This is a genomic window from Rhizobium sp. LC145 (assembly GCF_001005825.1).
Lineage (GTDB): Bacteria > Pseudomonadota > Alphaproteobacteria > Rhizobiales > Rhizobiaceae > Neorhizobium.
The window spans coordinates 50,718-108,388 of sequence record NZ_LBHV01000005.1 but is presented as its reverse complement, the minus strand read 5'-3'; the positions used below and the strand labels follow the sequence as shown (position 1 = coordinate 108,388).

Here is a 57,671-nt window from a genome sequence, read left to right as displayed (position 1 = left end):
AGAGATGCAAGGCTCCAATCATGAAAAAAGCCGGCGTTTCCGCCGGCTTTTTCAATTCTATTTCACCGCTCAGCTCTTGTTCCTGATCTGCGTCAGCGTACGTGCCGGAGTGATCGCCTCCGGGTCGAGCCTCACCTCGATGATTGCCGGCTTGCCGCTTGCCCGCGCCCTGAGATAGGCCGGGCCGAAATCTTCCGTCTTTTCCACCAGTTCGCCATGCCCGCCGAAAGCCTGCGCATAGGCGACGAAATCCGGATTGACGAGGTCTGTCGCGCTGACGCGGCCCGGATACTCCCGCTCCTGATGCATGCGGATTGTGCCGTAGATGCCGTTGTTGACAAGCACGGTGATGATCGGCAGCCCATAGCGAACGGCGGTGATGAATTCCTGGCCGTGCATCATGAAGCAGCCGTCGCCGGCAAAGCAGACGACCTCACGCTCGGGAAAAAGCTGCTTGGCCGCGACCGCCGCCGGCAGGCCGTAGCCCATCGAGCCGGACGTGGGCGCCGACTGGGTATTGTATTTCCGGAAGCGGTGGAAGCGGTGCAGCCAAGTGGCGTAGTTGCCGGCGCCGTTGGTGAAGATCGCGTCGTCCGGCACATTCTCCTCGATCCATTGCATGATCGGCCCCATATGCACGGCGCCGGGACCTTTCTCGGGCGGCGTCGACCATTTGAGATAGGCGTCATGCATGGCCGACTTGCGTTCCGCCCAGAGCGGCAGGGCCGGCGGTTCCAGCTCTTTAATGGCTGCGACGAATTCGGCAGGGGCGGCACAGATCGCGAGGTCCGGGCGGTAGAGACGGCCAAGTTCTTCCGGATCGGGGAAGACGTGGACGAGCTTCTGCTTCGGATAGGGAATGTCGATCAGCGTGTAGCTGGAGGAGGGCATTTCCGACATGCGGCTGCCGATGAGGACGAGCAGATCGGCGTTTTTGATCTCCTTGGCGAGCGCCGGGTTGATGCCGATGCCGACGTCGCCGGCATAGGACGGGTGCAGGTGGTCGAACAGCATCTGTCGGCGGAAGGAGCAGCCGACCGGAACCTTGAAGCGGCTAGCGAAAGCCTGGAAATCGGCCACCGCCCGTTCGTTCCAGCGCGTGCCGCCGAGGATGAACATCGGGCGCTCGGCTTCCTTCAGCATCGCCTCGAAGGCCGCGATCTGGCTTTTGCCCGGATGGCTCTCCACGCGAGCATAGGACCGCGCTGCCGGGGCTTCGACCTCGTCCGTCAGCATGTCTTCGGGAAGCGTCAGAACGACGGGACCGGGACGGCCGGAGGTCGCCACGGCAAAGGCGCGGGTGACGAATTCCGGAATGCGGCGGGCATCGTCGATCTCGCCCACCCATTTCGCGAACTCGGTGAAGGCGCGGCGGTACTCGACCTCCTGGAAGGCTTCGCGCTCCTTCATGTCGCGGCCGACCTGGCCGATAAAGAGGATCATCGGAACGGAATCCTGCATTGCGACATGCAGGCCGGCAGAAGCATTGGTGGCGCCGGGCCCGCGGGTCACCATGCAGATGCCCGGCTCGCCGGTGAGGCGGCCCCAGCAATCGGCCATCATCGCCGCGCCGCCTTCCTGACGGCAGACGAGCGCATCGATGCCGCTATCGTAAAGCGCATCGAGCACGGCCAGATAGCTTTCTCCCGGCACGCAGGAGACGCGCTTGACCCCGTTCGCCTTCAGCGTTTCGACGATGAGTTGGCCTCCGGTCTTCATGCCTGTTTCCCCTTGTTTTCCAGTTGAGCGAGTTCGGCCAGCACTTCGGCCGTGTGTTCCCCGAGTTTCGGGCTCGGGCGGCTATAGTGCAACGGCGTTTCCGACAGAACGATCGGGCTTCGGACGCCGGGAATAACCGTGCCATCCGCCGCTTCGAGATCGACACGCAATTCGCGGGCCTTCACCTGCGGGTCCTCGAACATCTCCTCGATGGAGTTGATCGGTCCGGCCGGCACGGCATTCTCGCCGCAGGCCGCCAGCAGGTCGACCTTTTTCCACTTCGCGGTCTCGGCGGTCACCAGGCGGCGCACTTCGTCGCGATTGGCGACGCGCGCTTTGTTGGTGGCAAATCTCGCGTCATCCGCCATCGCCTCCATGCCCAGGATGCGGCAGAGCCGGCGGAACTGGCCATCATTGCCTACTGCAAGGATCAGGTGCCCGTCTTCCGCGGGAACCACTTCATAAGGCGAGATATTGGGATGAGCGTTGCCCAGGCGGGTGGGCGCCTTGCTGGAGACCAGATAGTTCATGTTCTGGTTGGCGAGCACCGCGGCCTGGACGTCGAGAAGCGCCATGTCGACGAGCTGGCCTTCACCTGTTCTCATCGCATGGATCAATGCGCCCTGGATGGCGGTGACGGCATAGATTCCGGTGAAGATGTCGGCGATCGCAACGCCCGCCTTCATCGGCTGACCGTCCGGCTCACCGGTGATCGACATGAAGCCCGACATGCCCTGTACGATGTAATCGTAGCCCGCGAGATTGGCATAGGGGCCGTTCTGGCCGAAGCCGGTGATCGAGCAATAGACGAGCTTCGGATTGATCTTTCTGAGGCTTTCGTAGTCGAGCCCGTATTTGACGAGACCGCCCAGCTTGAAGTTCTCGATCAGCACGTCGGCGGTGGCGGTAAGGCGGCGGACGGTCTGCTGGCCTTCCTCCGTCTTCAGGTCTATCGCGATGGAACGCTTGCCGCGATTGGTGGCGTGATAATAGGCGGCAGAAAGGTTCTCGCCGTCCTTGCCTTCCACGAAGGGCGGCCCCCATGTGCGGGTATCGTCGCCGCCCTCCGGATGCTCCACCTTGATAACATCGGCGCCCATATCGGCCAGAATCTGCCCCGCCCAGGGGCCGGCCAGCACGCGGGCAAGCTCGATGACACGAATTCCGGAAAGCGGCGGTTGTTTCTGGTGGTTATCGATCATATCGGCTTTAAGGGTTCACGGATGTTTCGCTGGAGCGGGTCACGGGTTTGGATGCGACGCGCCGCTCCCGCCAGATGATGTAGAGGCCGGAGCAGATGATAATGGCTATGCCGAGCCATTTCACGGCATCCGGGAAGTCGCCAAAAACCAGCCAGCCGAACAGGGTGGCCGAGACGATCTCCAGATATTGCAGCGGCGCCAGCACGGATGCCGGGGCCGCCCGGTAGGCATAGACCGACAATATGCCCGAGACGGCGGCCGCGAGGCCGACGCCGGCAAGAAGGGTCCAGATACGCAAATCGGGTAGCGACGGCCTCAGGACATCGATATCGGCCATGTGCCCGAACGCCAGCAAGAGCCCGCAGATCGGCAGGCCCCAGAGCGCCATCTGGAACTGCATGGACCACGGGTCTTCCCGGTGGGCAAGCGCCCGTGTCATCAAGGCGAAGATCGCAATGCAGAAGGCGGTGACGATGGGCAGGAGAGCGACGTAACCGATCTCCTCGAAGCTCGGCCGGATGACGATCATCGCGCCGATGAAGCCGACAAAGCAGGCGGTATAGCGACGCCAACCGATCGTCTCTTTCAGGAAGATGCTCGAAAGCACGGTGAGAATGATCGGTTCGACGAAGAAGATCGCGACCGCATCGGCCACTTCCATGACGGCAAGCGTTGCGACGAAGCAGACCATGGAAAGCGTGATGAGCGCTGCGCGGATCGCATGGAATCCGCTCATCCGCCATGACAAATTGCGCCAGGAGCCGTTCCACAGCACCAGCGGCAGCATGAAGACCGCCTGAAAGAAGAAGCGGGCGGTGGTAATGACCGTCGGCGATGCGCTAACCGTCGCGAGCTTGGCGAAAGTGTCGATCAGCGGTGCGATGAGCATCGCCAGCACCATCAGGCCGAGGCCGTTGGCGATCCCGGTCGACGGGGCGGAAATATTGGCAGGATTGCCGGCTGGCGAAGTCATGCTGCTCCACTTTCACGCGAAGACGATCGACCGTTCCTCCTGCCGATCGCCTGAAATTTCTATAGCCGGGAGTTCAGCCGGAAGCACTTGAATAAATGTCATGAACTCATTCCGTCGCGGCCGGCGCTAGCACCGGCAGCACGCGCTTTGTCCATTCCGCAAGTTCGGCGGACGCTTCCGCGCGCACGGTCGTGTTCAGGGTCTCATGGCGGGTAGCCGGCCAGATTTTCACGGAAACATCCGTGAAGCCGAGTCTCTTCAGGCGGTCGGCAAGCCAGAGAATTTCCCGACCTCCATTTGTCGCTGGGTCCTCAGCGCCTCCCACGAGATGGATCGGAAAATCCTTCGGCAGGCGGCGCGCAAGCTTCGGCGCGCGGAAAGTCAGTTCGAAGAGGTCGAGCCAGAGCGATACGCTGGCATCGAAGCCGCAGAGGGGATCGGCGATATACGCGTCGACGATCGCCGGATCATGGCTCAGCCAGTCGAACGGCGTGCGATGGCCGGGGATGGATTTTCCCCAGGCGGCGAAAGTCAGTTTCGGCAGAAGGCCGCTCGGGACGTCCGAACCCTTCAGTGCCCTTTCTGCCAGCAGGATCGCCTGGGCAGCCCGGCCGGCAAGGCCGGGATTGAAATTGGAGTTCCAGACGGCGAGGGCAGCGAAATCCCCTGGGTATTCGATGGCCGCATTGAGCGCTATGAGCCCGCCCATGGAATGGCCGAAGAGAAGCACCGGCAGGCCCGGATGCGCCGCCACGGCCATATCGCGTATTGCCTTCACATCTTCGATCACCCGGCGCGCGCCGTCTCGCCGCGCGAAGCGGCCGATCGATGCATCCGGTGCAGCGGTTTCGCCATGGCCGCGGTGATCGTGGACGTAGACGTGGAAACCATTGCTCGCCATTGCCCTGGCAAAATCGCGGTAGCGTTTGGAATGCTCGGCAAGCCCATGGCTGACCACGACGATGCCGCGCGGCGGCGCCGCTGCCGGCTGATAATGATAGGCGAGGCTTGCGCCAGTCGGGCTGGAGAACCATTTCGTTTCCTCGAACATCCCATTCCTCCCCAGCAGACGCATTGCCCCTGCGGCTTTCTTCGCCTACATAGCGGCAAACCCAAAATTCCCCCTCGCGGAGCGCTCTTCATGGCACGTCAGTTCATCTATCACATGGCCGGGCTCAACAAGTCCTACGGCAACAAGAAGGTTTTGGAAAACATCCACCTTTCTTTCTATCCCGATGCCAAGATCGGCATTCTCGGCCCGAACGGCGCCGGTAAGTCGACCGTCCTCAAGATCATGGCCGGCCTCGACAAGGAATTCACCGGCGAGGCCTGGCTGGCGGAAGGCGCCACCCTCGGCTATCTGCCGCAGGAGCCGAAACTCGATGCGTCCAAGACCGTGATGGAAAACGTCATGGAAGGGGTAGCCGACAAGAAGGCGATCCTCGACCGCTACAACGAGCTGATGATGAACTATTCCGACGAGACGGCGGAAGAGGGCGCCAAGCTCCAGGACGTCATCGACAGCCAGAACCTTTGGGATCTGGAAAGCCAGGTTGAGATGGCGATGGATGCGCTGCGCTGCCCGCCCGGCGACGCCTCGGTCGAAAATCTCTCCGGCGGTGAAAAGCGCCGTGTCGCGCTCTGCCAACTCCTGCTGCGCCAGCCCGACCTGCTGCTGCTCGACGAACCGACCAACCACCTGGACGCCGAGACCATCGCATGGCTTGAAAAGCACCTGCGCGAATATCCGGGCGCCATCCTGATGGTTACCCACGACCGCTACTTCCTCGACAACGTCACCGGCTGGATCCTCGAACTCGACCGCGGCCGCGGCATTCCTTACGAGGGCAACTATTCCGCCTACCTGCAGGCCAAGTCGAAGCGCATGGCGCAGGAGGAGCGTGAAGAAGGCGCCCGCCAGAAGGCGCTCGTCCGCGAGCAGGAGTGGATCGCATCCTCGCCGAAGGCCCGCCAGGCGAAATCCAAGGCCCGTATCCGTGCTTATGACGAGCTGGTCGCTGCAGCGGAAAACCGCCGTCCCGGCGAAGCGCAGATCATCATTCCGGTCGGCGAACGCCTCGGTCAGGTGGTCATCGAGGCGGAGAACCTCTCCAAGTCCTATGGTGACAAGGTTCTCTTCGAAAATCTCTCCTTCAAGCTGCCGCCCGGCGGCATCGTCGGCGTCATCGGTCCGAACGGCGCCGGCAAGTCGACGCTGTTCAAGCTCATCACCGGGCAGGAGAAGCCGGATTCCGGCGATATCCGCGTCGGCGATACCGTGGATCTCGGCTATGTGGACCAGAGCCGCGACCATCTCGACGGATCGAAGACCGTCTGGGAGGAAATCTCCGGCGGCAACGATATCCTCAAGCTCGGCAAGTTCGAGATGAACTCGCGCGCCTATTGCGGCGCCTTCAACTTCAAGGGCGGCGATCAGCAGCAGAAGGTCGGCAATCTCTCGGGCGGCCAGCGCAACCGCGTGCACCTCGCCAAGATGCTGAAATCCGGCGGCAACGTCATCCTGCTCGACGAACCGACCAACGACCTCGACACCGAAACGCTTGGTGCGCTGGAGGATGCGCTGGAAAACTTCGCCGGCTGCGCGGTCATCATCAGCCACGATCGCATGTTCCTCGACCGTCTCGCGACGCATATCCTCGCCTTCGAAGGCGACAGCCACGTCGAGTGGTTCGAAGGCAACTTCGAGGACTACGAGAACGACAAGATGCGCCGCCTGGGCCCGGAATCGGTCAATCCCAAGCGCGTTACCTACAAGCGGCTGACGCGGTAAGTTTCGGCCATGCCCTTGGCTTCTTAGCCGAGGGTGCCAAGCGAACGATCGATAATGACAAAAGGGCGATGCTCGGCATCGCCCTTTTGTCATGTGCAAGGTTCCAGTTATCGCTTGCGCAAAATTCCGAAATCACATAAACATATCTTTATATGTTGATTGGTGAGGACGCGCCGTATGGGAATGGCCCTCGACAACCTGGTGGATGTTCTAAAGACAGCCGGCGAACCGACACGGTTCCGGCTTCTGGCGCTGCTGGCTGCCGGCGACCTGACGGTCACCGATCTTACCGAGATCCTCGGCCAGTCGCAGCCGCGCATTTCCCGGCATCTGAAGCTTCTGACCGAAGAAAATCTCATCGACCGCTATCAGGAAGGCGCATGGGCCTATTTCCGGCTGAAGCATGATGGGGAGGCTGCTGCGCTGGTGCGCACGCTTCTTGCTGCAGCTTCGGAGGAGGACCCGGTGCTGTTGCGCGATGGCGAGCGGCTTGCGACCGTCAAGCGCCAGCGCGCCGAGCGCGCCCAGACCTATTTCAGCCTGAATGCCTCCGCGTGGGACGAATTGCGCAAGCTGCATGTGAGCGACGCGGCCGTAGAGGCGGCGCTTGTTCGCATGATTGGCCGGACTCCGGTGGACGCACTTCTCGATCTCGGCACCGGCACCGGCCGCATCCTGCAATTGCTATCGGATATCTACCGTCGCGCCGTCGGCATCGATGCGAGCCGCGACATGCTCTCGGTCGCGCGCGCCAATCTCGACAAGGCGGGCATCGTCAAGGCTTCGGTGCGGCATGGCGATATCCTCAACCTGCCGCTCGAGGGCCAGGATTTCGATCTCATCATCATCCACCAGGTGCTGCATTTCCTCGATCAGCCGGAGCTGGCGATTGCGGAAGCAGCGCGCGTTCTGCGCCCCGGCGGGCGGCTGGTGATCGTCGATCTGGCGCCGCATGCGCTCGAATACCTGCGCGACGAACATGCGCATGTGCGCCTTGGCTTTTCGCATCAGACGATGGCCGAATGGCTCGAGAAGGTGGGCCTCGAAGTGCAGGAGGCGATCGACCTCGCCTCCGGCAAGCAGGGCGCTCCGGCGCTCACCGCCACCGTCTGGCTTGCGCGCGACCGCCGCCTGCTGATCGCCGACACCGCGCCGGCGGAATCCCTTTCCGTTCTTTCCGGGAGCTGAACCATGAAATCCACCGGCGCGCGCGAAGCCTTCGGCGTCTCCTTCGAATTCTTCCCGCCGAAGTCGGACGAGATGGAGGCCCAGCTCTGGGATACGGTCGAGAAGCTCGTTTCCTGGAACCCCGATTTCGTCTCGGTCACCTATGGCGCGGGCGGCTCCACCAAGGCGCCGACGATCGAGGCCGTGCGCCGCCTGATCCATGAAACACCGCTTGCGACGGCGGCCCACCTGACCTGCGTCGACGCTTCCCGGGAAGAAGTGCGTGCGGTCGTGGATGAGTACCGCGCCACGGGTGTGCGCCGTATCGTGGCGCTGCGTGGCGATCCGACGGGCGGCATCGGCACGGCCTATGCTCCGCATCCGGAAGGCTATTCTGACACGGCGGATCTGGTGCGGGCTCTGGTCGAGTTCGGCGATTTCGATATTTCCGTTTCCGCCTATCCGGAGAAGCATCCCGAAAGCCCTGATCTTTCCGCCGACATCGAGACCTTGCGGCGCAAGGCGGACGCGGGCGCTGACCGGGCGCTGACGCAATTCTTCTTCGACAACGACATCTTCGAGCGTTACCTGGAAAAGGTAGCGGCGGCCGGCATCACCATTCCCGTCGTTCCGGGAATCATGCCCATACAGAACCTCACGCAGTTGAAGCGTTTTGCGCGACGCTGCGGCTCGTCCGTCCCGTCATTCCTGGACGATCGGTTCGAGGGCTATGATGACAAGCCCGAGGAGCGTGCAGAAATCGCGGCCGATATTGCTGCCGAGCAGATCGAGGATTTGATGGGCCGCGGTATCCGCGATTTCCATATCTATACGATGAACCGCGCGCCGCTCGTTTCCGCCGTGCTCGAAAGGCTCGGACGCCGCCGGATGGAAGAGAAGGCCGGGGCCGCCGCATGAAAAAACGCATGCTCCAAGGAGCATGCGTTTTCAGAAAAGTGCTGGATGTATCAAGCGTTCACGGATGCGAGAGTGGTTGGTAGCGGGGAGAACCTGTGGCGCCTAGATGAAGAGCATTGACGCCACGAATACAAACGCTGCACCGACTACCAGGACATTGAGAGAATAAACACGTCCCATGTCTGCCTCCTTGCGTTGACCGTTAGAGTGTATGTCGGTTTTGTGGCAAATGGGAAGCCGCTTTTTATGCTGCGGCGCAGCATGGTCCTGGGGATAAGTTTTCAAAATCTCTATTAAGTAGCTGATATTAAGCTAAAAAAATCCAGAAGATCCAAGTTTCTGGGGGTTAAAAAACTCTTCTCGGGCTGTTAATATTCGTTACGTTTTGTGAGGTTCCGGCCTCCTTAGCGACATATCAGGACACTTTGCTGCCGGCTTTGACGCGCTTGCGAAACAGCCTTCCATCGAGCAAAAGCAGCCCGAATCCGATCAGCAGCATGCCCCCGACATGGCTCGGCGCCAGACGTTCGCCGAGGAAAATCGCGCCGAGAAGGATCGCGCTGGGCGGCACGAGAAGCGTCACGAGCGAGGTATTGGTGGCGCCTGCCAGTGTCAGAATGCGGAAGAAGAGAAGATAGGCGTAAGCGGTCGAAAGAAGCGCCAGCCCGAGAATGGCAGCGATCACCCCGGCGGAGGGCATCGGAAGCAGCCAGGGCTGATCGGCGATAAATGCGACCGGCAGCATCATCAGCGAGGAGGCGGTAAGCTGGCCTGTCGCCGTGACCGGGGCGGGAAGATCGCGGAAGCGTTTGCCATAAGTGCTGGCCGCACCATAGGAGACGGCCGCGAGCACGGGCAGCACCAGCGCCCAGAGGGGTGCTGAAGCCGCATCGAACACTCCAGGCCCGATCAGCGCCGCCGTTCCGGCAAGGCCCGCAAGGCAGCCGGAAAGCTTGGCGGCCGTGAATTTCTCGTCGCTCGTCCAGCGATTGGCGATCAGCACGGTCCAGATCGGCGTAGTGGCGTTGAGGATGGAGGCGAGACCCGCGCCGATCTCCGTCTGGCCGAAAAAGATCAGCGTGTGGGGCAGGGCGTTGTTGGCAAAGCCCAACACGAGGAAGGGGCGCCAGTTGGCAAGGAGCGTCGCATATAGCCCAAAGCGGCCGTGGAGATAGATATGAAGCGCCAGCGCGGCCAGCGCGAGGCGCAGGAAGACCAGCGTGAAGGGCGGCACTTCGAGCACCGCCACGCGCGCAAAGAAGAAGGAGCCGCCCCAGATGAGGCCAAGCAGAAAAAGCAGGGCCCAGGCTTTGGCGCCGGGTCTTTGGATGGCGGCTGTATTCACGCGATTTCTCCCTTTATCCAGGGGATAATCCGCCTCACCGGCGATTGCCACCCGAATCCTGCGGAGCCGGGTGGTTTGCCGGCCAAAGTATCGGGGAGCTTACAGGGCTCCCAGCAGCGTGGCGGTCGGCCAGCCATCGGCGGGCATGCCGAGCCGCGCCTGTTCCTTCTGCACGGCCGTGCGGGTGCCGGAGCCGAGAATGCCGTCGACCTTGCCGACATCGTGGCCACGGCCCTGCAGCTTCGCCTGCAGCGCCTTCATGCCGCTGTCGTCAAGGCCCTGGTCCGGCGTGCCCTTCAGGTAGGGCGGCGCGCCGGAAAGCCGGGTCGCGAAATAGGCGGCCGAGGTCGTATAGATGAACGACTGGTTCCATTCGAGATAGATGGCGAAATTCGGATATGTAAGGAAGGCTGGCCCCTTGCGGCCCTGCGGCAGGATGAGGGCGGCGGGCAGGTTGCCGAGGGAGGTGTTGCCGTCCCGCGGAGTTACGCCCAGCGCGAACCATTCGCTCGCGGGAACTTCGTTTCCGAGGCCAGACTTCTCCCAGGGCAGGTTTTCCGGCAGGGAGACTTCCTGGACCCAGGGTTCGCCGCGACGGAAGCCGAGGCTCTGGATGAATTTCGCTGCCGTCAGGATCGCGTCCGGCGCGCTCTGCTTGACGTTGATATGACCGTCACCGTCGCCGTCGACGCCATAGGCGATGATATCCTTCGGCAGCATCTGTACCTGGCCGATCTCGCCGGCCCAGGCGCCGGTATTGGTAGCGGGGTCGAGATCGCCGTGCTGCACCATTTCGGTCAGCGCGATCAACTGCGGGCGGAAGAGTTCCGGCCGGCGGCAGTCATGGGCAAGCGTCACGAGGGCGTTGCGCGTGTTGAAATCGCCCTGCACGGCTCCGAAATCCGTCTCCATGGCCCAGAAGGCGGTAATGACGCCCGGCGCCACGCCGAATTCGCGCTCGGCCCGTGCGAAGACGTCCGCATACTGCTTCAGTTTTTGGCGGCCGATGTCGAGCCTGGCCTGACTGACGGTGCGCTGGGAGAACTCAAGGAAGGTCTGTCGGAACACGCCCTGGGCCCGGTCACGCGAAAGAACCTTCTCGTCGATCTGCGCTCCGGCAAGCGCTTTGTCGGCAGCTTCCGCGGGAATACCCTTGGCGATTGCCTCCGCCTTCACGCCTTCCAGGAAGACGCCGAGATCACCGCCGCAGGCGGGCGCCTGTTGAGCGAGCGCGGTGGAAGAAAGGCAGCCGACAAGGATGGATGCAAGGCCGAGACGGCGAGCGAAGGCGAGGGACATTCGAAGTTTTCCTAGCAGGGTTCAGGTGATCGCCTGATTTCCTCGAAATTTGTGACGAAACATGGGAGATCGGGCGAGAAGGCGCACTCTTTATCGCAACCGCTCACGTAATTCCATCGTCATTTGCCAGCCGAGGCGACCCACTGATTCCAGTTCTTCGCCGTTCCGGAAAAGACGTTGATATCCGTCTGGCCCTTGATGCCCGGTACGATGCCCGTGGAGGTATATTGCCAGAAAGCCCAGCGGCGGGCCTCGTAGATATCCTTGGGGTGGGCCGCGACCGAGCGAACCCAGAAATGATAGTTGTCGAAATGGCCGATCAGATTGTCGCGATGGAAATCGACCGATGTGTAGATGATCGGCCGTTTGCCGTAATGGGCCTCGAGACGATCCATGAACTTCTTCATCTCGGCGCGAACGACAGCCGCAGGCGGCCTGTATTTGCAGGTCGGAGAACTCGGGTTCCATTCGACGTCCAGCACCGGCGGAAGATGCATGGAGGACTTCGGGATGCTGCGGATGAACCAGTCGGCCTGGGCATCGGCGGTCGAGCAGAAATAATAGAAGTGATAGGGCGCGTGTGGAACGCCCGCGGCGGCGGCGTTACGCCAATTGCTCTCGAAGGCCGGGTCGATCCTGTCGGCGCCTTCGGTCGCCTTGATGAAGGCGAAGGAAACGCCGGATTTCTTCACACTTCGCCAGTCGATGTCGCCGTTCCACTTGGAGACGTCGATGCCATGGACTTCATGGCGATGCGGGTGATTGTAGCCGAAATCCTGCGGGTCGTTGTCGTGGAAACGGGGCGTTGCGACCGAGGCGGTTTCCATCAGGTCGTAATCCGTGGCGCTGCAGCCTGCCAGCAGGGTCGCTGTCGCAAGGATTGCGAAAAGAAGTCGAGGCATGTGTGTCCCGCGTTTGCCCGTTCCCAAATCCCCCTTGTCCCACTGAGGGGACGGGAAGGAGTGAACTCCTCATTCACCATATCGCCGTAAAAAATCGGTTAGGGCAAGTAGCAGGCGCGCAGAATTTCAACCGCGCCGTCGAATGACGGCATGCCAGGCGTAGCCGCGGCCGATTTCCTCGAAGATCATGTCGGCATTGGCGGCGGCGAGCCTGCTTTCCAGCACGTCGTGCAGATTGGGACGAGGCGTGACGTGGAAACGGGTAAGCCAGGCCCTCAGCAAGCGGCCGAACCAGCCCGGCAGATGTTCCTGCTGACCGAAGTCGACGATATGCAGCGAACCGTTCGGTCCGAGTGCGGCAAGTGCCGCGTCCACGGCCTTTTCCCAATCCGGGATCATCGAGAGGGCATAGGAGATCAGAATGCGATCGAAGCCCGCCACGCCGAATTCTTCCGGCCCGAATGCGGTCGCGTCGGCCACGCGGAAGGTAGGCTTCTCCGTCTTGTGGCGGAAATTGGCACGGGCGCTTTCCAGCATCTCGGAGGAGATATCGAGGCCGTAGAGCGTCGCCGCCGGATAGAGCCGATGGGCAAGCAAGAGGTTCCTGCCGGTGCCGCAGCCGACTTCGAGAAGCGTTCCTCCAGCCGGCATCCGGAGGCCGGCGATCGCCCGGTCGCGGCCGAAGAGGTAGTATTTGCGGGTGAGATCGTAGATATGCCGCTGGTAGCGATACATCCGGTCCATGCGCTCGGCATGATTGCCGGAGAGGGGATCGCCCGCCATATCCACCGTCATCAGCCGTTCCTCGCATAGATGTGAAAGCCGCCATAGATGGCGGAACGGTCCTGCAGGTTCAGTTCGTTGGAGCGGTCTTCGAGATAGGTCCAATGATTGCGAACCGTTTCGGAAACGCGGCCCTCGATGACGCTCTTTTCGGCGGCGGTGCGGAAGATCACGCGGGCGCCGGGTGCGGCGGTGCGGGGGATTTCTGACCAGAGGTCGTTCAGCTGCGGGTCCGTCATCCAATCCTGGGCATCGAGCAGCACGTAGCGATCGACCGAGGCCGCGGACTTGCCTGCCAGCAGTTCGGTGAAGCTTGCATGATGGACCGCGACCCGATCGACGTTCTTACGGATCGCCTCGTAGTTGCCCGCCTGCAGGTAGGTCGGCAACACACCTTCCTCGTCCGTGGGATAGCGGCGGGCGAAGGCCTGCCAGGCGAAGTAGTTCTCTCGCAGCGGAAAATGGCAGGCGAGCTTTTCGAGCCTCTGACGCAGCACCGGCGCGATCGATCCGTCTCCCGCGAGGCTTGCCAGCTCGTCATATTGCTGTGGCGGAATACCGAGGCCGAAAAGCGAGCTCTTGCGGCTTGTTATCCAGCGGATGAGCGGCTTGTCGAAAAGCGGGGCGACGCGGTCGTCGAAAAACTGGCGCTGTTCGCGCAGCGAGCGGGCCTTGGCCATCTCGGTCAGGTCGATGCCGTGCAGCCGGGCGATCAGGTGGCCGGCGCCGATGAAGCGGCCGAGCAGACCGGTCCGGTAGATGCTGCGATCGAACACCTCCACCCTGCGGCCGGAAATCGTACGCTTCTCCCAATAGGCGCGGGTGGCCGCATCGAGATGGGGGGCGATGAAGGCATCGTAGTCTTTGCTGTTGGTGCCGCCGCCTTCCTCTGCGAGGAAACGGACGACATCGGAATGAGCGGGCATGTGCCGGAAAGCGGCGAGCTTCAGTCGGTTCAGGGCTACATGATGGGGATTGAGATCGACCACATCGATCTTCTGCGGTCCGCGGGAGAGATAGGCGAGCATGTTGCAGCCGCCCGAGGCGATGGTGACGATCCTGTGCTCTTCCGCGAGCTCCATGGCCGTCATGTCGACTTCCGGGTCTTCCCAGATCTGCGGGTAAACCAGTCCCGAGAACAGCAGGCCGAAAAGGCGTTCCGAAAAACCTTTCGCCGAGAGGGCTTTGTGCTGCAGAAGAGCCTGTCTCAGCTTCTGGTTTTTCAGAAAACCAGCTTCCTGTGCAATTTCGGCCATCGTCGAATCTCGCCTCGCCGTGAGTTTCGCCGCGTGTAACCCCCCTCTGCTACAGATTGATGACGAAGCCTGTGTGAAGGCTGCCCCTTTCCTCGGAAGTCGGCGAAAGCCACTTTCTTCCGCGCAGGTTTCCTGCTTGCATGCGGCTCCACCGAAGGAGGACGAGAATGCGGATCGTGGCCCGGCTGCTGAAGATTGGTTTGGGTATCGTTCTCATCTGCATCATAGGCCTTCTTTCCTGGCTCTACTTCGTCCCGCCGACCCTGCTCAGGGTTGGCAGCGGCTATTCCGCGAAGATCGTCTGTTCTAATGTCTTTCTTGCCGGCAGAAATGAGGACGAGGTGCTGGCCGTCGATGTCCAGGCGCCCGGTCATCCGCTCCTGAAACTGATGCGGGTTTCGGTGGATCGGGAGGAACAGCGCGTTCATGCGGCGCTGCTCGGCTTCATCGCCGGCAATGACGCGGTCTATCGGGAGGGGCTGGGTTGCACCGTGACGCCTGATGGGACCGTCAACCCGGCGGAGGTCGCTGTGAATCCGGAGCCGCCGCCTGTCGCCGATGCCAATCTTCCCTGGCCGGAAGGCGGCGGAATGGAATCGAATCAGGCGGTTGCAAGGGTTCTTTCAGATTCAGCTCTCACCGGTCCGGGAATGCGTGCCGTCGTAGTGGTCAAGGGCGGGCGGATCGTGGGAGAGACCTATGGCGCCGGCTTTTCGAGCGATACGCCGCTGCTCGGCTGGTCCATCACGAAAAGCATCAATGCCGCCATTATCGGGACGCTTATCCGCGACGGGCGATTGTCGCTGGAAGAAAGAAACCTCTTTCCGAAATGGCAAGGCGACGAGCGCAGCGGGATCCGTCTCGCAGATATGCTCGCCATGGAAAGCGGCCTGGCCTTCAACGAGAATTACGGCACCGTCGCCGATGTGACCCGTATGCTTTACCTGGAATCGGACATGGCGAATTTTGCCGCCGATGCGATACTTGAAGCGCCACCGGGAACGCGCTTCAAGTATTCCTCGGGCACGTCGGTAATGCTTTCCAGGATATGGATTGCGAAGATCGGCGACGAGAGGACTGCGCTTAGCTATCCGCGCGAGGCGCTGTTCGGTCCCCTCGGTATGACGAGCGCAATCATGGAGCCCGATGCCGCGGGCACGTTCGTCGGCAGTTCCTACATGTATGCGACGGCCCGCGATTGGGCGCGTTTTGCGCTGCTGCTGCTTCGCGACGGCGTCTGGAACGGGGAAAGGCTGCTGCCGGAAGGTTTCGTCGCGATGATGCGGCAGCCGAACGGCACGACCGAACATTACTCGAGGATGCAGACCTGGCTTGCCGACAGCGACGACGAAGGCGTCCCGGCCGATACGTTCTTCCTGCAAGGGCATGACGGACAGACGATCGCAATCATCCCCTCGCTCGATCTGGCGGTCATCCGGCTCGGCCTCACACCGAGCTGGAACGGCTACGATCCGGACCGGCTGATCGCCGAAGTGGCCAAGGCGCTGCCCTGACCGGGCCGCCGCCCCTATTTCTCCAGAACGTGCAGCATGCCGCGACGCTTCGCATCGTAATAATAGCCCCGGGCATAGAGGCGGATGGCGTTGTCGTTGCTGTTGTCGGCAACGAGCCAGGCGCCGCGCAAGTATTTGACCGCGTATTTCAGATTGGTCTCGGCATCCAGCAGGCCTTGCGGCGGGCCTTGATAGCCCATGGATTTTGCGGTCGGATAGCTGATCTGCATGAGGCCCCAGTAACCGTTCTTGTGATAGGCCTTGGGATCGTAGCGGCTTTCGCGATGAACGACGCGATGGATCAGCGATTCGGGAACGCCGTATATGCCGGCATAGCGCCTGATGAGCTTGGCAAGCTCCGGCGGGCTATCGGAGGCCGTTGTCGGCAACGGGTCGCCCGGTGCGGGCGGGAAATCCTTGGCGGATTCGAGAGCGGATATCGCTGCCACCGCCTTCGGGCCGGCGGCATAGGCGAGCGTCGTCGTGTCGGGCCGCGGCGTCGGGATGGCGCTCTGCAGGACGGCCATGTCCGGCGTCAGTTCTTCTTCGTCTGGGGCAACCGCCTGAGCTGCGGCCGGCGATATTTCTCCATTGGCCACGGCTTGGGTAATCCGTGCGGTTTTGGTTGAGGTTGTCGGGGTGAGCGCCGCGGTCTGCAGAGGCGCGGCAGCCGCAGGGGCTGTGGGCGGGACCGGATCGGCGGCAAAGGCGACTTGCGGCGCCATTTCAGGCGAGGCCATGGCGGCGGCCTGGGCAATGGCTACGGTTTCGTTCGATGGGACTGCGATTTGAAGGCGGCCGGTCTTGGCGAGTACCGCGCTCTGCGGTCCTTCCGGCGGCTTGCCGGCGGTTTCCGCTGACTGGGCCGAGGGCTGATCGGAGCCCTGGGCCGGGGCCGCAGTCTCGGCCGCCGAAAGCTTCGTTTCCTTTGCAGGCTCGACGCTGGAGCAACCCGCAAGCGTCGTCGATACGGCAAAGGCCACCGCCGCCTTGCGGCCGAAGAACCGGTTTATCGCCATGGGGTCGCTTTCATGAAATTGGTTGTCCCGCCCGCCCAACACGCCTCCGAACGAATGTTTTCATTAACCTATTGGGCATTGCCGGGCAAGACGGTGCCGTTCACGCGGCGATCCGACGATAACCGGCGCTGACCGCGCGCCTGGAGATGAATTGCGTCCGCAGCTTGCGAGAGGCGGGAGTGAAGCGGGCAGGGCGACGCATGCGGTTCAGCGTCCGACGCGGAAACAGCACGTGAATGGTCGCTCCGAGCGCGGCGCAGGCGAGAAAGGCGGCCTGCATTTGCAGAACCTGGGGAATGACGGGCTGTGAAGGATCGAGAAACTGTGGAAGAAAAACCGAGAACAGGATGATGTAGCGCGGTCCGAATACGCTCTTGCCGAAGAGACAGGCGAATACCCGGGCGAGGCGCTTTTCCGGAAGATTGTCGTTGTCCGCGATCGGTCCGACGATTTTCGGATCCTGAAACGACCAGAGCACGTAAAGCATCAGGTAGGCGGCGCCGACCCATGACAATACGTCCATGACGCGCGGCAGGACGATGGCGAGCAGGCCGAGCGGCACCGTCGCGATCAGGAAGGCGGTTGTCAGGCCGAGGCTGACGCCCGGTATCGTCGCGATGGCCGTTGCCCGGCTACGCTGTAGAGCATAGCCGGCGGTAAGACAGGCGAGGGGACTCGGAAGCGCGGCGAGAAGTATGGAGGTCGCGACAAAAGCGAACCAGGTTTCAGCCGTCATTCCTTTTCCTCCAGGGCGTCGGACCCGGCCCGATCACCCGCCTTGCCTCAGGCCGCCTGGAAAGGCTGGCCGACGAAGTCCATCATTTCTGCAAACCATTTTGCCGATAGATCGAAATGTTTTCCACCCTTGATTCGCGGGAATTCGATGGTGCGGAGCTTTCCGTTCTGGTCCTCGTCGTGTCCGGTAACGCCGGAGACCTTGTTCAGGGCACTTTCCACCGCAAGATCGACCATGCTCTGGATGAGACGCAGGTCGTCGGAATTGGCCGGCGCGGAGCGGGCGAAGTAGCCGGATTTCTGGACCATGGAGCGTTCGGCGCCGATAAGGCTGGCAAACTGCTTCTGGAACCAGTTCCCGACATTGATGGTGTCGATCTTCACGTGCCCGAAGGCATCGCGCTTGACCGTCTCACCGGCTGCTTCCCGCTCGGCGACGATGGCGTCGAGGCCGGCGCCTTCGGAAACGAACAGGGTTACGAAGCCGCGCTGGTCCATGATCGCCTTGAGGCGCTCGGCTTCGCCTTCCAGATCGAAGGCCGTCTCCGGCAAATAGACGCCGTCGATGTTCTTCAGAGCCGTATTCATCATGAAGCCTTCGACATACTCGTTGCCTTTCGTCTTCTGAATATAGGCACGAGCAGTCGCCGCGGTCAGCCATCCGCAGTGCCGACCCATCACTTCATGGATCACAAGTGTGCGAGGGGCAGCGCTCTGTTCGTTGGAGACGTTGTCGAAGAAATGCGCTCCGATTTCCGCCGCCGTCCAGGCGCCGAGCGACTGACGGATCGGCACGACATCGTTGTCGACCGTCTTCGGAAGACCGACGACCGTGAGATTGTAGCCGTTGGCGCCGAGATAGGCCGCCAGATCGGCGGCGGTGGTGTTGGTGTCGTCCCCGCCGATCGTATGAAGGATGGTGACGCCATCGGCGGCAAGCCTCTCGGCCGCCACTCTCAATGGGTTCTCGCCCTCCTTCACCAGGCCGCGCTTCACGCAGTCGGCGGTGTTGGTGAGCTTCACGCGGCTGTTGCCGATGGGGGAACCACCGTAGCGATGCAGAAGGTACGCCTTCTCCCGCATGTCGGGCGTGATATCGATCCGGTCTCCGAGCAACACGCCCTGATAGCCGGAGCGATAGGCGATGATATCGAGTTCCGGCGCGACATCCGTATAGCGCCCGATGAGACCACCTACGGCAGAGGAAAGGCAAGGTGCGAGGCCACCCGCGGTCAGCATTGCCACTTTCTGTTTCGCCATCGTTTTCCTCCTTATGAAGCTTCACTCATTCGATCGGGATGGGAATGGATGCGACAGGGAACAGGCTCCTGTAAAGTGAATTTCTCAAGAAAAACGGGCATTTCCGGCACCGGTCAGGTCTCAAGGCGAATATAATCGTTTCAATTCAGACCCTCTCGTGAGGCGTGGCTGTGGAAAAGCACAATCACCATCGCCGGCGTCGATCCGCCACGGGCGAAGGGGGGAACGCCGAGCATTCTCGACAGTTGAGAGGCAACTGCGCAAGCGGCTTGGCTGGCGGATTGTTCGGAAAACATGAACATAGTTTAATCTTCCGCGGTACGTCGGACTCCTTGCAATTACCCTGCTAATCTGGTCATTTAGGGGAATGTTTTTCGATTTCACCTGCCTGCATATCTCCTCCCTCTGGGAACGGCTTCTCGGCGCCATCGGCGACGCCGCGGGCAGCGTGCTCGGTCGGGTCGTGGAGGCCATCCGGACCCTTTTCGAAGGCGATCCGGAAACGCGCCGGCAGGTGTCGTTCTCGGTTGCCATCATCGCGCTCTCCGCCAAGATGGCAAAGGCGGACGGCATCGTGACCGAGGCTGAGGTCAGGGCGTTTCAGCAGATATTCGACTTCCCCGACGAGGAGGCGCGCAATGTCGCCCGCCTCTACAATCTCGCCCGGCAGGACGTCGCCGGCTATGAAGCCTATGCCAACAAGCTCGCCAATCTCTGCGGTTCGGGAGCCTCGGAAAACTGCCCGATGCTGGAGAATGTCGTGGACGGTCTGTTCCATATCGCCAAGGCGGATGGACTGGTGCATGAGAAGGAACTGGTCTTCCTTGGCCGCATCGCGGAGATATTCCGCATAGACGAAATGCATTTCCGCCGGATCATGGCTCGTCATGTGCATATGGACGGTCGGGATCCCTATCTTGTCCTCGGCGTTTCCCCGGATGACGATTTCACGGAAATCCGCAAGCGCTATCGGCTGCTGGTCTCGGAGCATCATCCCGACCGGCTGATTGCCCGTGGCGTTCCGGTGGCGCTGCATGCCGCCGCCAACGAGCGTATGGCTGCCCTCAACGCCGCCTATGCCGCGATCGCGAAAGAGCGCCGCGCTGCATGACCTCCTTCACCGTTGACTATGAAGGCGCGTCGGCAATGCCGTCGCCGAACCACGGTGAACGCGTGAATGGCTGCGGGCCGGATATACTTGTCCTGCATTATACCGGAATGCCGGACGACGATCAGGCGCTCTCCTGGCTATGCAACGAGCGTAGCCAGGTTTCCTGTCACTATTTCGTCCATCAGGACGGGCAGGTGCTGCAGCTCGTGCCCGAAGCGCGCCGCGCCTGGCATGCGGGCAAAAGCTTCTGGGCGGGGGAAACGGACGTCAATTCCCGGTCCATCGGCATCGAAATCGCCAATGCCGGGCATCCGGGAGGCCTTCCGGCTTTCCCGGAAGCCCAGATCGCGGCGGTCGTCGAATTGTGTCGGAACTGTGTCGATCGGTGGTCCATAGCGCCGGAAAGGGTGCTTGCGCACTCCGATGTCGCGCCCATTCGCAAGGTCGATCCGGGGGAAAATTTCCCCTGGGATGAACTGCATCGGCAGGGGGTCGGTCACTGGGTCGAGCCGGCGCCGGTGGGCGGAGGCCGCTTCTTTCAACGTGGCGAAAGCGGGCAACCGGTCGAGGCACTGCAGTCCATGCTGTCGCTTTATGGCTACGACGTTGATGTTACAGGGGAATTCTGCGACAGGACAAAGGGCGCCGTGGAGGCGTTTCAGCGGCATTTCCGCCCGGCGCGCGTCGATGGAATCGCCGATATTTCCACGATAGACACGCTGCACCGGCTCCTGTCTTCGCTGTCGAAATACAACCCTGGCTGACGCCCCGCTGGAAGGCCAGGTTCCATAGGCGCGGCGAAAAAGTTTCGCAGTGCCACATGATTTCCTTAATGAACCCTTTAAAAACTGGGCATCAAACGGTGGCGATCGACGGGGTCGTCGCCCGTAAATGTCAACAGGCGGGGACGTTCCCAGCAGACATGCCGTCAATCTGACGTTGCGCTTCTCGGCGCAGCGCGATGGCTGCTGCGTCCCTTTGCGGTCCGGAGAATTCTTCAAGAATGAAAAGAGTGATTATTGCCGTCGCGGCAAGCATTGGAATGCTTGTGTCCGCTCCCGGAGCTTCGTTTGCCGGGGAGGGCGCCGCGAAGAGGAAAACCGTAACGCTGCAAACCCAGACACGTACCGCAGGCTATCCTTCTCCAGGCCGCTTTTCTGTTCATCCCTATTCCAGCCTGATCTCCAAATACGCCAAGACATACGGGGTTCCTGTCGGTCTCGCCCACGCTGTGGTGCGGATCGAAAGCAACTTCAATCCGAAGGCCCGCGGCAGCGCGGGAGAGATCGGTCTCATGCAGATCAAGCCGGCCACCGCGCGCATGATGGGCTATGGCGGCTCGGCGACGGGGCTTTACGATCCCGAGACCAATATCAAGTTCGGGATGAAATATCTGGCTGCCGCCCATGAGCTCGGCGGCGGAAAGATCTGCGGCACCATCCTGAAATATAATGCCGGCCACGGCGCCAAGCGCATGAACCCGGTTTCCAAGCGCTATTGCGGGAAAGTTCAGGCGTTTCTCGCGTCCTGACGGATTTCCGAAACGTAGCTGCGCCTCTTTGTCTCTGGCATTTTGATTCCGGAAACGGATAGAAGTACTTCGGCGGAAAGCGGTTTTCCGCCGAAGAGGACAGGCATGGCGGCGCGGTTCAAATATATCATCATCGGGCGGGGAATGATGGGAGCGGCCGCCGCGCGGCACCTGTCGCAATGGACCGATGGCGCGGCTCTCATCGGTCCGCCGGAACCAGAAGACCGCCTGGGTCATGACGGGGTCTTCGCGAGCCATTACGACGAGGCTCGCATCACCCGCACGTTTGATGGCGACCTCGCCTGGGGAACGTTTGCGGCCCGCTCGCTCGATCGATATGCCGCAATCGAAGAGGAGAGCGGCATTCGCTTTTATACCGAAGCGGGATGTCTCTTCGCCGGCCCGGAGCCGAAACGCCCCACGGATTACCTGCGGCGTGCTCTCGACGTCAGCGATACGCTCGGCCTCGAGGTCGAGGAGATCGCGCCATCCGATCTCCAGTCGCGCTTTCCGCAATTTTCCTTCGCCCCGCACCTTGCAGGCTTCTATGAGCATCGCAGGGCAGGGCACATCAATCCGCGCGCCCTGATCAAGGCTCAGGCCAAGCTTGCCGCCGGCAATGGGGCGACCCTCATCGATGCGACCGTGACCTCGGTGCGTGACGCGGGATCGCATGTCGAGGTGATCTGCGGGGATGAAATCCATACGGCGGAGAAAGTGCTGGTCGCGGCCGGCGCCTTCACCAATTTCAATGGTTTGCTGCCGCGCCCGGTCGATATGCGCGTCGCGCCGCGCACCGTCGTTTTCTACGAGCTTGGCGATCGGGAGGCGGCGATTTTCGGCAGCATGCCGTCGACGATCGTCTTCGGCGAAACGGACGAGGATCACGTCTACATCCTTCCTCCCGTGGGCTATCCGGATGGAAGGACCTATCTCAAGCTCGGCGGGGATACGGAATCCCGGAGCTTCGAGCGGCTCGAGGACATCGTTTCCTGGTTCCACTCGGAGGGCGATTCCGTCGAACGGGAGAAGCTCGCGGCAATCGCGGAAAAGCTGATGCCGGCGCTTGCCGGTCGCCCGGTCACCTCGGCTCCTTGCGTCGCAAGCTTCACGCCATCCAGCCATCCCTATATCGGTTATACGCAGTCGCGGCGCATTGCGGTGCTGACGGGCGGCAATTTCGTCGCCGCGAAATCCTCCGATGAGTTGGGGCGATTGGGTGCCGTTCTCCTACGGGACGGTGAGATTCCGGAAAGCGATTTCGGCAGCCGGCTTGCGCCGGCGTTTCGATGAGGTGGGATTGGGAAATGGCGACCGACTACAAATACATCGTCATCGGGCGGGGAATGATGGGAGCGGCCGCAGCGCGGCACCTGTCGCAATGGACCGACGGCGTCGCCCTGATCGGTCCGGGCGAGCCGGCCGACTACAAGACGCATCAGGGCGTCTTCGCCAGCCATTACGACGAGGCTCGCATCACCCGGACGATCGATCCCGATCCCGTCTGGGCGCTGCTCGCCAACCGCTCTATCGCCCGCTATGACGAGATCGCGCGCGAAAGCGGCGTGAATTTCTATTCCGAGGCCGGCTGCCTGGTCGTCGGCCCGAAGCGAACCGCAGCACCTTCCTATGTCGGAAAGGTGCTCGACGCCGCAAATGGTCTTGGCGTTTCGACCGAGATGCTCGGTGATGCCGATCTCGCGCGGCGATTTCCCTATTTCTCCTTTCCCGCGGAAAGCGAAGGCGTCTGGGAAGCGCGGAACGCCGGCCACATCAATCCGCGCCGGCTGGTGAAGGCGCAGGCCCTGCTTGCGGGACGGCAGGGGACGGCGATCATTTCCGAGACTGTTTCCTCCGTTCGCCAGGAGGCGGGCCGAGTAGTCGTCACGACCGTCGAGGGCGCTGTCTATTCGGCGGAGAAGGTGCTGGTCGCCGCCGGCGGATTCTCCATCAATGAGAATCTCTTGGGCGCGCGTCTTGATCTGAAGGTTTATGCGCGCACGGTCGCCTTCTATGAGGTGGACGAGGCCGCGATGGAGTTCTGGGGCGGGACGCCGTCGCTCATCTGGAAATGGCACGAGGGCGAGGACGGCATCTATCTGCTGCCGCCGGTGCGCTATCCGGATGGCAGGATCTATCTGAAGATCGGCGGCGATCCGGACGACCTTCTGCTTTCGACTGAGCCGGAGGTGCGGGCCTGGTTTCGTTCCGGCGGGCGGGCGAGCACCCACCGGCACCTGACCGAAATCATGGGCCGGCTGATGCCGAAGCTCGACCTTTCCCGCACCTCGATGGCCGCCTGCGTGACCTCGTTCACGCCGACTAACTATCCGGCGATCTCCATGACGAAGTCCGATCGCATCGGCGTCCTGAGCGGGGGATGCGGTACCGCCGCCAAGAGTTCCGACGAGATCGGCCGGCTGGGTGCCGAGCTGATTTTCCGCGGCAGGATCGAGGACGAAGCTTATCAAACGGATTTCAAAGCTGATTTCCTCTGAAATTCGAGGCAATTGTGGTGGCAATCCGGGCGCATCTCCATTATGTACCGCTTGCCAGTCGGCCGGGCAGCCGCGCTTCACCAATGCCGAAAGGCGGTGAGGTGAGGAAAGTCCGGGCTCCACGGAAACACGGTGCCGGATAACATCCGGCGGGGGCGACCCTAGGGAAAGTGCCACAGAAAGCAGACCGCCCCGCTTTTTCCACCGCTCGTCGAGCGGCCGAAATGGCGGGGTAAGGGTGAAAGGGTGGGGTAAGAGCCCACCGCGCCTCTGGCAACAGAGGCGGCACGGTAAACCCCACCGGGAGCAAGACCGAATAGGGATGACGAGGGACGTGCGAAAGCGCGTCTACAGCCGGTTTCTGGGCCAGTCATCCGGGTGGGTTGCGTGAGGCGGTGTGCAAGCATCGTCCCAGATGAATGGCTGCCACGTTCCGGTGCTTGCATCGGAGCCATACAGAACCCGGCTTACAGGCCGACTGGCTCTTCTAATCCTTTATGAGACATCCGGCTCGAAAGGGCCCGAAGCTTGGCGTCCTCCGGGCGCTGAGCCGATTTGGAGTGGCCTGTTTCGTGGGGATTTCAGGATATTTTCGGGGCTTTTCAGGTGGGTTGAAAAGGCCTGATGAGGTGGCTTCTTGGAAGCCCTCGCTAATCCTTTGTTAAACTTAACAGCTCATAAATAAATACCGTTGCGGCCCGCTTGCCGGGCTGCTTCCCATTGACGCCCATATGGTCCCATGTTATCCCAAAAGTGTACTGAACAGGGGCGCTTGAGCGCCCGGAAATCAAGGAGTTCCGGCTTTTCGGCCGGGTGGGCGCATGCCTGCTCGGAGGGTGGGGCTCCGTCTGGTTCAATGTGTACTGACGGGCGCTTGTTCGCCGTCGGAAGGGTAGGGGCGGACGTCGGGCGTTATGAACCGCTTCTTGTCGAATGCGACCAACAGGATCGATGCCAAGGGACGGGTCTCCGTGCCCGCGAGCTTTCGTTCCGTGCTGGTGGCGCGCGAAATCCAGGAGCTCTACTGTCTCCAGGATTTCGTCTATCCGGCGATCAGCGTCGGAGGTCCGGATCTGCTCGATCGCTACGAACGGCAGATCGCGGCTTTCGATCCGTTTTCGCCGGAAGCGAACCGGATGTCGCTGCTCGTGCATGGCGGCGGCGTCTTCATGAGGCTCGATGCGGAAGGCCGGTTGATGGTCACGGATTTCATCCGGGACTTCACGGGAATCACTTCGGAGATTACCTTCGTCGGGCGCTCGGATCATTTTCAGCTATGGCGGCCGCAGGCGTTCTTGGACGCGCAGGCGGCGGCAAGGGAGGGGCGCTTCGGTCTGCCTCCCGCGTAATACAGGGGAGCGGAATGGCGGCGAATCCAGGCGGCGGAACAACCGATGCCGATGGCGGACCGGTTCGCCACATTCCGGTTCTCTTGAAAGAAGTTCTGGAGGCGCTGGAGCCTGCGCCGGGCAAGATCATCCTCGATGGCACTTTCGGCGCCGGCGGTTATACCGCGGCCATTCTCGCCGCCGGAGCAGAGGTGATCGCGCTCGATCGCGATCCCACGGCGATCTCGGCGGGGCAGTCCATGATTGCCGCCCATGGCGGACGGTTATCCCTTCATCATTCGCAGTTCTCCGAACTTGCAAGCTTCGCGCCGGATGGCGGGCTTGATGGAGTGGTGCTCGATATCGGCGTTTCCTCCATGCAGATCGACGAAGCGGAGCGCGGTTTCTCATTCCAGAGGAACGGCCCGCTCGACATGCGTATGTCGGCGTCAGGCGTATCTGCGGCGGACGTGGTCAATCGCGCCAAGTCCGGCGACCTGACCCGCATCTTCGGCTTTCTGGGCGAGGAGCGGCAGGCCGGCCGTATTGCCCGCGCTATCGAGAAGCGCCGGGCAAGCGAGCCGTTTGCGACCACCCGGGATCTCGCCAACCTCATCGAGAGCGTCAATCCGCGCAAGGCCAAGGACAAGATTCATCCCGCGACGCGGGTGTTTCAGGCGCTGCGCATCTTCGTCAACGATGAGCTTGGCGAACTCGCCGAGGCGCTGTTCGCCGCCGAGCAGGCGCTGAAGCCGGGCGGGCGTCTCGTGGTCGTTACCTTCCATTCGCTGGAAGACCGGATCGTCAAGAAGTTCTTCGCCGATCGCTCCGGCCGCGCCTCCGGGTCCCGGCACATGCCCATGGTCGAGGAAAAGCCCGCGATCTTCGAACCGGTCGGCAAGTCTCCGGTTGCGGCCAGCGAAGCGGAGGCGGAGATCAATCCGCGCGCCCGCTCAGCAAAGCTGCGCGCCGGCATCCGCACCGCGGCTGCGGCCCGTGCTGCCGATTTTTCCATCTTCGATCTTCCCGACCTCGCCAGCCTTGCAAAGATGGGGGCCTGAACCATGCTCAGAAGCTTCGATCTCGTTCTTATCGGTGTCATGACGGCGGCAGCCGTGGTCACCTATACGATCAAGCACCGCGCCGACGAGAAGCTGGCGGAGGTTCGCCGGCTGGAGACCGAAATCAGGCTGGAAAAGGACACTATCGATCTCCTGAAAGCGGATTGGGCATTGCTGACCCAGCCCAATCGGCTGCATCGCCTCGTCAATGTCTATGGTTCCGAATTGCAGCTCGTGCCCACCCAGCCGACGCAACTGGCCATGCCTGCGGAACTGCCCATGCCGCGATCGCAGCTTCCGCAGCCTGAAACCACGATCGAAGACCTGATCGCCAGCGCCGGCGGCGAAGTGGCGGCAGCCATCAAGGGCGTTGACGCCGCCGCCAAATCCGCTCCCCAGCCGCGCATACCGGTGCCGTTGCCGCGCGGTGGCTTCCCCGTCGATATCATCTCAACCGGATCGGTGAATCGCTGATGTCTTTCCTCTCCCGCATCATGGTCTTGAAGAGCCGGGCGCATTTTTCCGCCGGTGGACGCGGACGGCGTCCGGCCGAAACCGGTTCTTCCTTCGAGGGAACACGCAAGCGGAAGGCTGCCCAAGCGAAGAACCGCGTCGGCCTCATGATCCTAGGGTTTGCCGCCTTCTATTGCATCATCGGCGGCCGCTTGGTGCAGTACGGCCTCACCGAACCTGAAACGACGTCGAGCATCCTGCCCGCAGACCGGCTGATGGCCTCGCGTCCGGATCTCCTCGACCGCAACGGTGAGGTACTGGCCACCGATATCCGCACGGTCTCGCTGTTTGCCGAGCCGCACAAGATCGTCGATGCGGACGAGGTGATCGAAAAGCTTTCCACGGTCCTGCCGGATCTGGACGCCAAATCCATCTACTCCAAACTCAGGAGCAATTCGCGCTTCCAATGGCTGCGCCGTCAGCTCACGCCGAAGCAGCAGAGCCAGATTCTCGCGCTCGGCATTCCCGGTATCGGCTTCCGGCCGGAAAAGCGGCGCTTCTATCCGGGCGGAGCGACCGCGGCGCATGTGGTTGGGCACGTCAACATCGATAACCGCGGCGTGGCGGGCATGGAGCGTTACGTCGACAGCCAGGGGCTTGCCGACCTTGCAGCCGTCGGCATGACCTCGGACCAGCCGCTGGAGCCGGTGAAGCTTTCGATCGACCTGCGCGTCCAGGCGATCGTGCGCGAAGTCATCATGTCCTCGATCGACAAGTTCAAGGCGATTGGCGCCGGTGCGGTCGTGCTCGACGTTCATACCGGCGAGGTCCTCGCCATGGCGTCCGCGCCGGATTACGACCCCAACAACCCGGCCGCGGGCGCGGAGGAGGGATGGTTGAACCGCATGTCGAACGGCACGTTCGAAATGGGGTCCACCTTCAAGGCGTTCACGATCGCCATGGCGCTCGATTCCGGCAAGGTGAACATGAACGACAGCTTCGATGCGCGATATCCGATCCGCATCGGCGGCTTCACCATCAAGGATTTCCACGGCAAGGGCCGGTTCCTGACCGTTCCGGAAGTCTTTCAGTACTCCTCCAACATCGGCACCGCGAAAATGGCGGACGTCGTCGGCATCGAGGGGCACAAGGAATTCTTGACCAAGATCGGCCTGCTCAGCAAGATGCAGACCGAGTTGCCGGAAGTGGCCCAGCCGAGCCAGCCGCGAACCTGGAAGAAGATCAACTCCATTACGATCTCCTTCGGCCACGGGGTTTCGACTACGCCTCTGCAGACGGCGGTTGCCGGTGCGGCCCTGGTCAATGGCGGCAAGCTGGTCGAGCCGACCTTCCTGCCGCGCACGCGCGAGCAGGCCGATCTCGTCGCCACTCAGGTACTCAAGCCATCCACCAGTGATGGGATGCGCTATCTGTTTCATTGGAACGGCATCAAGGGGTCGGGCAGGAACGCTCGCGTCGAAGGCTTCAACGTCGGTGGAAAGACCGGCACGGCGGACAAGGTCGTCAATGGCCGCTATGTCCACGACAAGAACTTCAACGCCTTCCTTGCCGCCTTTCCGATCGACAATCCGCAATATGTCGTGCTGACCTTCATCGACGAACCGAAGACCGACAAGGGCAACGGCGCGGCACTTGCCGGTACCTCCGCGGCTCCGATGGCGCACGACATCATCAGCCGTTCGGGTGCTATTCTCGGTGTAAAGCCCAAATTCGGCGATGACGGTTCTGCCCTGCTTGTGTCTTATTAGGAGATAACAAAGTTAGCGGACGATTCGCGGGTGAGCGGTTTCTCCGCTGGGAAAATGGAAGTGCAGCCGATGAAATTGCGAGACCTTGCCGGACAGGATTTCCCCGAAATAGCCGGTTCGCTTTCGGGGCCGGTCGGCGATATCGACATCACCGGTCTTTCCTCGGATAGTCGCAAGATCAAACCGGGCATGCTGTTTGCCGCGCTGGCCGGCAGCAAGGCGGACGGCGCGTCCTATATCGGCGATGCGGCAGCACGTGGTGCTGCGGTAGTGCTTTCCGCCCATGCCAGCGATATCGGCATTCCGGTGCTTTCCGTTGCCAATCCCCGTAGGCTTCTGGCGCTTGCCGCCGCGCGCTTCTACGGTGCGCAGCCGAAGACCATGGTGGCGGTGACCGGCACGGCCGGCAAGACATCCGTTGCTTCCTTCACGCGCCAGATATGGGCGCATGCCGGTCTTGCCGCCGCCCAGATCGGCACCACCGGCGTCATTTCCCCGCTCCGCAACATTTATGGCTCGCTGACGACACCCGATCCCATCGAGCTCCAGGCGCTTCTTGCCGAACTGGCGTCCGAGGGCGTCACCCACGCGGCGATGGAGGCATCCAGCCACGGTCTCGACCAGAGCCGTCTCGACGGTGTGCGTCTTTCTGCGGGTGCGTTCACCAATCTCGGCCGCGACCACATGGATTACCATCCGACGGTCGAAAGCTACATGGCGGCGAAGATGCGCCTGTTCGATACGCTGCTGCCGAAAGGCGCGCCGGCGGTCATCTTCGCCGACGATGCCTGGTCGGACGATGCCTGGTCGGACGAGGCGGTCCGGGTGGCCAGGGCTGCCGGCTTGGATGTGCGCACGGTCGGCCGCAAAGGAGATTATCTCAGCCTGAAGCGGGTCGAGCATTTCCGACACAAACAGATGGCGGAAGTGCACCTCGGCGACGATATCTTCGAGGTGGATATCCCGCTTGCCGGCGATTTCCAGGTTGCGAACGCCCTGGTGGCGGCAGGACTTGCGATCTCCACCGGGGTTCCGGCCTCGGTCGCTTTTGCCGCGCTCGAGAAACTGCAGGGCGCTTCCGGGCGGCTCGAGCTGGTCGGACATACCGCAGACGGGGCGCTTGCCTATGTCGATTATGCCCATAAGCCGGATGCCCTGGAAAATGTGCTGGCCTCCGTTCGGCCGTTCACCACGGGCCGTGTGATCGTGGTCTTCGGCTGCGGTGGAGACCGCGACAAGGGAAAGCGGCCGATCATGGGCGAGGTGGCGACCCGGCTGGCCGATGTCGTCATCGTCACCGACGACAATCCGCGTTCCGAGGTTCCTGAGGTCATCCGGTCGGAGATCATGGCGGCCGCGCCCGGTGCCATCGAGATCGGCGACCGGGCGGAAGCGATCCGCCACGCCATAGGCATGCTGCATTCGGGCGACACGCTGATCGTGGCCGGCAAGGGCCATGAGGAGGGCCAGACGATCGGCAGCACAGTCCTGCCGTTTTCGGATCATGTCGAAGTACGCAAGGCACTGGAGGAGCTGAAACCATGAGCTGGTTGTGGACCTCTGAGGAGATGGCGGCCATCATGGATGGCCGTCCGGTTGGCTCGTTGCCTGCCGGAATCACCGGAATTTCGATAGACAGCCGATCGATCGGCGCGGGTGAGGCGTTTTTTGCCATCAAGGGCGATCGGGTCGACGGCCATGATTTCGCAAGCATCGCGGTGGCAAACGGCGCATCCCTGATCGTCGTCAGCGAAGGCAAACTGCCGGCGCTTGGCCGCATCATCGTGCCGATGATTGTCGTGGAGGACGTGCTCGCGGCGCTCGGCAAACTGGCGATCGCGGCAAGGGAGCGCAGCCGCGCGCATATCGTGGCGATCACGGGCTCGGTCGGTAAGACGACGACCAAGGAGATGCTGCGCCATGTGCTTGCTCCGTCCGGCAAGGTGCATGCGGCGGTCGCATCCTTCAACAATCACTGGGGCGTGCCTTTGACGCTCGCCCGCATGCCCGCGGACACCGACTACGGCGTCTTCGAGATCGGCATGAATCACCCGGATGAAATCCGCCCCTTGGTGAAGATGGTGCGTCCTCACGTGGCGATCGTCACGACCATCGCCGCCGCCCATCTCGGCCATTTCAATAACCTGGAGGAGATTGCTGCCGCCAAGGCCGAGATCTTCGAAGGTATCGAAGCGGGCGGGGCGGCCGTCCTCAACCGTGACAACAAGCAATTCGGCTTCTTGGAAAAGGCCGCCCAGGAGGCGGGGATCGCGCGCATCTATACTTTCGGCCAGCATGCCAAGGCCGATTTCCGGCTGGCGGATTTCGACGGGAATGCCGAAAGCTCGACCGTCTGGGCCACGATTTCCGGCGACACCATGGAGGTCCATATCGGAGCTCCCGGTCGTCATATCGCCGAAAATGCGATGGCGGCGCTCGGTGCGGCCATGCTGGTCGGCGCCGACATGGCGAAGGCCGCGGAAGCGCTCGAGCAACTGAGGCCGGTCAAGGGCCGGGGAGAGCGGCATCGCCTGGGTATCGGCGAAGGACATCTGACGCTGATCGACGAAAGTTACAATGCGAACCCCGCATCCATGCGGGCGGCCATAGCCCTGCTTGCGGCAACCGAGCCGGAGCTTACCGGCCGGAGAATCGCGGTACTCGGCGATATGCTGGAGATGGGTGAACATTCCGCCCGCGTCCACGAGGATCTGGCGGGGCCGCTGCTCGCTGCCGGTATCGAGCATGTCTGGCTCGCCGGCGCGGAAATGGCTGCGCTCAAAGACGCGCTTCCCGAGAGCGTTCATGTGGAATACCGCCCGACCACGGCGGAGCTTGTGGATTTTATCGTCCGTTCGGTCATTCCCGGAGACGTGGTGATGGTCAAATCGTCGCTCGGTCTCGGTTTCGGCAAGATCGTTGCGGCGCTGCTTGACAACTATCCGGCATTTTCCGACACGGAGCGCCAACATTAAAACGGCTTCGAGAAAGGGCCTTCATGCTGATCTGGCTTGTGCAACTGGCGGATAGCTTTCAATTCTTCAATCTCTTTCGCTACATCACCTTCCGCACCGGTGGCGCCCTTTTTACCTCGGCCCTCATCGTTTTCCTCTTTGGCCCCCGGATGATCGCCTCCCTTCGCATTCGCCAGGGAAAAGGTCAGCCGATTCGGGCGGATGGTCCGCAGACCCATTTCAAGAAAGCCGGCACGCCGACCATGGGCGGCCTGATGATCCTGACCGGCATCGTCGGCGGGGCGCTGCTGTGGTCTGATCTTTCCAACGTCTACGTCGTCGCGACGCTGCTGGTGACCCTCGGTTTCGGGGCCATCGGCTTTTATGACGACTATCTCAAGGTCACCAAGCAGAGCGACAAGGGGTTTTCCGGCAAGGCTCGTCTCGGCATCGAGTTCGTGATCGCCGCGATCGCGGTCTTCTTCATGATGCGCGTGGCGCTTGCCACCGGGCAATCCGCCAATCCGACCCTCGGCTCGTCGATCGCCTTTCCCTTCTTCAAGGACTTCCTGATCGATCTCGGCATCTTTTTCATGTTGTTCGGCGGGTTCGTCATCGTAGCGGCCGGTAATGCGGTCAATCTCACGGACGGGCTGGACGGCCTCGCCATCGTGCCGGTGATGATCGCTGCCGCCTCATTCGGCGTCATCGCTTATCTTTCGGGCAACGCCGTCTTCGCAAACTATCTGCAGATCAATTTCGTGCCCGGCACGGGAGAGCTCGCCGTGATCCTCGGTGCGGTGATCGGCGCGGGGCTCGGTTTCCTCTGGTTCAACGCGCCGCCGGCCGCGATCTTCATGGGAGACACCGGCTCGCTGGCGCTCGGCGGCCTCATCGGTTCGGTTGCGGTCGCAACCAAGCATGAGATCGTCATGGCGATCATCGGCGGCCTCTTCGTGATAGAGACGCTCTCGGTCATCATCCAGGTCGGTTTCTTCAAGATGACCGGGCGGCGGGTGTTCCTGATGGCGCCGATCCACCACCACTTCGAAAAACTGGGATGGACGGAAAGCCAGGTGGTGATCCGCTTCTGGATCATCGCCGTCGGGCTCGCCATGCTCGGCCTTTCGACGCTCAAGCTGCGGTAAGAGCGATGATCCCGGTCACGACATTCAAGGACAGGAAAGTCGCTCTCTTCGGGCTCGGCGGTTCCGGCCTTGCCACTGCCAAGGCGCTGGTTGCAGGCGGAGCCGTAGTGGTCGCCTGGGACGACAATCCGGACAGCGTCGCCAAGGCGGCGGGCGAGGGGATCGGGACCGCGGATCTTCGCACCATCGACTGGCCGGCCATGGCCGCCTTCGTGCTCTCTCCCGGCGTGCCACTCACTCATCCCAAGCCGCATTGGAGTGTCGACCTGGCGCGCGCCGCGGGCGTCGAAATCATCGGCGACGTGGAGCTTTTCGTGCGCGAGCGCCGGGCGCATGCGCCCTATTGCCCGTTCATCGCGATCACCGGCACGAATGGGAAATCCACGACCACTGCCCTGATCGCCCATATCCTGAAATCGAGCGGGCGAGACACGCAGCTCGGCGGCAATATCGGCACCGCCATCCTGACCCTCGATCCGCCGAAGGCGGAGCGCTATTTCGTGGTCGAGTGCTCCTCTTATCAGATCGATCTTGCGCCGACGCTGAATCCCACCGCCGGCATCCTGCTCAACCTGACGCCCGACCATCTCGACCGCCATGGAACCATGCAGCATTACGCGGACATCAAGGAGCGGCTGGTTGCAGGCAGCGCGACGGCCGTCATCGGGGTGGATGACAGCTACTCGGCGCTGATCGCCGACCGCATCGAGCGTGCCGGCGTGCCGGTCCGGCGGATTTCGAAACGCAACGTGACCGCCGAAGGGCTCTATGCGGAAGGCAGCCGGATCATCGAGGCGCATGGCGGAACGTCTTCGCTTTTCATCGATCTCGATGGCATCCAGACCCTCAAGGGCGGCCATAATGCTCAGAATGCCGCTGCGGCGATCGCAGCCTGCCTTGCCGTCGGCGTCTCCGCGGAGGACATTCGCGCTGGACTGAAATCCTTCCCCGGATTGAAGCACCGCATGCAACCTGTCGGTCGGCGCGGCCATGTCGTCTTCGTCAACGATTCCAAGGCCACCAATGCCGATGCTGCAGCCCCGGCACTTTCCAGCTATGACCGCATCTACTGGATTGCCGGTGGGTTGCCGAAGGAGGGCGGGATCGCAAGCCTCGCTCCACTCTTTCCACGTATCGTCAAGGCTTATCTGATCGGGGAGGCTGCGCCGGCCTTTGCAGCAACGCTCGGCGAAACGGTTTCTTACGAGATATCCGGTACGCTTGAACGCGCCGTTGCTCATGCGGCCGCGGATGCGGAGAGTAACGGCGAGGCTTCTGCCGTCATGTTGTCGCCGGCCTGCGCGAGCTTCGATCAGTACAAGAATTTCGAAGTGCGTGGCGATGCCTTCGTCAAGCATGTCGCAGGCCTGGACGGTGTCACGATGCTGATCGAGACGGGAAAGGGGAACTGACAGATGGTAAGCCGCGCAGACCGTGGGCCGCTCGCAGACTGGTTCTGGACGATCGACCGTTTCTTTCTCGCCGCCTTCGTGCTGCTCATGGGGCTCGGCTTCATGCTTTCCTTCGCGGCCTCTCCGCCGGTTGCCGAAAGGCTCGGCCTCGATAGCTTCCACTTCGTCGAGCGGCATGCCGTTTTTGTGATACCGTCGCTGGTGGTGATGATCGGCCTTTCCTTCATGTCGCCCCGGCAGGTGCGGCGAGCGGCGATCATCCTGCTGATCGTCTCCATCAGCATGATGGTGCTGGCGCTGTTCTTCGGCGTCGAGGTCAAGGGATCGCGGCGCTGGATCTCGATCGGCAGCTTTTCCATTCAGCCATCGGAATTCATGAAACCCGCTTTCGTGGTGGTCTGCGCCTGGCTTTTCGCCGAGCATGCGCGGCAACCGGAAATTCCCGGCAATCTCTTCGCCATCATCCTCTTCGGCATCGTCGCTGCCCTGCTGGTCGCCCAGCCGGACCTCGGCCAGACCATTCTGACGAGCGTGGTCTGGGGAGGCATGTTCTTCATGGCCGGCATGCCCTGGCTTTGGATCGTGGTGCTCGGCGGCTTCGGGGCCGGCGGTCTTCTCGCGGCTTACTACATGCTGCCGCACGTGACCTCCCGTTTCGACAAGTTCCTGACCGGCGAAGGCGATCGCTTCCAGGTGGAGACGGCGCGCGACGCCATCATCCGGGGAGACTGGTTCGGGCAGGGACCGGGCGAAGGCGTCGTCAAGCGCATCCTGCCGGACAGCCATACGGACTTCATATTCTCCGTGGCCGCGGAGGAGTTCGGTATCGTCTTCTGCATGGCGCTGGTGGCGATTTTCGCCTTCATCGTGCTTCGCGGCCTCAATCACGCCTTCAAGGAGCGCGATGACTTCAACCGCTTCGCGGTCGCGGGCCTGGTGTTGCAGATCGGCATGCAATCGATGATCAATATCGGCGTCAACCTGGAGCTTATGCCTGCCAAGGGCATGACCTTGCCGCTGATCTCCTACGGCGGCTCGTCCATGATCGCGATCTGCGTGACGGCCGGATTCATTCTCGCGCTGACGCGTCACCGCCCCGAAAAACGGGCCCAAGAGCGGAGCCTTTTCCGCGTCGGCCACGGTGTTCCGGCGGAGTAAAGGAACAATGACCAAAGGCATCATCCTGCTTGCCGCCGGTGGCACCGGCGGCCATGTATTTCCCGCCGAGGCCCTAGGGCACGAGCTCAGGGCGCGGGGTTATTCCGTTCACCTCGTCACGGACAGCCGTGCGGAACGTTTTGCCGGCAAGTTTCCGGCGGACGAAATCCATGTCGTGCCGTCGGCGACGCTCGCGTCGAAGAATCCGGTCGCGCTGCTTCGGACCGGTTGGAAGCTCTGGACGGGGCTGCGCGTCGCGCGCCGGCTGATCGGGCGCCTGAAGCCTGTCGCCGTGGTCGGTTTCGGCGGCTATCCGACGGTGCCGCCGCTGATGGCGGCGACCTCCATGGGCGTTCCGTCGATGCTCCACGAGCAGAATGCGGTGATGGGCCGGGCGAACAAGGCTTTGGCCGGCAAGGTGCAGGCGATCGCCGGCGGGTTCCTCCCGGAAAACACCGGGCCCTATGCAGCCAAGACCGTCACCACCGGCAATCCTGTACGTCCCGCCGTGCTGGAGGCAGCAAAGACACCCTATGCGCCATCACGCGGGGATGAGCCGTTCCGGCTCGTCGTCTTCGGTGGCAGCCAGGGTGCGCAGTTCTTCTCCTCCGCCGTGCCGACGGCGCTCAGCCTGCTTGCGGAGCCGGAGCGCAAGCGTCTCGTGGTTACGCAGCAGGCACGGCCGGAGGATGCAGACCGGGTGAATTCCTGCTTCGCCAAGCTGCAGGCGCCGGCGGAAGTGTCGTCCTTCTTCACCGACATGGCAGAACGTCTTGCGGCGACGCATCTGGTGGTCTGCCGCTCCGGGGCCTCGACGGTGTCGGAGATCTCGGTGATTGGCCGCCCCGCCATTCTCGTTCCTTATCCTTACGCGCTCGATCATGATCAGGCGGCCAATGCGGCGGCGCTTGTCGCGACCGGAGGTGCCGAAGTTGTGGCGCAATCCGATCTTTCTCCGGATCGGCTTGCCGCGATGATCTCGGCGGCCATGAAAGACCCGGAACGTCTCGAAAAGATGGCGGCCGCGGCAAAGCAGGCAGGGCGACCCGACGCGACGGGCTTGCTGGCGGACATGGTTGTGGCTATTGCCGAGCGTAAGCCGATTTCAGTTATCAAAGGAGTACATGCATGAAGCTGCCGAAGGCCATCGGGCTCGTCCATTTCATCGGCATCGGCGGGATCGGCATGAGCGGCATTGCCGAAGTGCTGCACAATCTCGGCCACCGCGTGCAGGGATCGGACCAGGCCGACGGCGCCAACGTGCAGCGACTGCGCGACAAGGGCATTCCGGTCTTCGTGGGACATCAGGCGGAAAACCTGGGCGATGCGGAAGTGGTCGTCGTCTCGACCGCCATCAAGAAGAATAATCCGGAACTCGTCGCCGCGCGTGAAAAATCGCTGCCGATCGTCCGTCGCGCCGAAATGCTCGCCGAACTGATGCGCTTCCGCAATGCGATCGCCATCGGCGGCACGCACGGCAAGACGACCACCACCTCGATGGTGGGTGCGCTGTTGGAGGCAGGCGGGCTCGACCCGACCGTCATCAATGGCGGCATCATCAATGCGTACGGCACCAATGCCCGCATGGGCGAGGGCGAGTGGATGGTGGTGGAAGCCGACGAATCGGACGGCACCTTCCTGAAGCTGCCCGCGGATGTCGCGGTCGTCACCAATATCGACCCCGAACATCTGGACCATTACGGAAATTTCGATGCGGTGCGAGCGGCCTTCCGGCAATTCGTCGAGAACGTGCCTTTCTACGGCTTCGGCGTGCTCTGCCTCGATCATCCCGAGGTACAGGCGCTCGTCGGACGTATCGAGGATCGCAAGATCATCACCTATGGAGAAAATCCGCAGGCGGATGTGCGCTTCTCCAACGTCCGCATGGAGGGAACGCTCTCGATCTTCGATGTGGAAATACGCCGCCGCCGCACGGGCGAGGTCTTCAAATTCAGTGACCTGAAACTGCCGATGCCCGGCCGGCACAACATTTCCAATGCCACGGCGGCGATCGCTGTCGCCAATCGGCTCGGTATTCCGGAAGAAAGCATTCGCAAGGGGCTTGCCGCCTTCAGCGGTGTCAAAAGGCGTTTCACGCTCACGGGAAGCTGGAACGGCGTCCAGGTATTCGACGACTACGGCCATCATCCGGTAGAGATCAAAGCGGTGCTGAAAGCAGCACGCGAAGCCTGCCAGGGCCGCGTCATCGCGGTGCACCAGCCGCATCGCTATACGCGCCTCGCGAGCCTGTTCGAGGATTTTGCCAATTGCTTCAATGATGCCGATAGCATCATACTGGCGCCGGTATATGCGGCCGGCGAGGAGCCGATCGAAGGCGCCAATTCCGAAGCGCTGGTCACGCGTATCCGATCGGGCGGTCATCGCGATGTGCGATATATATCCTCTCCGGCGGAACTCGCATCGATTGTATCAGGCATTGCGGAACCGGGTGATTTCGTGGTTCTTCTGGGGGCTGGCAATATCACGCAGTGGGCGGCGGCATTGCCAAGGGAACTGGAAAGTATTTCGGGACAGTGAGAATGAAACAGGTGAACGGGGAAAAACTGCTGGCGTCGCTTGGAGAAGGCGTCAAGGAATTGCGTGGACGTCTGACGCCGGACGCTCCCATGGATCGCGTGACCTGGTTCCAGGCGGGCGGCCTTGCGGAGCTGATGTTCCAGCCGCACGACGTCGATGACCTCGTCGCTTTTCTCAAAATTCTTCCCAAAGACGTACCGCTGACGGTCGTGGGCGTCGGCTCCAACCTGCTGGTTCGCGACGGTGGTATTCCGGGTGTGGTCCTGCGGCTTTCCGCCAAGGGGTTCGGCCAGGTCGATCTCGCCGGCGAGAACCGCATCCAGGCGGGTGCGATCTGCCCCGACAAGCACATTGCCGCCATGGCGATGGACAATGGTATCGGCGGGTTCGCATTCTACTACGGCATTCCCGGATCGATCGGCGGAGCGCTGCGCATGAATGCCGGTGCCAACGGCGGCGAGACCTCCCAACGGGTCGTCGAGGTCCATGCGGTCGACCGCAAGGGCAACAAGCATGTGCTCACCAACGCCGACATGGGCTATAGCTATCGCCATTCCTCGGCTGCCACGGACATGATTTTCACCCATGCGGTCTTCGAGGGCTATCCCGAAGATCGTGCAAAGATCCGCGCTGATATGGATGCTGTCCGTCAACATCGCGAAACGGTGCAGCCAATCAAGGAAAAGACCGGCGGTTCGACCTTCAAGAATCCAGAGGGCCATTCTGCCTGGAAGCTCATCGACGAAGCTGGCGGGCGCGGGCTCATGAGCGGTGGAGCGCAGATGTCCTCGCTTCACTGCAACTTCATGATCAATATCGGGTACGCCACCGGTTACGATCTCGAATATCTCGGGGAGACGGTGCGCCAGCGCGTCTTCGAACATTCGGGAATCAAGCTCGAATGGGAGATCAGGCGACTCGGTATCTTCATGCCGGGGCGTGAAGTGAAGCCGTTCCAGGGCGCGACCAGCGAATAAGTAACGCTGCCGATGCCTCGGTTACCGGGGCATCGATAATTCTTAGATGAATCGAATCAGTTCGTTGCCGGGGTTTCTTAACGAAACTCCTTAGCACTTTTCCAAGTTTCCGCTTCGCCGAAAGCCACCCGCTGCCTGTCCAAGTTGCATTTCGTCAATCTTGTTGCATAGTCATGAGGCAGTGACGACTCGTGCCCTCTCCCCGGCGTGAGCCGGAGGGGCACACTATGTGGGGGTTCTCGATGTTTAAGAAGCTTTCTGCTGAGTTCTTTGGTACATTCTGGCTTGTATTCGGGGGATGCGGGAGCGCCGTCTTGGCCGCCGCCTATCCCGATCTGGGTATCGGTTTTGTAGGCGTATCCCTGGCTTTCGGCCTCACAGTCCTGACCATGGCCTATGCCGTCGGCGGCATTTCCGGTGGTCATTTCAATCCTGCGGTATCGGTCGGTCTGACGGTGGCCGGCAGATTTCCGGCAGCTAGCCTCGTACCCTACATCATCGCCCAGGTGGTGGGGGCTGTGGTCGCAGCTTTCGTGCTCTACCTGATCGCTTCGGGTAAGGCCGATTTCCAGCTCGGCGGTTTTGCGTCCAATGGCTATGGCGAACATTCGCCCGGTGGCTATTCATTGACCTCCGCGCTGGTGGCGGAAGTAGTCCTTACAGGCTTCTTCATCTTCATCATCCTCGGGGCTACGGGCTCCAGGGTTCCGGCCGGCTTTGCTCCGATCGCGATCGGCCTCGCTTTGACGCTGATCCATCTGATCTCGATCCCGGTCACCAACACCTCCGTCAATCCGGCTCGGTCGACCGGTGTGGCGGTGGTTGCCGGAGGCTGGGCGCTCGGCCAGCTTTGGCTGTTCTGGGTTGCGCCGATCGTCGGTGCGGTGCTCGGCGCGGTGGCTTGGAAACTGGTGGATGATAGCGAAGAAGCGGCGGCTGCGAAGGTTACCGGGGCTCCACGCTCCGCTTGAAGAAGGCGCTCCGCTTAAAGAAAAAAGCCCGCGATACCAATGGTTTCGCGGGCTTTTCTTTTATCTTGAATCCGGCTTTGAGTTAGACTTCGTCCTTGCCGGAGAGCAGGATGCAGGCGAGCGTGATGACCGCCGAAAGGCCGAGATAATAGCCTACATAGGTCATGCCGTAATTCGCCTGCAGCCAGGTGGCGACATAGGGCGCCAGCGAGGCGCCGAAGATGCCGGCGAAGTTGAAGGTGATCGACGAGCCGGTATAGCGCACGGCGGTGGGGAAAGGTGCGGCGAGCGCCGTCCCGATCAGGCCGTAGGTCATACCCATCAGCAGCATGGCGAGCGCCGAGAAGGCGAAGATCGATGCTTCACCGCCAGTCATCAGCCCCGGCAGGAAGAACGAGAAGATGCCGATCAGGACGGTCGTGAGAATCAGCATCTCGCGACGGCCGAAGCGATCGCCCAGCTTGCCGATGATGGGGATGAAGATGCCGAAGACGATGGAGCCGAGGATCTGGACCTCGAGCGCCTCGATGAACGGCATCTGCAATATCTTGACGTTGTAGGAGAGCAGATAGGCCGAACCGATATAGAAGAGCACGAAGGTGGCGAGCGCCACGAAAGTGCCGAGCACGAGGCTGCGCTTGTGATTGCGGAAGAGTTCCGCGACCGGCACTTCCACGCGCTCCTGCCTGTCGATCGTCTTCTGGAAGGCCGGCGTTTCGGTGATCGAAAGCCGGACCCACAGGCCAAGCACGATCAGGAGGATGGAGGCCAGGAAGGGCACGCGCCAGCCCCAGCTCAGAAGCGCTTCCTGCGACATGAAGTGCAGCAGCACCCAGAACATACCCGAGGAGAGGAAGAGGCCGACCGGCGCGCCGAGCTGCGGGAACATGCCGTACCAGCTCCGCTTGCCGGGAGGTGCGTTCTCCGTGGCGAGCAGAACTGCGCCGCCCCATTCTCCGCCGAGGCCGAAGCCCTGACCGAACCGGCAAAGCGCCAGAAGCAGAGGCGCGGCCACGCCGATCGTCTCATAGGACGGCAGAAGGCCGATCACGACCGTGGAAATACCCATGGTGAGCAGGGCGGCCACGAGTGTCGTCTTGCGACCGATGCGGTCGCCGAAGTGCCCGAAGACGATCGCGCCGAGCGGGCGGGCGAAGAAAGCGATCGAGAATGTCGCGAAGGAGGCGAGAAGTGCGGTGGTCGGGTCACTGTTCGGGAAGAACAGGGTCGGGAAAACCAGCACTGCGGCCGTGGCGTAAACATAGAAATCGAAAAATTCGATCGTCGTGCCGACCAGACTGGCCGTCAGGACTCGTGCAGGGGAGTTCAATGCAACAGGTTCTAACGGCTCAGCGGACGGCGATACTGTCGGTATCGCATTGGTCATCGCTGTATCCAATTAAGAGGGATTGTAGGCGGCTCTTGGGAGGGCCGGGTCGGCCATAGCGCAATTTTTCGAAAACCAAAATAGAAAAGACGCAATAAGAGAAAAGAAAAAGCGCGCGATCGTGTCAGGAATCGCTCCGGCACATGCGCGGGCCCTGCCTTGAGGGATTCGACCGCTCCTGGCGGTTCCCATTTAAGGTCTCGTCTGAACGGTGCGGAATTTGCCCTTTCATTTCATTGGCTTCGGGTGCGTGGTTAACCAAGGTAAACGATTTGTTAACCATATTCGGGCACTAATGCAGCCATGTCTGAAGGGCGGCGGGAATCGCAATCTCCGGACAGGTTGACGCAAGAGCGGCAGCGTACAAGCGTGGTCCTTTTTTCTCGGGGAGTGATCGATGACTGACAAGCATGTGGCTGTTTTGATGGGAGGCTTTTCCTCCGAGCGGCCCGTCAGCCTGTCATCGGGAAATGCCTGCGCAAAGGCGCTGGAGGAAGAAGGTTATCGCGTCACCCGCGTCGATGTCGGTCGCGACGTTGCGGCGGTTCTTTCCGAACTGAAGCCGGATGTCGCGTTCAATGCGCTGCATGGTCCTTTCGGAGAGGACGGGACGATCCAGGGCATCCTCGAATATCTCGAAATTCCTTATACGCATTCCGGCGTGCTCGCCTCGGCGCTCGCCATGGACAAGCATCAGGCGAAACATGTTGCCAGGGCGGCGGGTGTTCCGGTTGCTGAGGCCAAGGCGATGAGCCGCTTCGATATCGGCAATACCCATCCGATAAAGCCTCCCTATGTGGTGAAGCCGGTCCGGGAGGGGTCTTCCTTCGGCGTCGTGATCGTCAAGGAAGATCAGTCTCATCCGCCGCAGGTCATTACCTCGTCGGAGTGGCGCTACGGCGATCGCGTCCTTGTCGAGCGCTACATCTATGGGCGCGAGTTGACCTGCGGCGTCATGGGTGACGTGGCGCTCGGTGTCACCGAGGTGGTGCCGGTCGGCAACGCCTTCTACGATTACGATGCGAAATACGCGGCGGGTGGCTCGAAGCATGTCATTCCGGCGCAGATTTCACCGAATATTTACCAAAAGATACAAACACTGGCTCTCAAGGCGCATCAGGCGATGGGTTGCCGGGGCGTGAGCCGCTCCGATTTCCGCTACGACGACCGTTTCTCCGAGAGTGGTGAGGTCATTTGGCTGGAGATTAATACGCAGCCCGGCATGACCCCGACGTCGCTGGTGCCTGAAATGGCCGCTCATGCTGGCCACTCCTTTGGTGAACTTGTCCGTTGGATGGTGGAGGACGCGTCGTGCTTGCGTTGATCGGCAAAAGGGCGGGCGGACCGCGCAGCCGTAATCGAGAGGCCTATGTGGGTGGTGAGGATCGTCGGGTTCTGCCGCGTCCGCTGCGTCGCGTCGTTCGCTTCTGTGTCAGCCTCGCGACTGGCCGCATCCATATCCCGGCGCATACCGGAACCGTTGCCACGTTTGCCTTTCTCGGCGCGACTGGTCTCTATGGCATGTCGGTCGGCGGGCATGGTCAGTCTGTTGCTCAGGCTTTGACCGCTTCGGCCGGGTTCGCCATCGAAGACGTTCGGGTTTCCGGCAACAACGAGACTTCGGAGATCGATATTCTCCAGCTTCTCGGGCTCGACGGCACGACGTCGCTGCTGGCTCTCGATGTCGAGGCTGCGCGCCGCAAGCTTTCGGAGCTTCCCTGGGTAGAGTATGCGGAGGTTCGCAAGGTTTATCCCAGGACCATCGAGGTCACCCTCAAGGAGCGTCAGGCGTTCGGGATCTGGCAGCACGGCTCCGAGCTTTCGCTGATCGAGCGCAATGGCAGCGTGATCGCGCCGCTGCGGGACAGCAAGTTCGCTTCCCTGCCGCTTTTCGTCGGCCGCGATGCGGAGCAGGCTGCGGCCTCCTTCGAGGAGGAGCTGGCCGGGTGGCCGGAAATCAGGCAGCGGGTGCGCGCCTATGTTCGCGTCGCCGGCCGCCGTTGGGATCTGCATCTCGACAACGGCATCGTCCTGAAGCTGCCGGAAAGCAACATCCACAAGGCGCTTGCCGTTCTCTCCCGCCTGGAGGCGGAGCAGGGGGTTCTGGAGCGTGATATCGCGGCCGTGGATCTCAGGCTCGACGACCGCACGACCGTGCAGTTGACGGCGAGTGCCGACGAGCGGCGCAAGCAGGCGCTCGACGCGCGTACCAAGGCACTCAAGAAGGCGGGGCAGTCATGAGCCTTTTCGGGTCTTCCCATTTCGGTCTGCCGCGCTTGAAGCCGCTGTCTTCCAAGCGCAGCCACGTGGTCTCCGTACTCGATATCGGCTCGAGCAAGATCGTCTGCATGATCGGTCGGCTGACGCCGCGCCAGGAAAGCGAAATCCTGCCCGGTCGCACGCATAGCGTCGAGATCATCGGCATCGGGCACCAGCGTTCGCGGGGCGTGAAGTCCGGCGTGATCGCTGACCTCGATGCGGTGGAAGGCGTCGTGCGGCTGGCGGTGGACACCGCCGAGCGCATGGCCGGGCTCACCGTCGACAGTCTCATCGTCAATGTTTCGGCCGGCCGTCTGGCGAGCGACGTCTACACCGCCACTATCGATCTCGGCGGACAGGAGGTCGAAGCGGCCGACCTGCGCAAGGTATTGGTGGCCGCCAGCCAGCAGTCGCGCCGCCAGGAGCGTGCGATACTGCATTCGCTGCCGACCGGCTTTTCTCTCGACGGCGAGCGCGGCATTCGCGATCCGCAGTCGATGTTCGGCGATATCCTGGGCGTAGACATGCATGTGGTGACGGCCGAACAGGCCATGCTCAAGAACCTGGAGCTCTGCGTCAACCGTGCGCATCTCTCGGTCGAGGGCATCGTGGCCACGCCTTACGCAAGCGGGCTTGCGGCACTCGTGGATGACGAAGTCGAGCTTGGCTGCGCGGCGATCGACATGGGTGCCGGAACGACGACGATCTCGGTCTTTGCAGAAGGCCGGCTCGTTCACACCGACGCCATCGGTCTTGGTGGTCACCACGTGACGACCGATCTCGCGCGCGGCCTGTCGACCCGCATCGAGGATGCGGAGCGTCTGAAGGTCGTTCATGGTTCGGCGCTTTCCGCCGGTGCGGACGAGCGCGACCTGATCTCCATTCCGCCGATCGGCGAGGACGATCGCGATCAGCCGACCCAGGTTCCGCGGTCGCTGGTGACGCGGATCGTTCGTGCCCGCATCGAGGAAACGCTGGAGCTCATTCGCGACCGCATCCAGAAGTCGGGTTTCAGCCCGATCGTCGGCAAGCGCGTGGTGCTGACCGGAGGAGCGAGCCAGTTGACCGGCCTTGCGGAAACCTCCCGCAGGATTTTGGCCCGCAATGTCCGAATCGGCCGTCCGATGGGCGTCTCGGGTCTTCCGGCTGCCGCCAAGGGGCCGGCGTTTTCGACGGCCGTCGGGCTGATGATCTATCCGCAGGTCGCGGAACTGGAAACACATGCTTCGCAGAGCGGGCTCATCGCCTCGCTCGGCAACGGGAACGGCCGGCTGGCTCGCATGGGCCAATGGCTGAAAGAGAGTTTTTGACGTGCCGGAGTGGCGTTCGGACGTCAGAGAAGAGTTGAACGAATTGGCCCGATTGGCGACGCGGCCAGAAAAAAGAAGGAACTGGTAACATGACCATCAAGCTGCAGAAGCCTGATATTACCGAGCTGAAGCCACGGATCACCGTTTTCGGCGTCGGCGGTGGCGGCGGGAACGCCGTCAACAACATGATCACCGCAGGCCTTGAGGGCGTCGATTTCGTCGTCGCCAACACGGATGCTCAGGCGCTCAGCATGACGAAGGCCGAGCGCATCATTCAGATGGGCGTGCAGGTTACCGAGGGTCTCGGCGCCGGCTCCCAGCCGGAAGTCGGCCGCGCTGCAGCCGAAGAATGCCTCGATGAGATCATCGATCACCTCTCCGGCACGCACATGTGCTTCGTCACCGCCGGCATGGGCGGCGGCACCGGCACGGGCGCGGCTCCGGTCGTTGCGCAGGCGGCCCGGAACAAGGGCATTCTGACGGTCGGCGTCGTTACAAAGCCTTTCCACTTCGAAGGCGGCCGCCGCATGCGTCTCGCCGAAGAGGGTATTCAGGAACTGCAGAAGTCGGTCGATACGCTGATCGTCATTCCGAACCAGAACCTCTTCCGTATCGCCAACGACAAGACCACCTTCGCGGATGCCTTCGCGATGGCGGACCAGGTGCTCTATTCGGGCGTCGCCTGCATCACCGACCTCATGGTCAAGGAAGGCCTCATCAACCTCGACTTCGCCGACGTTCGCTCGGTGATGCGTGAAATGGGCCGCGCGATGATGGGTACCGGCGAAGCATCCGGCCAGGGCCGTGCGCTGCAGGCCGCGGAAGCCGCAATCGCCAACCCGCTGCTCGACGAAACCTCGATGAAGGGCGCTCAGGGCCTGCTGATCTCCATCACCGGCGGTCGCGACCTCACCCTCTTCGAAGTCGACGAAGCCGCGACCCGTATCCGCGAAGAAGTCGACCCGGATGCCAACATCATCCTCGGCGCGACCTTCGACGAGGCGCTCGAAGGCCTGATCCGCGTCTCCGTCGTTGCAACCGGCATCGATCGCAACGCCAGCCAAAACGATCTCCACGCGATGGAAATGCGTGCGGCCGCCAAGCCGATTATCCGTCCTTCCGCGGCCGTTGCTCCGGCATCGGCCGCAGTGCAGCCTGCAACGATGACGCAGGCACCCAAGACCGTCGACCCGATTGCCGAAACCATCCGTCAGGCAGAGGCCGACATGGAACGGGAGCTTGCCATCGCCGCAGCATCTCAGCCTGCCGCACCGCAGCCCGTCATGCAGCAGCCGCAGCAAGAGTTCCGTCCGCAAAGCCGGATCTTCGCTGCCGCGGCTCCGGCCGAAGCTCCCGCACCGGCTCCGGTCATGAACCGTCCGGCACCGCAGCCTTCCGTTGCTCAGGCTCATCACATGCAGGCGCAGCCGGCTCCGCGGATGGCTCAGCCGTATCATGAGCAAGCTACGGCTCCTGTCTCGCAGGTCGTGGAGCCGGTCCGCATGCCGAAGGTGGAGGACTTCCCGCCGGTGGTTAAGGCTGAGATGGAGCATCGCGCTCATCCCGTGCAGCATGTTCAGGAAGAGCGTGGTCCGATGGGCCTCCTGAAGCGAATCACGAATTCGCTCGGACGCCGCGAGGACGAGCCGGTCAACGCCGACATGACTGCTCCGGCTCCGAGCGCCGCCTCCCAGCAACGCCGGTCGCTTTCTCCGGAAGCGAGCCTTTACGCTCCTCGTCGCGGCCAGCTCGACGATCAGGGCCGGGCGGTTCCGCGGGCGGCCAGCCATCACGATGACGACCAGCTCGAAATCCCGGCGTTCCTGCGCCGCCAGTCGAACTGAGAAACGTCTTCTCCGCTATTGCGCAAAGGCCCGGATCACGTATCCGGGCCTTTGTCATTGAAGCTTTCGCCCACGCCGAAAAGCAAAGCCGGCTTCGTGGGTTAGCAACGTTACAATCCGAAACGAACAGTGATTTGGAATGTCCGAAGCGGGTGCGTATGTAGGAGCCTGAAAAAGGGCCCGGAAAAGCAAGTCCTCAGATTGGGGTGATTACCGGGTGACAAGAATTCCGGCTCTCGGGCCGGCAAAAAGAAGGCAGTAAGTAATGACCATCGGACTACTTGGTTTCCAGACGACAATCGCCGCACCTGTCACCTTGACGGGAATCGGCGTTCATTCGGGAAGCTCCGTCGGCATTACCTTCCAGCCTGCGGAAGCCGGTACCGGCATCGTCTTCAGCCGTAACTTCGAAGATGGCAGCGTCGCCGAATATCGCGCGGTTTCCTCGCAGGTGGGCAACACCGATCTTTGCACCGTATTGGGCACTTCGCTGGCTCGCTCGGTTGCGACCATCGAGCACGTGATGGCCGCCCTCTATTCGCTCGGCATCGACAATGTCGTCGTGGAGGTAGATGGCGGCGAAATGCCGATCATGGACGGCAGTTCCCATCCCTTTATCGAGGCGATCGAGCAGGTCGGAATCGTCAATCTCGGCATCAAGCGGCGCTACATTCGCGTCGTGAAGCCGGTGCGTATCGAATCGGGCGCATCCTGGTCGGAGTTCCGTCCCTATGACGGCACCCGTTTCGAGGTGGAGATCGATTTTGCGTCCCCGCTGATCGGCCGGCAGACGTGGAAGGGTGACCTGACGGCGGCAACCTTCAAGCAGGAACTGGCCCGCGCCCGTACCTTCGGCTTCATGCGTGATGTCGAGCGCCTGTGGGCAGCCGGCTATGCGCTCGGCTCTTCGCTTGAGAATTCCGTCGTGATCTCCGACGACGATACGGTCGTCAACATCGAAGGCCTGCGTTTCGAGGACGAATTCGTGCGTCATAAGACGCTCGATGCCGTCGGCGACCTGGCACTTGCCGGCGCGCAGTTCATCGGCTGCTACCGTTCCTATCGCGGCGGCCACAAGATGAACGCCAATGCATTGAAGGCGCTGCTGAGCGACCCGACCGCTTACGAGGTGGTCGAGGCTCCGTCGCGCAGCCAGCGTGTGCGGGCAGGGGAGTTCGTGCCGGTCAGCATGCCGGAATTCGCCCCCTGGGCGGGTTGATAAGTTTCGCCGCAGTAGACCTGGCCGCTTCCCCGGAAGCGGCCTTTTCTTTTGTGTGGAAGTATTTGGATGTAGCCATTTGAGGCCTCAAAGGGTTACGAATGCCACAAAATTGCGTTAATGCGCCATCATTGCGTTGCTCTCTCTTTGCTTTTATGGCTAGAGCAGAGGGCTTTTAAGCGCGGGACGAGCGGGAAGTATCGAATGACTTATGCAAGGTCTGCTGGAATGCGTGGAACGGCGCGGTTGGCGCTCGTTTCGCTGATGCTCATGGGCGCCGGTTTCGGCGTGACCGCGTGCCAGTCCGACAAGGACATCGACATCACCAAGCTCGGCTTTGAAAGCGATCCGCCGGAAACCCTGTATAACCAGGGTCTCGCCAATATGAAGGCGGGCAACATCGCCGAAGCGAGCCGCAAGTTCGACTCCATCGACCGGCAGCATCCGTTCACCGAATGGGCGCGCAAGGCTCTGGTGATGAGCACTTTCAGCAAGTACCGGCTCGGCCAGAACGACGAGGCCATCAAGACCGGTAACCGTTATCTGGCCCAATATCCGCAATCCAAGGATACTGCCTATGTGCAGTATCTCGTCGGGCTTTCCTATTCCAAGCAGATCGCTGACGTGACGCAGGACCAGCGCGCTGCCGGCCGCACCATCGAAGCGATGAGCAAGGTCGTCAACGACTATCCGGATTCGGAATATGTCGAGGACGCGCAGGCCAAGATCCGATTCGCTCGCGACCAGCTCGCCGGCAAGGAAATGCAGGTCGGCCGCTATTATCTTGAGCGCAAGGAATACCTCGCCGCGATTACGCGTTTCCGCACCGTGGTCGAGCAGTATTCCAATACCAATCAGGTGGAAGAGGCCCTGGCTCGTCTGACGGAAGCCTATTTTGCGATGGGCATCGTCGAGGAGGCGCAGACGGCTGCTGCCATTCTCGGGCGCAACTATCCGGACAGCCAGTGGTATGCGGATTCCTACAAGCTTCTGCAGACCGGCGGCGTAGAGCCACGTGAGAACCGCGGTTCCTGGATTTCGCGTGCCGGGGCTCGTCTCATCGGCGCATAAGCCAAGATCGAGGAAACATGCTGATCCAGTTGTCGATCCGGGATATCGTTCTGATCGAGCGGCTGGATCTTGCCTTCGAATCCGGCCTTTCGGTACTGACCGGCGAAACGGGCGCCGGCAAATCCATTCTTCTCGACAGTCTTTCGCTTGCCCTCGGCGGGCGCGGCGATGGCGGCCTCGTTCGCCACGGGGAGGAGAAGGGGCAGGTGACGGCGGTCTTCGACGTTCCGCCGGGCCATGCCGCACGGCTGCTTCTGCGGGAGAACGGCATCGACGACGACGGCGACTTGATCTTCCGGCGCGTCCAGTCGGCCGATGGGCGCACGCGCGCTTCGGTCAATGACCAGCCGGTGAGCGTGCAGCTCATGCGCCAGGCTGGGCAGTCGCTTGTGGAAATCCACGGCCAGCACGACGACCGGGCGCTGATCGACACCGATGCTCATCGGACCTTGCTCGATGCCTTTGCCGGGCTCGGTGAAGATGCCCAGCATGTTTCGGGCCTCTATCGTTCCTGGAAAGATGCGGAAAGAGCCTTCAAGGTGCACCGCGCCAAGGTGGAGGCCGCCGCCCGCGAGGCGGACTATCTGCGTGCATCCGTCGAGGAGCTGGAAGCACTGAGCCCCCGTGACGGCGAAGAGGATGAGTTGGCCGAGCAGCGCTCGCGCATGCAGAAGGCAGAGCGCATCGCCGGCGACATTTCCGAGGCATCCGAATTCCTGAACGGCAACGCATCTCCCGTTCCGCTCATCGCCTCCATGGTGCGCCGTCTGGAGCGCAAGAGCCACGAGGCGCCGGGCCTGCTCGAAGAAACGGTCGAACTTCTCGACGCGGCGCTGAACCAGCTTTCGAACGCGCAGATGGAAGTCGAGGCGGCGCTTCGAAAAACAGAATTCGATCCGCGCGAACTGGAACGGGTGGAGGAACGCCTTTTTGCTCTACGCGCCGCCGGACGCAAATATTCGGTCGCGGTGGCTGACCTGCCAGCGCTGGCGGAGAAGATGGTTGCCGATCTCGCCGATCTCGATGCGGGCGAGGAAAAGCTTGGCGAACTTGAAAAGCTGGCCGCCGCCGCCAAGGCGAATTATGACCGGGCCGCCGTCGCACTTTCGCAGAAACGTCGCCATGGCGCAGATGCGCTTGCCGAATCGGTGATGGCGGAGCTGCCGGCTCTCAAGCTCGAGCGGGCGCGGTTCATGGTGGAGGTCACGAGCGATCCGGAGGCCGCTGCGGCCGAGGGCATAGACACCGTCGAGTTCCACGTTCAGACAAACCCAGGCACGCGCCCAGGCCCGATCATGAAGGTGGCTTCAGGCGGCGAACTCTCCCGCTTCCTGCTGGCGCTCAAGGTGGCGCTTGCCGATCGCGGCTCGGCTCCGACGCTTGTTTTCGACGAAATCGATACCGGAGTAGGCGGGGCCGTCGCGGATGCGATCGGTCAGCGGCTGAAGCGCCTTTCCGACAAGGTGCAGGTGCTTTCCGTGACCCACGCGCCGCAGGTGGCGGCGCGTGCCGCCACGCATCTCCTGATTTCCAAGGGCCCGGTAATGGACGGCTCGGAGAAGATCGCCACCCGTGTGGCGACCATGGAGCCGGAGCACCGCACCGAAGAGATTGCCCGAATGCTCGCCGGCGCTTCCGTCACCGAGGAGGCGAGGGCGGCGGCCAAGCGGCTTCTGGCGGGCAGCGTCTGATTTTTTTCCGATTCTTCGAAGACGAACATGAACTGGCCGTTTTGCCACGGTTCATGTTCGCCTGCCTATGTTCGGCACCTCGTCTTATTCGCTTACGGAGATGGCCATGGCCAGAATCTGCACCACAATGATCTTCAGCATCGCATCGCTTGCTGCCGCAGGCATAGGGCTGCCATCGCAGGCTGCTGCACAGGGAGTGGAATTCTACTTCGGTGACCAGCCGCCGGCCTATGACTATCGTGAATACCGGCCGGCTCCTCGGCCCCGCTACGAAGATCGCGAAATGGCCTACGAGGGGTGCAGCCCGCGCCGCGCGTTGCGCACTGCCAGACGCATGGGTATTTCCGACGCGCAGATCGCCCGGGAAGGCAGGCGTCGGGTCATGGTCGATGGTTACGACTACGAGACCCAGGAAAATGTCAGGCTCGTCTTCGCCAACGCGCCCGGCTGCCCGCTGATCGACCGTTACTGACGAACGGCCGGATTTTCCATCTTTCCAATTTGCTCTAAAAGCGACTCCTCTATGAAGGAGTCGCTCGCATGTCCGCCCAACAAACGCCCGTCGAGAACCTGACAGAGGAACAGGCAGCCGCGGAGCTGGCTTTCCTCGCCGCCGAGATCGCCCGAAATGACGAGCTCTATCACGGGAACGACGCGCCGGAGATTTCGGATGCGGAATATGATGCGCTGAAGCGGCGCAATGATGCGATCGAGAAGCGCTTTCCGCACCTGATTCGCGCCGACAGTCCGTCGATCCGAGTGGGTGCTGCGCCCTTGCCGACCTTCGCGCCGATCACGCATTCGCGGCCGATGCTTTCGCTGGACAATACCTTTTCGGACGAGGATGTGCGGGATTTCGTCTCGTCGGTCTATCGCTTCCTCGGTCAGCTCCCGGACGGTTCGATAGCCTTTACCGCGGAGCCGAAGATCGATGGGCTTTCCATGTCGATCCGCTACGAGCAGGGCCGGCTCGTGAATGCCGCGACACGCGGCGACGGGACTACCGGCGAGAACGTCACCGAGAACGTCAAGACTATCAAGGAAATTCCGAACCGGCTTCCTGCCGGCGCTCCGGATGTCGTCGAGGTGCGCGGCGAGGTCTATATGCGCAAGAGCGACTTCCTGGCGCTCAACGCTCAGATGGAAGCGGAAGGCAGGCAGACCTATGTGAACCCGCGCAATACCGCGGCTGGTTCCCTGCGCCAGCTCGACGCCAAGGTTACGGCCAGCCGTAATCTGAAATTCTTCGCCTACACTTGGGGTGAGATGTCCGAGATGCCCGCCGATACCCAGATGGGGATGGTAGAGAAATTCGAGGAATGGGGTTTCCCGGTCAACCCGCTGATGAAGCGGTTGAACAAGGTCGATGACATCATCGCCCACTATAACGAGATCGGGCTGAAACGCCCCGATCTCGACTACGAGATCGACGGCGTCGTCTACAAGGTCGACCGGCTCGACCTGCAGGCTCGGCTCGGCTTCCGTTCACGCTCGCCCCGCTGGGCGACGGCGCATAAATTCCCGGCCGAGCAGGCGTTCACCCATGTCGAGAAGATCGACATCCAGGTCGGCCGCACCGGGGCCCTGACGCCGGTCGCGCGCCTGACGCCGGTGACCGTAGGCGGCGTGGTCGTCACCAATGCGACGCTGCACAACGAGGATTACATCAGGGGCATCGGCAATTCCGGCGAGCGCATCCGTGACGACGAGCATGACATCCGCATCGGCGACACGGTGATCGTGCAGCGGGCAGGGGATGTCATTCCTCAGGTGCTCGACGTGGTGATGGAGAAGCGCCCGGCCGATGCCGTCCCTTACGAATTTCCGAAGAAGTGCCCCGTTTGCGGCAGCCATGCTGTGCGGGAGAAGAACGAGAAGACCGGCAAGCTCGATTCGGTTACCCGTTGCACCGGTGGCTTCGTCTGCCGCGCGCAGGCCGTCGAGCACCTGAAGCATTTCGTCTCGCGCAACGCCTTCGATATCGAAGGGCTCGGCGCCAAGCAGATCGATTTCTTCTTCGAATCGTCCGATCCGGCGCTTTCGATCAAGACCGCGCCTGAGATATTCACGCTGAAGAAGCGGCAGGAGGCATCGGAGCTGACGAAGCTCGAGAATATCGAAGGCTTCGGTAAGGTGAGCGTCAAGAAACTGTTCGGTGCCATCGACGAGCGGCGGAACATCACGCTCCACCGCTTCATCTATGCGCTCGGCATCCGCCATATCGGCGAGACCAACGCGAAACTGCTTGCTCGCGCTTACGGCACTTACGAGGCTTTCGAAGCGGCGATGAAAGAAGCGGCCGACTTCTCCGGCGACGCATGGGAAGACCTCAACAATATCGAAGGGATCGGCGAGGTGGTCGCTCGGGCGCTCGTCGAGTTCTTCAAGGAGCCGCGCAATGTCGAGGTCATTTCACGGCTTTTGGAGGAAGTGACGCCTCAGGCCGCCGAGCAGATTTCGGCAAGCGGCAGCCCGGTCGCGGGCAAGACCGTGGTGTTCACCGGCTCGCTCGAAAAATTCACCCGCGAAGAGGCCAAGGCCCGCGCGGAAAGCCTGGGTGCCAAGGTGGCTGGATCGGTCTCCAAGAAAACCGATTATGTCGTGGCAGGCCCTGGCGCCGGCTCCAAGCTCGACAAGGCGAGGGAGCTCGGCGTGCAGGTGATGGACGAGGACGAATGGCTGGTCTTCATCGGCGGGTGAGGCTCAGCGTCTGATGCGCGCCATGCTGTAGGCATCCACATAGCGTCCGTCTCGGAAGGCGAAGTCGGCAAACTGACCTTCCTTGACGAAGCCCAAGCGTTCGTAGAGCCGGATTGCGGGTTCGTTATCCGTGAAAACCGTCAGCTCGACCCGGCGAAGGTTCAGCCAGTTGTCGGCTGTCTCCAACAATGCCGAAAGAAGCGCGCTGCCGATGCCGCGACCGCAGAAATCGTCGTGGACGCCCATGCCCACCGACGCTGCGTGGCTGCGGCGTCCCTCATAGGGCATCAGCCCGGCGTCTCCGACGATCCGGCCGTCCAGTTCCGCAACAAGGCTTACGGTCCGAGGATTGGCAGCTTCGAATCGTTTGCGGGTCGTTTCTACAGTTTGATACGGCAGCCGCAGCGTCCCATGGCGAAAGCCGGGCAGGTTCAGCAGCTCCGTGATTTGCTCGATATCGGAAATCCGCGCGGCACGGATGACGAAGGGTAAAGAGGGTGGTTTGTCACTCATCTTGCTCTCCTTGGGATTTGCCGAAGCAGAGCGGTAAACCCTGCCGGCCTCGGCAGGGTTGGTGGACGGGTGACCGGCTAACGCGCCAAAACCGCCACGCACCCTGCAGGGTGAATGGTCATGGTAAGATGCATGTGGACGGCGAAGCTGGTCATGGTGCCATAAGGCCAGAGGCGAGGCGGAGCGTCAAGGAGGTCGAAAACCGCTCTTTGCCGAATCGATCCCGGTTCTGTAGACAAGGACCGATATTCGACGGGACGTTCCTTGAAGACCATTGCCATAGATTTCGAGACAGCCAACGAGCAGCGCGGCAGCGCCTGTTCCGTCGGTTTGGCATGGATCGAGGACAATGCGGTCGTGCGGGTCGAGGAGCGTCTCATCCGCCCCAGGGACATGCGTTTCTCCTCCTTCAACATAGCCATCCATGGCATACGGCCGGAGCATGTCGAAGACGCGGGCGAATTCCCGGAAGTCATGGACGAGTTCGCCGACGACTTCCGCGACGCCACTATGATCGCACACAACGCAGCCTTCGATTTCAGCGTCTGGCGTGCCTGTCTCGATGCCTACCGGCAAAGCTATCCGCAACTTTCCTATCTCTGCAGCGTCAAGATGGCCCAGAAGGTCTGGCCGCATCTCGGCTCACACAAGCTCAATGTTCTGGCGGATCATCTTGGCCTGCGCTTCAAGCACCACAACGCTGCGGAGGACGCCGCGATCTGCGCCGAGGCGGCAATTGCCATCGCGAAATCCGTCGCGGCTTCCCATGTGCGGGATGTTCCGGCGATGATCGGCATGAAGGTCGGCAGACTGTTTTCGGATGGTTACGCTCCCTGTACCGTCCGGAAGTAGCGCGGCTGTTGCTTGCATCCGTCTCGGCGGACATTATCTGAGATCACGGATCGTTTATCGGAGCCTGTCATGACCGCACTTCGTTTTATGGCCGCCATGGCCTTCCTTGCCGCCGGGCTTTCCGCGGCTTCCGCCTCCGCTCAGGTGGTTGGCGAGGTGGGCGTGGACTGGATCGGCAACGACATCATCGTCGAGGCGGTCGCCGATCCGCAAGTGAAGGGCGTGACCTGCCATGTCACCTATTTCGACCGCTCCATCATCGATCGCCTGAAACAGGGCAACTGGTTCGAGGACCCGTCCAACAGTTCCATCTCCTGCCGCCAGACCGGCCCAGTGGAGATCGGCGATATCGACCTTTCCAAGAGCGGCGAGGAAGTCTTCCGCCAGGGCCGTTCGCTGATCTGGAAGGATCTTCTGGTGAAGCGCATCTACGACAAGGCGAACGACACGCTGATCTACCTCGCCCATTCGCGGCAGATCATTGAAGGCTCGGCCAAAATGGCGATCTCGACGGTCCCGCTCTACGGTCAGCAGGTGAACTGGACGAAGGGCAAGCCCTGATCAGAGAATGGCGCTTGCCGCGGCCCTGCCGGCATTGCGGCCGGAGAACAGGCAGCCGCCAAGGAAAGTGCCTTCAAGCGCCCGATAACCGTGCACGCCGCCGCCGCCGAAGCCCGCGGCCTCGCCCACTGCATAGAGGCCGGGAATGACCTTCCCATCGTGACCGAAAACCCGGCCGGAGAGGTCGGTCTCCAGCCCGCCGAGTGTCTTGCGCGTCAGGATGTTGAGGCGCACTGCGATCAATGGTCCATGGGCGGGATCGAGTATCCGATGCGGCTTTGCCGTCCGTACCAGCTTTTCGCCGAGCGAGCGGCGCGCATTGTGAATGCCCATCACCTGCGCATCCTTGCTGAAGGGATTTGCGATCTCCCGGTCCCGCGCGATGATTTCCCGCTCGATATCGGCAAGCTTCAAAAGGTCGTTGCCGACAAGCCGGTTCATGCCGGCGACGAGTTCGGCGAGCGTATCGGCGATGACGAAGTCCTCGCCATGCTCCTTGAAAGCCTCCACCGGGCCGGTGGCGCGCCTGCCGACCGCGCGCCTTGCGGTAAGCCGCCAATCGCGGCCGGTGAGATCCGGGTTCTGCTCCGAGCCGGAAAGCGCGAACTCCTTGCGGATGATGCTCTGGTTCAGCACGAACCAGCTATAATCATTGCCGGTCGCCATGAGGTGCTGCAGCGTGCCGAGCGTGTCATAGCCGGGGAAGAAGGGCGCGGGCAGGCGCCTGCCCGACGCATCGAACCACATGGAGGAGGGGCCGGGCAGGATGCGGATGCCATGCCGTTCCCAGACGGGATTCCAGTTTCTCAGTCCCTCGACATAGTGCCACATGCGGTCGCGATTGATGACGCGGCCCCCGGCTGCTTCCGTAATGCCGATCATCCGGCCGTCGACATGCTTCGGCACGCCGGAAACCATGTTCGCGGGCGGTAGCCCGAGCCGTTTCGGCCAGTTGGCGCGGACAAGCTCCTGGTCGCCACCGATGCCGCCCGAAGCGACGATCACCACCTGGGCGCGGAGTTCGAAATCCCCGACGGCAACTCTCGAGCTTTCCGCGCCTCGCAATGCGGTGCTCGGCTCCAGCAGCGCGCCGGAAACTCCGGTTACCTGTCCTGCTTCCACCAGAAGCCGATCGACCCGGTGTCGCCACAGGAACCGGATCTTTCCAGCCCTCTCAGCTTCGCGGGCTCGCTTCTCGAATGGCTCGACCACGCCGGGGCCGGTGCCCCAGGTGATGTGGAAGCGCGGCACGGAATTGCCATGGGACGTGGCCGACCAGCCGCCACGTTCCGCCCAGCCGACCACGGGAAACAGGCGGTGCCCCATCTGCCGCAGCCAGGCGCGCTTCTCGCCGGCCGCAAAGGCGACGTAAGCCTCCGCCCAGGCGCGCGGCCAATAGTCCTCGGGCCGGTCGAAACCGGCCGTGCCGAGCCAATCCTGCCATGCGAGATCGAACGAGTCGCGGATACGCATGCGACGCTGTTCGGGCGAATCGACCAGAAAGAGCCCGCCAAGCGACCAGAATGCCTGTCCGCCGAGGTTTTGCTCCGGTTCCTGATCGAGAATGACGACCGAGCGGCCGGCATCGACGAGCTCGGTTGCGGCGACGAGCCCGGAAAGGCCCGCGCCCACGATGATGGCATCGGCTGCTTCGCTCACCCCAGCGCTCCTCCCAAAGCGTAGCCCGAATGTTGCGACATGTTGCCGGATACAGCCATGGGGCGTGTCCGGTGTCAATTCACGGGGCCGACATGAAAACAGGCCCGACGATGCGGGCCTGTTTGAAAAAGTTCGGAAAGGTCGGATCAGCGGACGTAGACGATCTTGCCGCCATTTGCTGCCGTGTCGATCGCCACGACATTGTTGAGCTGGACGTTATGATCGACGAGTTCAGCATGGAGCGCCCGGTCGCTCCTGATTTCGCTCTGGGCTGCCTGGGTCATAGCCCGGGTGGGATGGATAAAGGTATCGGGTACGTCCAATATGCGTGCGCTGTCGTCCTGTTCGGGATTGGTATAGACGATGCTGACATGGTTGGCGGGCATGGCGGCGGCGCTGCCCATATCACGCGCATAGGCGCCACCGATCGAAGCGGCCGACAGCAGGACTGCAAGAGCAAAAGCCTTTTTCATGGTCATTCTCCTATCTTCGTAACCAGCCGAAGAGTTTTGAGCGGTTCGGTTGGGCGTTTTGCGACGGGAGAACTCGGCAGCGTGCTTTGAGTTCCTTGTAGAAGATTACAAATGAGCAATGATTACAATAATTTAACCTTCCGCCACGTGTGCGTGTGACGGAAGGTTGTGATGTATATTGTGCGGTGCAAAATCAGGCGGCTTCGCGGGTCAGTTCGTCGGCGATGACCGTGTCGAGATTGAGGAAGCAGACCATCGTCTTTTCGAGAGCCACGATACCGCGGCAGAAGGCGCGCTGCGCTTCGGGGATGATTTCCGGCGCCGGCTGCAGGTCTTCGCT

50 protein-coding genes and 1 other RNA gene (1 of these 51 only partly in view) are annotated in these 57,671 nt (G+C 61.9%); 34 read left to right on the top strand and 17 right to left on the bottom strand.

Going from position 1 to position 57,671, the window contains the following annotated elements; genetic code table 11:
• Positions 1-69 precede the first annotated feature (69 nt).
• From YH62_RS15975 to YH62_RS15960, 4 genes are all read right to left on the bottom strand, one after another.
• A complete protein-coding gene (locus YH62_RS15975; RefSeq protein ID WP_046795247.1) occupies positions 70-1,719 on the bottom strand; it encodes a thiamine pyrophosphate-binding protein in 1,650 nt (549 codons plus the stop codon).
• Complete coding sequence (locus tag YH62_RS15970; protein WP_046795246.1) at positions 1,716-2,921, bottom strand: CaiB/BaiF CoA-transferase family protein; 1,206 nt, start codon at positions 2,919-2,921, stop codon at positions 1,716-1,718. Before YH62_RS15970 ends, YH62_RS15975 begins: the two co-directional genes overlap by 4 nt.
• Positions 2,922-2,928: 7 nt before the next feature.
• On the bottom strand, positions 2,929-3,894 hold the full coding sequence (locus YH62_RS15965; protein WP_046795245.1) for a DMT family transporter: 966 nt from the start codon (positions 3,892-3,894) through the stop codon (positions 2,929-2,931).
• Positions 3,895-4,000: 106 nt separating this feature from the next.
• Positions 4,001-4,945 (bottom strand): alpha/beta hydrolase, encoded by a 945-nt coding sequence (locus YH62_RS15960; RefSeq protein WP_046795244.1) that lies wholly within the window; start codon positions 4,943-4,945, stop codon positions 4,001-4,003.
• Positions 4,946-5,035: 90 nt separating this feature from the next.
• Here YH62_RS15960 and ettA point away from each other — a divergent pair, with 90 nt between their 5' ends.
• The 3 genes from ettA (at position 5,036) to metF (ending at position 8,770) form a co-directional block, all read left to right on the top strand.
• Entirely contained in the window at positions 5,036-6,685 is a 1,650-nt protein-coding gene (gene ettA, locus YH62_RS15955; protein ID WP_046795243.1) for an energy-dependent translational throttle protein EttA, read from the top strand.
• A gap of 177 nt (positions 6,686-6,862) precedes the next feature.
• Positions 6,863-7,873: a metalloregulator ArsR/SmtB family transcription factor gene (locus YH62_RS15950; protein WP_046795242.1), complete on the top strand. Its 1,011-nt coding sequence runs from the start codon at positions 6,863-6,865 to the stop codon at positions 7,871-7,873.
• Positions 7,874-7,876: 3 nt separating this feature from the next.
• Positions 7,877-8,770, top strand: coding sequence for a methylenetetrahydrofolate reductase [NAD(P)H] (gene metF / locus YH62_RS15945; protein ID WP_046795241.1), 894 nt, complete (start codon positions 7,877-7,879; stop codon positions 8,768-8,770).
• 415 nt (positions 8,771-9,185) lie between these two features.
• Here metF and YH62_RS15940 read toward each other — a convergent pair whose 3' ends face one another.
• From YH62_RS15940 to YH62_RS15920, 5 genes are all read right to left on the bottom strand, one after another.
• Entirely contained in the window at positions 9,186-10,115 is a 930-nt protein-coding gene (locus YH62_RS15940) for a DMT family transporter (protein ID WP_082118373.1), read from the bottom strand.
• A gap of 99 nt (positions 10,116-10,214) precedes the next feature.
• The gene (locus tag YH62_RS15935) at positions 10,215-11,414 is read right to left on the bottom strand and encodes a lytic murein transglycosylase (protein ID WP_046795240.1); all 1,200 of its coding nucleotides are present in this window, start codon (positions 11,412-11,414) and stop codon (positions 10,215-10,217) included.
• Positions 11,415-11,533: 119 nt separating this feature from the next.
• Positions 11,534-12,316 (bottom strand): GH25 family lysozyme, encoded by a 783-nt coding sequence (locus YH62_RS15930; protein WP_046795239.1) that lies wholly within the window; start codon positions 12,314-12,316, stop codon positions 11,534-11,536.
• 126 nt (positions 12,317-12,442) lie between these two features.
• Positions 12,443-13,111 (bottom strand): class I SAM-dependent methyltransferase, encoded by a 669-nt coding sequence (locus YH62_RS15925; protein ID WP_046795238.1) that lies wholly within the window; start codon positions 13,109-13,111, stop codon positions 12,443-12,445.
• Positions 13,111-14,355: a DUF3419 family protein gene (locus YH62_RS15920; protein ID WP_046795237.1), complete on the bottom strand. Its 1,245-nt coding sequence runs from the start codon at positions 14,353-14,355 to the stop codon at positions 13,111-13,113. The genes YH62_RS15925 and YH62_RS15920 overlap by 1 nt, the downstream gene beginning before the upstream one ends.
• 167 nt (positions 14,356-14,522) lie before the next feature.
• Here YH62_RS15920 and YH62_RS15915 point away from each other — a divergent pair, with 167 nt between their 5' ends.
• Positions 14,523-15,869 (top strand): serine hydrolase, encoded by a 1,347-nt coding sequence (locus YH62_RS15915; RefSeq protein WP_046795236.1) that lies wholly within the window; start codon positions 14,523-14,525, stop codon positions 15,867-15,869.
• A 14-nt stretch (positions 15,870-15,883) separates the two neighbouring features.
• Here YH62_RS15915 and YH62_RS15910 read toward each other — a convergent pair whose 3' ends face one another.
• From YH62_RS15910 to YH62_RS15900, 3 genes are all read right to left on the bottom strand, one after another.
• The gene (locus tag YH62_RS15910) at positions 15,884-16,888 is read right to left on the bottom strand and encodes a lytic transglycosylase domain-containing protein (RefSeq protein ID WP_046795235.1); all 1,005 of its coding nucleotides are present in this window, start codon (positions 16,886-16,888) and stop codon (positions 15,884-15,886) included.
• A 100-nt stretch (positions 16,889-16,988) separates the two neighbouring features.
• On the bottom strand, positions 16,989-17,624 hold the full coding sequence (locus YH62_RS15905) for a LysE family translocator (RefSeq protein WP_046795234.1): 636 nt from the start codon (positions 17,622-17,624) through the stop codon (positions 16,989-16,991).
• A 47-nt stretch (positions 17,625-17,671) separates the two neighbouring features.
• Entirely contained in the window at positions 17,672-18,883 is a 1,212-nt protein-coding gene (locus YH62_RS15900) for a pyrophosphate--fructose-6-phosphate 1-phosphotransferase (protein WP_046795233.1), read from the bottom strand.
• Between the two features lie 367 nt (positions 18,884-19,250).
• Between YH62_RS15900 and YH62_RS15895 the strand changes: the two genes are divergently transcribed.
• From YH62_RS15895 to aqpZ, 19 genes are all read left to right on the top strand, one after another.
• Positions 19,251-19,994, top strand: a complete 744-nt coding sequence (locus YH62_RS15895) for a DnaJ family molecular chaperone (RefSeq protein ID WP_046795232.1) — start codon at positions 19,251-19,253, stop codon at positions 19,992-19,994.
• A complete protein-coding gene (locus YH62_RS15890) occupies positions 19,991-20,758 on the top strand; it encodes an N-acetylmuramoyl-L-alanine amidase (protein WP_046795231.1) in 768 nt (255 codons plus the stop codon). The genes YH62_RS15895 and YH62_RS15890 overlap by 4 nt, the downstream gene beginning before the upstream one ends.
• 239 nt (positions 20,759-20,997) lie before the next feature.
• The gene (locus YH62_RS15885) at positions 20,998-21,525 is read left to right on the top strand and encodes a transglycosylase SLT domain-containing protein (RefSeq protein ID WP_046795230.1); all 528 of its coding nucleotides are present in this window, start codon (positions 20,998-21,000) and stop codon (positions 21,523-21,525) included.
• A gap of 105 nt (positions 21,526-21,630) precedes the next feature.
• Complete coding sequence (locus YH62_RS15880) at positions 21,631-22,818, top strand: FAD-dependent oxidoreductase (protein WP_046795229.1); 1,188 nt, start codon at positions 21,631-21,633, stop codon at positions 22,816-22,818.
• A gap of 14 nt (positions 22,819-22,832) precedes the next feature.
• Positions 22,833-24,023, top strand: coding sequence for an FAD-dependent oxidoreductase (locus YH62_RS15875; RefSeq protein WP_046795541.1), 1,191 nt, complete (start codon positions 22,833-22,835; stop codon positions 24,021-24,023).
• Between the two features lie 54 nt (positions 24,024-24,077).
• Positions 24,078-24,509, top strand: an RNA gene (gene rnpB, locus YH62_RS29135) — RNase P RNA component class A.
• A gap of 428 nt (positions 24,510-24,937) precedes the next feature.
• Positions 24,938-25,372 carry a division/cell wall cluster transcriptional repressor MraZ gene (mraZ, locus tag YH62_RS15870; protein WP_046795228.1) on the top strand — a complete coding sequence of 145 codons (435 nt, stop codon included), beginning with the start codon at positions 24,938-24,940 and terminating at the stop codon, positions 25,370-25,372.
• A gap of 14 nt (positions 25,373-25,386) precedes the next feature.
• Positions 25,387-26,412, top strand: a complete 1,026-nt coding sequence (gene rsmH, locus YH62_RS15865) for a 16S rRNA (cytosine(1402)-N(4))-methyltransferase RsmH (RefSeq protein WP_046795227.1) — start codon at positions 25,387-25,389, stop codon at positions 26,410-26,412.
• Positions 26,413-26,415: 3 nt separating this feature from the next.
• Positions 26,416-26,886: a hypothetical protein gene (locus YH62_RS15860; RefSeq protein WP_046795226.1), complete on the top strand. Its 471-nt coding sequence runs from the start codon at positions 26,416-26,418 to the stop codon at positions 26,884-26,886.
• Positions 26,886-28,634, top strand: a complete 1,749-nt coding sequence (locus YH62_RS15855) for a penicillin-binding protein 2 (protein WP_046795225.1) — start codon at positions 26,886-26,888, stop codon at positions 28,632-28,634. Before YH62_RS15860 ends, YH62_RS15855 begins: the two co-directional genes overlap by 1 nt.
• 69 nt (positions 28,635-28,703) lie before the next feature.
• Positions 28,704-30,179, top strand: a complete 1,476-nt coding sequence (locus YH62_RS15850) for a UDP-N-acetylmuramoyl-L-alanyl-D-glutamate--2,6-diaminopimelate ligase (RefSeq protein ID WP_046795224.1) — start codon at positions 28,704-28,706, stop codon at positions 30,177-30,179.
• Positions 30,176-31,609 carry a UDP-N-acetylmuramoylalanyl-D-glutamyl-2,6-diaminopimelate--D-alanyl-D-alanine ligase gene (locus YH62_RS15845; RefSeq protein ID WP_046795223.1) on the top strand — a complete coding sequence of 478 codons (1,434 nt, stop codon included), beginning with the start codon at positions 30,176-30,178 and terminating at the stop codon, positions 31,607-31,609. The genes YH62_RS15850 and YH62_RS15845 overlap by 4 nt, the downstream gene beginning before the upstream one ends.
• A gap of 23 nt (positions 31,610-31,632) precedes the next feature.
• Positions 31,633-32,736, top strand: a complete 1,104-nt coding sequence (mraY, locus tag YH62_RS15840; protein WP_046795222.1) for a phospho-N-acetylmuramoyl-pentapeptide-transferase — start codon at positions 31,633-31,635, stop codon at positions 32,734-32,736.
• A 5-nt stretch (positions 32,737-32,741) separates the two neighbouring features.
• Positions 32,742-34,148: a UDP-N-acetylmuramoyl-L-alanine--D-glutamate ligase gene (gene murD / locus YH62_RS15835; protein WP_046795221.1), complete on the top strand. Its 1,407-nt coding sequence runs from the start codon at positions 32,742-32,744 to the stop codon at positions 34,146-34,148.
• Positions 34,149-34,151: 3 nt separating this feature from the next.
• Positions 34,152-35,306: a putative lipid II flippase FtsW gene (ftsW, locus tag YH62_RS15830; RefSeq protein ID WP_046795220.1), complete on the top strand. Its 1,155-nt coding sequence runs from the start codon at positions 34,152-34,154 to the stop codon at positions 35,304-35,306.
• A 7-nt stretch (positions 35,307-35,313) separates the two neighbouring features.
• Entirely contained in the window at positions 35,314-36,438 is a 1,125-nt protein-coding gene (gene murG, locus YH62_RS15825) for an undecaprenyldiphospho-muramoylpentapeptide beta-N-acetylglucosaminyltransferase (RefSeq protein ID WP_046795219.1), read from the top strand.
• On the top strand, positions 36,435-37,844 hold the full coding sequence (gene murC / locus YH62_RS15820) for a UDP-N-acetylmuramate--L-alanine ligase (protein ID WP_046795218.1): 1,410 nt from the start codon (positions 36,435-36,437) through the stop codon (positions 37,842-37,844). The genes murG and murC overlap by 4 nt, the downstream gene beginning before the upstream one ends.
• Positions 37,845-37,846: 2 nt before the next feature.
• Positions 37,847-38,821 carry a UDP-N-acetylmuramate dehydrogenase gene (murB, locus tag YH62_RS15815; protein WP_046795217.1) on the top strand — a complete coding sequence of 325 codons (975 nt, stop codon included), beginning with the start codon at positions 37,847-37,849 and terminating at the stop codon, positions 38,819-38,821.
• Positions 38,822-39,063: 242 nt separating this feature from the next.
• Positions 39,064-39,792 carry an aquaporin Z gene (gene aqpZ, locus YH62_RS15810; RefSeq protein WP_046795540.1) on the top strand — a complete coding sequence of 243 codons (729 nt, stop codon included), beginning with the start codon at positions 39,064-39,066 and terminating at the stop codon, positions 39,790-39,792.
• Positions 39,793-39,874: 82 nt separating this feature from the next.
• Here aqpZ and YH62_RS15805 read toward each other — a convergent pair whose 3' ends face one another.
• Positions 39,875-41,179: an MFS transporter gene (locus YH62_RS15805; protein ID WP_046795216.1), complete on the bottom strand. Its 1,305-nt coding sequence runs from the start codon at positions 41,177-41,179 to the stop codon at positions 39,875-39,877.
• Positions 41,180-41,576: 397 nt separating this feature from the next.
• Between YH62_RS15805 and YH62_RS15800 the strand changes: the two genes are divergently transcribed.
• The 9 genes from YH62_RS15800 (at position 41,577) to ligA (ending at position 53,273) form a co-directional block, all read left to right on the top strand.
• A complete protein-coding gene (locus tag YH62_RS15800) occupies positions 41,577-42,503 on the top strand; it encodes a D-alanine--D-alanine ligase (RefSeq protein WP_046795215.1) in 927 nt (308 codons plus the stop codon).
• Positions 42,500-43,420: a cell division protein FtsQ/DivIB gene (locus YH62_RS15795; protein WP_245282122.1), complete on the top strand. Its 921-nt coding sequence runs from the start codon at positions 42,500-42,502 to the stop codon at positions 43,418-43,420. The genes YH62_RS15800 and YH62_RS15795 overlap by 4 nt, the downstream gene beginning before the upstream one ends.
• The gene (ftsA, locus tag YH62_RS15790) at positions 43,417-44,748 is read left to right on the top strand and encodes a cell division protein FtsA (protein ID WP_046795213.1); all 1,332 of its coding nucleotides are present in this window, start codon (positions 43,417-43,419) and stop codon (positions 44,746-44,748) included. The genes YH62_RS15795 and ftsA overlap by 4 nt, the downstream gene beginning before the upstream one ends.
• 89 nt (positions 44,749-44,837) lie before the next feature.
• A complete protein-coding gene (gene ftsZ / locus YH62_RS15785; protein WP_046795212.1) occupies positions 44,838-46,592 on the top strand; it encodes a cell division protein FtsZ in 1,755 nt (584 codons plus the stop codon).
• 265 nt (positions 46,593-46,857) lie between these two features.
• Complete coding sequence (lpxC, locus tag YH62_RS15780) at positions 46,858-47,811, top strand: UDP-3-O-acyl-N-acetylglucosamine deacetylase (RefSeq protein WP_046795211.1); 954 nt, start codon at positions 46,858-46,860, stop codon at positions 47,809-47,811.
• Between the two features lie 204 nt (positions 47,812-48,015).
• Complete coding sequence (locus tag YH62_RS15775) at positions 48,016-48,882, top strand: outer membrane protein assembly factor BamD (RefSeq protein ID WP_082118372.1); 867 nt, start codon at positions 48,016-48,018, stop codon at positions 48,880-48,882.
• Positions 48,883-48,899: 17 nt separating this feature from the next.
• Positions 48,900-50,573, top strand: a complete 1,674-nt coding sequence (recN, locus tag YH62_RS15770) for a DNA repair protein RecN (protein ID WP_046795209.1) — start codon at positions 48,900-48,902, stop codon at positions 50,571-50,573.
• Positions 50,574-50,679: 106 nt separating this feature from the next.
• Entirely contained in the window at positions 50,680-51,045 is a 366-nt protein-coding gene (locus tag YH62_RS15765; protein ID WP_137326501.1) for a hypothetical protein, read from the top strand.
• A gap of 68 nt (positions 51,046-51,113) precedes the next feature.
• Complete coding sequence (gene ligA / locus YH62_RS15760; RefSeq protein ID WP_046795208.1) at positions 51,114-53,273, top strand: NAD-dependent DNA ligase LigA; 2,160 nt, start codon at positions 51,114-51,116, stop codon at positions 53,271-53,273.
• Positions 53,274-53,276: 3 nt separating this feature from the next.
• Here ligA and YH62_RS15755 read toward each other — a convergent pair whose 3' ends face one another.
• Complete coding sequence (locus tag YH62_RS15755; protein ID WP_046795207.1) at positions 53,277-53,786, bottom strand: GNAT family N-acetyltransferase; 510 nt, start codon at positions 53,784-53,786, stop codon at positions 53,277-53,279.
• A gap of 264 nt (positions 53,787-54,050) precedes the next feature.
• Between YH62_RS15755 and YH62_RS15750 the strand changes: the two genes are divergently transcribed.
• Both YH62_RS15750 and YH62_RS15745 read left to right on the top strand, forming a co-directional pair.
• Positions 54,051-54,638, top strand: coding sequence for a 3'-5' exonuclease (locus tag YH62_RS15750; RefSeq protein ID WP_046795206.1), 588 nt, complete (start codon positions 54,051-54,053; stop codon positions 54,636-54,638).
• Between the two features lie 69 nt (positions 54,639-54,707).
• Positions 54,708-55,199, top strand: a complete 492-nt coding sequence (locus YH62_RS15745; protein ID WP_046795205.1) for a CreA family protein — start codon at positions 54,708-54,710, stop codon at positions 55,197-55,199.
• Here the strand turns inward: YH62_RS15745 and YH62_RS15740 are convergent, their stop codons facing one another.
• The 3 genes from YH62_RS15740 to YH62_RS15730 form a co-directional block, all read right to left on the bottom strand.
• Entirely contained in the window at positions 55,200-56,858 is a 1,659-nt protein-coding gene (locus tag YH62_RS15740) for an FAD-binding dehydrogenase (RefSeq protein WP_046795204.1), read from the bottom strand.
• A 146-nt stretch (positions 56,859-57,004) separates the two neighbouring features.
• Positions 57,005-57,331, bottom strand: coding sequence for a hypothetical protein (locus YH62_RS15735; protein WP_046795203.1), 327 nt, complete (start codon positions 57,329-57,331; stop codon positions 57,005-57,007).
• A 193-nt stretch (positions 57,332-57,524) separates the two neighbouring features.
• Positions 57,525-57,671: the 3' end of a chemotaxis protein CheW gene (locus YH62_RS15730; protein WP_046795202.1), read on the bottom strand. 321 nt of this gene lie beyond the right edge of the window; the window shows 147 of its 468 coding nt (coding positions 322-468); the start codon falls outside the window, past its right edge; it ends in the stop codon at positions 57,525-57,527.

Excerpts from the sequence above, each read along its gene's own strand:
- YH62_RS15975 (WP_046795247.1), bottom strand. The coding sequence starts at position 1,719 with ATGAAGACCGGAGGCCAACTCATCGTCGAAACGCTGAAGGCGAACGGG.
- YH62_RS15970 (WP_046795246.1), bottom strand. The coding sequence starts at position 2,921 with ATGATCGATAACCACCAGAAACAACCGCCGCTTTCCGGAATTCGTGTC.
- YH62_RS15965 (WP_046795245.1), bottom strand. The coding sequence starts at position 3,894 with ATGACTTCGCCAGCCGGCAATCCTGCCAATATTTCCGCCCCGTCGACC.
- YH62_RS15960 (WP_046795244.1), bottom strand. The coding sequence starts at position 4,945 with ATGTTCGAGGAAACGAAATGGTTCTCCAGCCCGACTGGCGCAAGCCTC.
- ettA (WP_046795243.1), top strand. The coding sequence starts at position 5,036 with ATGGCACGTCAGTTCATCTATCACATGGCCGGGCTCAACAAGTCCTAC.
- YH62_RS15950 (WP_046795242.1), top strand. The coding sequence starts at position 6,863 with ATGGGAATGGCCCTCGACAACCTGGTGGATGTTCTAAAGACAGCCGGC.
- metF (WP_046795241.1), top strand. The coding sequence starts at position 7,877 with ATGAAATCCACCGGCGCGCGCGAAGCCTTCGGCGTCTCCTTCGAATTC.
- YH62_RS15935 (WP_046795240.1), bottom strand. The coding sequence starts at position 11,414 with ATGTCCCTCGCCTTCGCTCGCCGTCTCGGCCTTGCATCCATCCTTGTC.
- YH62_RS15930 (WP_046795239.1), bottom strand. The coding sequence starts at position 12,316 with ATGCCTCGACTTCTTTTCGCAATCCTTGCGACAGCGACCCTGCTGGCA.
- YH62_RS15925 (WP_046795238.1), bottom strand. The coding sequence starts at position 13,111 with ATGACGGTGGATATGGCGGGCGATCCCCTCTCCGGCAATCATGCCGAG.
- YH62_RS15920 (WP_046795237.1), bottom strand. The coding sequence starts at position 14,355 with ATGGCCGAAATTGCACAGGAAGCTGGTTTTCTGAAAAACCAGAAGCTG.
- YH62_RS15915 (WP_046795236.1), top strand. The coding sequence starts at position 14,523 with ATGCGGATCGTGGCCCGGCTGCTGAAGATTGGTTTGGGTATCGTTCTC.
- YH62_RS15910 (WP_046795235.1), bottom strand. The coding sequence starts at position 16,888 with ATGGCGATAAACCGGTTCTTCGGCCGCAAGGCGGCGGTGGCCTTTGCC.
- YH62_RS15905 (WP_046795234.1), bottom strand. The coding sequence starts at position 17,624 with ATGACGGCTGAAACCTGGTTCGCTTTTGTCGCGACCTCCATACTTCTC.
- YH62_RS15900 (WP_046795233.1), bottom strand. The coding sequence starts at position 18,883 with ATGGCGAAACAGAAAGTGGCAATGCTGACCGCGGGTGGCCTCGCACCT.
- YH62_RS15895 (WP_046795232.1), top strand. The coding sequence starts at position 19,251 with ATGTTTTTCGATTTCACCTGCCTGCATATCTCCTCCCTCTGGGAACGG.
- YH62_RS15890 (WP_046795231.1), top strand. The coding sequence starts at position 19,991 with ATGACCTCCTTCACCGTTGACTATGAAGGCGCGTCGGCAATGCCGTCG.
- YH62_RS15885 (WP_046795230.1), top strand. The coding sequence starts at position 20,998 with ATGAAAAGAGTGATTATTGCCGTCGCGGCAAGCATTGGAATGCTTGTG.
- YH62_RS15880 (WP_046795229.1), top strand. The coding sequence starts at position 21,631 with ATGGCGGCGCGGTTCAAATATATCATCATCGGGCGGGGAATGATGGGA.
- YH62_RS15875 (WP_046795541.1), top strand. The coding sequence starts at position 22,833 with ATGGCGACCGACTACAAATACATCGTCATCGGGCGGGGAATGATGGGA.
- mraZ (WP_046795228.1), top strand. The coding sequence starts at position 24,938 with ATGAACCGCTTCTTGTCGAATGCGACCAACAGGATCGATGCCAAGGGA.
- rsmH (WP_046795227.1), top strand. The coding sequence starts at position 25,387 with ATGGCGGCGAATCCAGGCGGCGGAACAACCGATGCCGATGGCGGACCG.
- YH62_RS15860 (WP_046795226.1), top strand. The coding sequence starts at position 26,416 with ATGCTCAGAAGCTTCGATCTCGTTCTTATCGGTGTCATGACGGCGGCA.
- YH62_RS15855 (WP_046795225.1), top strand. The coding sequence starts at position 26,886 with ATGTCTTTCCTCTCCCGCATCATGGTCTTGAAGAGCCGGGCGCATTTT.
- YH62_RS15850 (WP_046795224.1), top strand. The coding sequence starts at position 28,704 with ATGAAATTGCGAGACCTTGCCGGACAGGATTTCCCCGAAATAGCCGGT.
- YH62_RS15845 (WP_046795223.1), top strand. The coding sequence starts at position 30,176 with ATGAGCTGGTTGTGGACCTCTGAGGAGATGGCGGCCATCATGGATGGC.
- mraY (WP_046795222.1), top strand. The coding sequence starts at position 31,633 with ATGCTGATCTGGCTTGTGCAACTGGCGGATAGCTTTCAATTCTTCAAT.
- murD (WP_046795221.1), top strand. The coding sequence starts at position 32,742 with ATGATCCCGGTCACGACATTCAAGGACAGGAAAGTCGCTCTCTTCGGG.
- ftsW (WP_046795220.1), top strand. The coding sequence starts at position 34,152 with ATGGTAAGCCGCGCAGACCGTGGGCCGCTCGCAGACTGGTTCTGGACG.
- murG (WP_046795219.1), top strand. The coding sequence starts at position 35,314 with ATGACCAAAGGCATCATCCTGCTTGCCGCCGGTGGCACCGGCGGCCAT.
- murC (WP_046795218.1), top strand. The coding sequence starts at position 36,435 with ATGAAGCTGCCGAAGGCCATCGGGCTCGTCCATTTCATCGGCATCGGC.
- murB (WP_046795217.1), top strand. The coding sequence starts at position 37,847 with ATGAAACAGGTGAACGGGGAAAAACTGCTGGCGTCGCTTGGAGAAGGC.
- aqpZ (WP_046795540.1), top strand. The coding sequence starts at position 39,064 with ATGTTTAAGAAGCTTTCTGCTGAGTTCTTTGGTACATTCTGGCTTGTA.
- YH62_RS15805 (WP_046795216.1), bottom strand. The coding sequence starts at position 41,179 with ATGACCAATGCGATACCGACAGTATCGCCGTCCGCTGAGCCGTTAGAA.
- YH62_RS15800 (WP_046795215.1), top strand. The coding sequence starts at position 41,577 with ATGACTGACAAGCATGTGGCTGTTTTGATGGGAGGCTTTTCCTCCGAG.
- ftsA (WP_046795213.1), top strand. The coding sequence starts at position 43,417 with ATGAGCCTTTTCGGGTCTTCCCATTTCGGTCTGCCGCGCTTGAAGCCG.
- ftsZ (WP_046795212.1), top strand. The coding sequence starts at position 44,838 with ATGACCATCAAGCTGCAGAAGCCTGATATTACCGAGCTGAAGCCACGG.
- lpxC (WP_046795211.1), top strand. The coding sequence starts at position 46,858 with ATGACCATCGGACTACTTGGTTTCCAGACGACAATCGCCGCACCTGTC.
- YH62_RS15775 (WP_082118372.1), top strand. The coding sequence starts at position 48,016 with ATGACTTATGCAAGGTCTGCTGGAATGCGTGGAACGGCGCGGTTGGCG.
- recN (WP_046795209.1), top strand. The coding sequence starts at position 48,900 with ATGCTGATCCAGTTGTCGATCCGGGATATCGTTCTGATCGAGCGGCTG.
- YH62_RS15765 (WP_137326501.1), top strand. The coding sequence starts at position 50,680 with ATGGCCAGAATCTGCACCACAATGATCTTCAGCATCGCATCGCTTGCT.
- ligA (WP_046795208.1), top strand. The coding sequence starts at position 51,114 with ATGTCCGCCCAACAAACGCCCGTCGAGAACCTGACAGAGGAACAGGCA.
- YH62_RS15755 (WP_046795207.1), bottom strand. The coding sequence starts at position 53,786 with ATGAGTGACAAACCACCCTCTTTACCCTTCGTCATCCGTGCCGCGCGG.
- YH62_RS15745 (WP_046795205.1), top strand. The coding sequence starts at position 54,708 with ATGACCGCACTTCGTTTTATGGCCGCCATGGCCTTCCTTGCCGCCGGG.
- YH62_RS15735 (WP_046795203.1), bottom strand. The coding sequence starts at position 57,331 with ATGAAAAAGGCTTTTGCTCTTGCAGTCCTGCTGTCGGCCGCTTCGATC.